The organism is Burkholderia sp. Tr-20390, from assembly GCF_017104595.1.
In the GTDB taxonomy this organism is placed as follows: Bacteria; Pseudomonadota; Gammaproteobacteria; order Burkholderiales; family Burkholderiaceae; genus Burkholderia.
Map to the genome: position 1 here is coordinate 1 of NZ_JAAGPC010000026.1, position 57,532 is coordinate 57,532.

A 57,532-nucleotide genomic window follows, 5' to 3' on the forward strand; every position below is an offset into this window, starting at 1 on the left:
GTTCGTGCGGCTCGCGCTGCGCCGCGCGGCGCCCGGCGCGGTGGCAAGCGCGTCGCCTTCACCCTGACCGCAGTGCGCCATGGCGTGGCCGCGACGCGCCACGCGAATGGCCGCCGCGGCCTTGGCCCATGCAAATTTGGCTTTCATCATTCGTTTCCGGCGGTGCGAGCCGCCGTCCCCATGTCGATGCGGAGTCCATACAAATGAATCGTCACGAATGCGTTCGCGCCGCGTGCTGCGCGATGATGATCCTGGCCAGTACCGGCGCGCACGCGCAAAGCAACTTGACGCTGTACGGCGTGATCGATGCGGGCATCCGCTACGAAACCCACGGCGTGTCCTACGGCGCCGACGGCGCGCCGGTGTCGACGGGCCGCAAGATCTCGATGGCCGACGGCGGCGGCCTGACGGAAAGCTACTGGGGCCTCAAGGGGCAGGAGGATCTCGGGGGCGGGCTGTCCGCGCAGTTCAACGTGGAAAGCCACTTCGGCCCGAACAGCGGTGCGATCGTGCCGGCCGGCGCGCCGAACTTCTTCGAGGTCGCGTATGTGGGGCTCACGTCGACGTCGCTCGGCCAGCTCGCGCTCGGGCGCCAGTACAACGTGCCGTTCGAGATGGTGTCGCTGACTTACGGCTCGAACCTGTGGGCCGGCCCGCAGGATCCGTACTTCAACCTGTTCAAGCCCGAGCAGACGATGCTCGCGGGCTCGCGCACCAGCAACATGATCCAGTACGGCGCGCAGCTCGGCAGCCTGTACCTGCTCGCGCAGTACGCGCCGGGCGGCCATGCGGGCGGCGGCGTGCTGGGCGGCCAGGCCGGTGCGGCGATCGCGTATGCGCCGGACAAGGGGCCGTTCACGGTTGGCGCGTCGTTCATGCGCAGCTGGGACGACGTCACGCACGCGAAATTCGACATCTACGGCGGCGGCGGCTCCGTCACGCTCGGCAACGCGACCGTCAACGCCGGCTATATCGAGAACGCGCGCGACAACGACTTCACGTCGTTCGCGAACGGCCCGTTCAGCTCGACCGATCTCGCCGCGCTCGGCATCATCTCGCCCGCGCAGGTGGTCGATCCGTCGACGCCCGGCGGGTTCCGGCGCCGCAAGATGGCGCTCGCGGGGCTGACCTACCGGTTCACGTCGGCGTTCACGGCCGCCGTCAACGCATGGTGGACCACGCAGTCGGGCTACACGCCGGACTTCGACGGCCGCGCGCGCCAGTTCCAGGTGATCGCCGGCTACAGCCTCTCGAAGCGCAGCATGCTCTATGCGGAAGTCGACTACGCGATCTATCGCGGCGGCCTGGTCGGCGCGCAGCTGGTCGGCATCAATGGGCAGTCGCCGAGCACGAGCACCACGCAGCTCGGCGCGACGGTCGGCCTGCGCCACTACTTCTGACGCGGAGCCGCGCGGGATGTGGGCAATCGCGGCCGGGGCGGCACCGGGTTTCCGGCCGGGCGGGACGAGTACAATCCATGGAAAAAAATACGGAGCATCCATGGACGAACCCGACCGTTATACGACGGCGAATCTGCCGGTCCATCTGTTGCGGTGCCTCGCGGAGACAAGCAAGGAACTGGGCATCGACCCCACGCGGCTGTGCCTCGGGCTCGGCTTCGACGTCGCGGACCTGTCGAATCCGTCGTGCCGGATTTCCTTGCGCCAGGCGAGCACGATGATCCGCCGCGCGCTCGAGATGGCGCCGGGGCGGGCGCTCGGCCTCGAACTCGGCACGAGCGAGACGATCGCGTCGATCGGCCTGGTCGGCTACGCGATGCTGACGAGCCCGACGCTGAAGGAGGCGATCGCGGTCGGGATGGAACTGCAGCGCCACACGGGGCCGCTGTTGCGCTTCGACGTGACGTCGGAGGCACGCACGCTGTCGATCCGCGCGACCAACGTCTTCCTCGAACCCGACATCGAGGCGTTCCTCGTCGAGGAAGCGTTCGGCAGCTTCATGAAGATCGGGCGCTCGCTCGTCGGCCCCGCGTTCCAGCCGAAGGGCGTCGATCTCAGCTACCCGCCGCCGGCCTATGCGGAACAATACGCGCGCGTGTTCCCGTGCCCGGTGCGATTCGAACAGGAGCAGAACCTGTTCTCGTGCGACGCGGCGCTCGGCAACCGCCCGATCGCGACCCACGATCCGCTCGCGCATCGCCAGACGCTCGAATTCCTGCAGGACGCGCTGCCGCCCGAACCCGAAGGCACCGAATTTCTCGAATCGATCGAACGGATCATGCGGCGCGACCTGCGGCACGCGCCGTCGCTCGCGGCGATCGCCGCGCAGCTGTGCATGAGCGAGCGCACACTCCGGCGGCGGCTCGCCGATCAGGGCGTGTCGTATCAGACGGTGATCGACACGATCCGCCGCAAGCGCGCATTCACGCTGCTGAGCAACCCGCGGCTGTCGATCGAGGACGTCGCGCACGAAGTCGGGTTCAGCGACGCGCACAACTTCCGGCGCGCGTTCAAGCGGTGGACGGGGCATGGGCCGAGAGAGGGGCAGCGCACGGCGCCGTGACGGGCGCGGTTTCGACCGAGACGGGCGGTGGCACCGCACCGCTGCCGCATCACCCCCATTGGCGAGCCCCGCACACGCATCACTGCGCGTCGCCGATCCCGCCCATCAGCATCATCAGTTGCTCGCGCAGCCACCGGCTGCCCTGGTCCTGATCGGCGCTGCGATGCCAGTAGCAGAAGTATTCGAGGCCCGGCATCTCGAACGGCAGTTCGAGAATCCGCGCCGGATAGCGCTGCAGCAGCCGCAGCGGCGCCGTCAGCGCGAGATCGCCGCGCATCGCGATCAACGGCGCGACCATGTAGTGCTGCACGCGCATCTGGATCGTGCGGCGCAGCCCGAGCCGCGTCAGCTCCGCGTCGACGTGCCCGCTGCCCTTGCGGCGGCTCGACACGTGGATGTGCCCCATCGCAAGGTAGTCGTCCATGGTGAGCGTGTCGCCCTTGAACGGATGATCGTCGCGGATCATGCACGCATAGCGGTCGCGCACGAGCAGCGCCTGGTGCAGGTGCGGATCGCCGATCAGCGGCGCGTCGATCGCGAGGTCGACGGAGCCGTTCGCGAGCGCGGTCGCGACTTCGCGGCGGTCCATCGTGTAGCTGCGCACGTGCATGCCGGGCGCATGCGTCTGCAGCAGTTCACCGAGCGCGGGCAGCAGCAGCGCCTCGGTCAGGTCGCTCATGCTCATCCGGAACACGCGCGTCGACGACGCCGGATCGAACACGTCGCCTTCGTGCGCGCTCGAATCGAGCAGCTGCATCGCCTCGCGCACGCGGCCGACGATGTTCTCGGCCAGCGGCGTGGGCATCATCCCGGCCGGCGTGCTGACGAACAGCGGATCGTTCAGGGTCTTGCGCAGCCGTGCCAGCGCGTTGCTGACGGCCGGCTGCGTGAGGTTCAGCACCTCGGCCGCGCGCGTCAGGTTGCGCTTGGTGTAGATCGCGTCGAATACGACGAACAGGTTCAGGTCAATCTTCGAAAGGCGCATCGCCGGATCTCCTTGCCGGCATCTTACGGCGTGCGCCTCTCGTTCGTCCACGGCCCTGCGCATCGTGGCGCGATGCTCAGCCGCGCAGCGGCGGCGTCAGGTACGCGGCCGTCGAACCCGGCTCGCCGTCCTTGATTTCCATTCGCGCGATCGCCTGCAGGTGCACCTCGTCCGGGCCGTCGGCGAAGCGCAGCGCGCGCCCCCAGGTCCAGTGGTCGGCGAGCGGCGTATCGGGGCTCAACCCCGCCGCGCCGAACACCTGCATCGCGCGGTCGCACACGTCCGTATAGACGGTCGGCACCAGCGCCTTGATCATCGAGATTTCCTTGCGGGCAGCCTTCGCACCGACCTTGTCGATCATCCACGCGGCCTTCAGCACCAGCAAACGCGCCTGCTCGATCTCGATGCGCGAGCGCGCGATCCATTCGCCCACCGTGCCGTGCTTGTTCAACGGCTTGCCGAACGCGACGCGCGACTGCGCGCGGTCGACCATCAATTCCAGCGCAAGCTCGGCCGCGCCGATCGAGCGCATGCAGTGGTGGATGCGGCCCGGCCCGAGGCGGGCCTGCGCGAGCGCGAAGCCGCTGCCTTCCTCGCCGAGCAGGTTGCGCGCCGGCACGCGCACGTTGTCGAACGTGATCTCGCAGTGCCCTTCCGGCGCGTAGTGATTGACCACCGTGATGTTGCGCACGATCGTCACGCCCGGCGTGTCGCGCGGCACGAGGATCATGCTCTGCTGCTGGTGCGACGCGGCCTCGGGATCGGTCTTGCCCATCACGATGAAGATCTTGCAGTTCGGATGCGCGGCGTTCGTGATGAACCATTTGCGGCCGTTGATCACGTACTCGTCGCCCACGCGCTCGATGCGCGTCGTGATGTTCGTCGCATCCGACGACGCCACGTCAGGCTCCGTCATCGCGAACGCCGAGCGGATCTCGCCGCGCAAGAGCGGCTTCAGCCACTGTTCGCGCTGCTCCGGCGTCGCGAACATGTGCAGCAGCTCCATGTTGCCGGTGTCCGGCGCGTTGCAGTTGAACACTTCCGACGCCCAGCCCACCCGCCCCATGATCTCGGCGAGCGGCGCGTATTCGAGGTTCGTCAGGCCCATGCCGGGCTCGTCGTCCTTCAGGTGCGGCAGGAACAGGTTCCACAGCCCTTCCGCCTTCGCGCGTTCCTTCAGCTCCTCCATGAACGACACGGGATACTGGCCCGCATGCACTTCCTCGTTCCACTGGCGAATGCGCGGCACGATGTGCGCGTCCATGAATGCGCGCACGCGGCTGCGCAGTTCTTCCACTTTCGGGGTGTAGCCAAAATCCATGATCGACTCCTCGATTCCGTTCGTCCGGTTCGGTCAGAAGGCCGAGACACCGCCGTCGACGGCGACGGCCTGCCCGGTCAGATAAGTGTTTTCCTTCGCGCACAGCGTCAGCATCGTCGCGACGATTTCCTCGGGCCGGCCGAGCCGCTTCATCGGCGAGCCCTGCGCGAGAAAGTCCTGGCGGTCGCCGAGATCGCTGTCGGTGACCATCGGCGTCGTGCTGTAGAACGGGCACACCGCATTCACGCGAATGCCGTGGCGCGCGTATTCGATGGCCGCCGTCTTCGTGAGCCCGACCACCGCATGCTTCGACGCCGCGTAGGCGGCCAGCTTCGGCGCGCCGCCGAGCCCGGCCATCGACGCGACGTTCAGGATCACGCCTTCGCGCTGCGCGAGCATCTGGCGGATCTGGTGCTTCATCCCGAAGAACACGCCCTTCGCGTTCACCGCGAAGCTCAGGTCGAGATCGGCTTCGTCGGTGTCGATCAGCGCCTTCATCGGCGGTGCGATGCCCGCGTTGTTGATGCCGACGTCGAGCCGGCCGAAACGCTCGGCGGCCGCGTGCACCAGCGATGCCACCTCGGCCTCGACGCGCACGTCGCAGCGTTGCGCGATCACGTCGGCGCCGGCCGCGCGCAGCGGCGCGGCCACGCGTTCGAGCGCGTCGCCGTTCAGGTCGCCGAGCGCGATGCGCGCGCCCATCGCGGCCAGCTCGCTCGCGAGCAACGCGCCGAAGCCGCTCGCGGCGCCGGTGATCATCACGGCTTGCCCGGCATAGCTGTCGATCTTCATCGCGCGCTCAGATCGTCAGGCCGCCGTCGACGACGATGCATTCGCCGTTGGTGTAGCTCGCCGCGTCCGACACGAGATACAGCACCGTGCCGGCCATTTCGCGCGGCTCCGCATGGCGGCGCAGCGGAATCTTCCCCATCCAGGCCTCGTAGATCTCCTTGTCGGCGAACAGCGCGCCCGCGAACTTCGTCTTCGTGAGACCCGGCAGCAACGCGTTCACGCGGATGCCGAGCGGCCCGCATTCCTTCGCGAACGCCTTCGTCATGTTGACGACCGCGGCCTTCGTGATCGAGTAGATGCCCTGCCGGTCGCCCGGCTGCAGCGCGTTCACCGACGCCGTGTTGACGATCGCGCCGCCGCCGTGCGTCTTCATCAGCTTGCCGGCCTCGACCGACATGAAGAAGTAGCCGCGGATGTTCACGTCGACCGTCTTCTCGTACGCGGCGAGGTCGGTATCGAGGATGTGCCCGAAATACGGGTTCGCGGCCGCGTTGTTCACGAGGATGTCGAGACGGCCGTGCTTGCCGCGGATGTGCTCGAACGTCGCGGCGATGTCCTCGAGCCGCCCGACGTGGCAGGCCAGCGCCTCGGCGCGGCCGCCTGCCGCGACGATCTCGTCGGCCACGGTCTGGCAGTCGGCGAGCTTGCGGCTCGACACGATCACGTGCGCGCCCTGCTCCGCGAGCAGTTTCGCGATTTCCTCGCCGATGCCGCGGCTCGCGCCCGTCACCAGGGCGATCTTGCCCGTCAGGTCGAACAGATTCGTTGCCATGTTGCTGTGCTCCTCCATTGATGTGGTGTCCTGCCGCTGCCCGGTGAAACCGGCCGCTTCAGCGATGCGCGTCGATCACGCCGACGGCCAGCTCGGCGAGCCGCCCGGCCATCGCGCCGACGCGCAGCGCCTGCTCGCTCGACGCATTGCCCTGCAGCGCGCGCGCCTTCACGCCCTGCGCGATCGACGCGAGCCGGAAGAAACTGAACGCGAGGTAGAAGTGCCAGTCGCGGATCGGCTCGATGCCGCGCAGTTCGCAATAGCGCGCGACGATCGCCGCTTCGTCCGGCACGCCGAGTTCGGCGCGATCCTGGCCCGCGAGCCCGCGCACCTGCCCGCCGGACGGCAGCCGCAGGCACATGCAGAGATACGCGAGATCGGCGAGCGGATTGCCGAGCGTCGACAGTTCCCAGTCGAGCACGGCCTGCACGCGATAGCTGTCGCGCGCGAACATCAGGTTGTCGATCCGGAAGTCGCCATGCACCAGCGTCGGCCGGCCCGTGTCCTCCGGGCACGCCTTCGGCAGCCAGTCGATCAGCGTTTCCATCGCGTCGAGGCGCTCGGTTTCCGCCGCGCGGTACTGCTTCGTCCACACGCCGATCTGGCGCTCGAAGTAATTGCCGGGGCGGCCGTAGTCGGCAAGGCCCACTGCCTCGACATCGACGTCGTGCAACGCGGCCATCGTCTGCAGCAACGCGTCGTAGCAGGCCGCGCGATCGGCCTTCGGCAGCTCCGGCAATGCGGGATCCCAGAAGATCCGGCCGTCCTCGTAGCTCATCACGTAGAACAGGCTGCCGATCACGTCGCGGTCTTCGCAGAGGTGATACGGATGCGCGACCGGCACCGCGGTGCCCGACAGCGCGCTCAATACGCGGAATTCGCGGTCGACTGCATGGGCGGACTTCAGCAGTTCGCCCGGCGGCTGGCGGCGCAGCACGTAGCGGCCGCTCTTCGCGTGCAGCAGGAAAGTCGGATTCGACTGGCCGCCGGCAAACTTCTCCGTGTCGACCGGGCCTTCGAAGCCCGGCACGTGCGCTTCCAGATAGCGCGTGAGGCGGGCTACGTCGAGTTGCTGGGTAGGGTTCGTCATCGTCGCGATCGTTCGTGGGTCAGCCGTAGGTTCGCAGCGCGTGTCGTTCGGGATCCTCCAGATGCGGGATGCCGTTGAACGACGCGAGGTGGAACGCATCGGCGTTGAAGAAAAACTGCGAAAGGCTGCTGTTGCGGATCTGCAGGTTCAGCGCGATCGCGCTCGACGGCGGCGCGGCCAGCACCTGCTGCACGGTGACCGCGATCGGGCCGCCGGAGCTCACCGCCAGCACGCGCTGGCCGCCGCCGTGGCGGATCGCCGCGCGGGCGTCGGCCACGCGCTGCTGGAAGTGCGCCCAGGTCTCGGGGGCCGACTCGCCGAGCTTGTCTTCCGACCAGAGCTGCAGCACCTGCCGGAGCGCGCGGAAATGCTCCTTCATCGAGCCGGCCGCGAGGCGGGCGATGTCGGGGTAGTCGTGCGCGGCGGCCGCGAACAGGCCATGGAAGTCGTATTCGTTCAGGCCCGGGTGGCGGTCGACCGGCGCGCCTTCGCGGCCCATCCCGCGCAGGATCGCGTCGACCGTCTGCGCGTGGCGGTTCAGCGTGCCGCAGATCACGCGGTCGAATGTGAGCGCTTGCCGCGCGAAGTATTCGCCGAGCCAGACGCCCTGCTGCTCGCCCGACGCGGACAAGCGGTCGTAGTCGTCCGTGCCGAAGGACGCCTGCCCGTGCCGTACCAGAAAAAGTTCAGCCATCGCGTGCCCGCCAGATCAGAAGGATTCAGCATAGGGGGCGGGGACGCATTTTTAAACTTTATTTTCTGAATCCGGGGGTATTCATTTTGTGAATCCGCCCTGCTTCGGACCTTGCCGCTGTTCGGCGCGCGCCGTCGCGGCACGCGCATTGCTCCCCTCACTCTCGGCGGGAGAACCGCGAAGTCCAATCCGTTCCAGGAGGGGTGCGATGCTCGGTACGATCCTTATCATCATTCTGATTCTCCTACTCATCGGTGCATTTCCTGCATGGCCCCACAGCCGCAGTTGGGGCTACTGGCCCTCGGGCACCGTCGGGCTGGTCGTCGTCATCGTCGTGATACTGGTGCTGATGGGCCAGATCTGACGCAGCCACGCGCCAGCCGGCCGGGCAGAGGCCCGTTTGAAACAATCGCTGCCGGCCCGGCCGGAACGTGCGCATACCCGCACCGGGAGGGCCGGCAGTCGATTCACGGGCATGACGCGCGAATACCCCGGACGTCGCCGCCCGGGGGGCACGTGCCCGTTACTGCGCGCCTTCCAGACGCAACTGCAACCGGCTTTTCACGGACGTGACACCCGGCACCTGGCGGGCCGCCTCCACCGCGACCTGATCCTGCGACGGGTCCGTGATCTGGCCGGCCAACGTCACGTCGCCCGTCTTCGCCTTCGCAAACACGGTGACATGCGCGTCGCCGATGCCGGGCGCCTTCGCGATCGCCTGGCGGACCTTCTTCGCGAACGCGCGATCGGCCGCGCGATCGGCCTTCTTCGCCGACCGTGCCGCCGCCGCGGGTGACGGCGACGCAACGGCGGACGCGGCCGCCGACGTGGCGACCCGTTGCGGGCCGGACACGTCCGCATTGGGTGCGCCCGACTGCGCATGGCCCAGGATCGGCGACAGCGCAACACAACCTGCAATGACGGCAAGACGAATCTTCATCGAAAAATCTCCTCAAGGAACGATGGATAACTGCGGGGGGAAACGGCGGGGGAAGGCGGTCAGGCCGCCGCACCGGACATCGCACGGCTTAGCGCACGGCCGCGCGGCGCGGCGATCGATTCGAGTGCGTGTTCGTCGGCCGCCAGCGCGGGCGACAGCGTCGCGCGCAGGTGGTCGAGAAAGGTGCGGATCTTCGCGTCCACGAAGCGGCGGGACGCGAACATCGCGTAGACGTCGAGCATCGTCAGCCGGTAATCGGGCAGCACGCGGACGAGCCGTCCGCTGCGCAGATCGTCGATGACCGAATAGATCGCGAGCGAGCCGATGCCCAGCCCCGCACGCAGCGCGATCGACAAAGCTTCCGGCGCATTCGCGTGGAACGGCGCGGCGAGCACGGCATGCGTCGCAACGCAGCCGTCGCCGCCGTGCAACTGCCATTCGCCATTCGCGTCGGCAGGCGTATCGAGGCGCAGGCACGTATGGTCCGCCAGTTCCGCCGGGTTGTGCGGCGTGCCATGCCGCGCGAGATAGGCGGGCGACGCGACCAGCACGCTGTAGCTCCGCCCGCACGAGTGCGCGATATAGCCGGAATCGGGCAGGCTCGACGCGGTGACGACCGACACGTCGTACCCCTCTTCGACGAGATTCGGCAGCCGCTGCGAGTACGTCATTTCGACGGACACCTCGGGAAAGATCGCCTGATACGCGACAGCCGACGCGGTCACGTGGCTCTGCCCGAGCCCCGGCATCGTATGCACGCGCAGCCGCCCGTACGGGCGGACCAGCGCATTGCGCGCTTCGGCGTTCGCCTGGTCGACATCGCCGAGGATCGCCAGCAGGCGCTCGAAATAGCGCCGCCCGCTGTCGGTCAGCGCGATCTTGCGGGTCGTCCGGTTCAGCAGCCGGATCTGCGCGTAGTCCTCCAGGCTGGCGACGGCCCGCGACACCTGCGCGGTGGCCATGTCGCCCTGCCTCGCGACGGCGGTGAAGCTGCCGGCCTGCACGACACGCACGAACGTCCGCATGTTTTCAAGCATGTCCATTTCGATTCATCGTCCATCGCGGCCGGCGCGCCATCCGCCACGCGCGCACGACCGGGCCGTCCCGCGCCCGGCCGCGCACCGCGGCCTCGGTTTCGAACCGCGGCCCGCGAAGCGTCGACGTGCCGCTGGGCCATCGATCGCGTCGCGCGCCGTCATGTTCAGTGGTACCGATTGTCGCCATTCGCCGCGCAGCCTTCAGCCCCCCGTCCGGGGGGCTGAAGCGCGGGCCGATCATGTGGAATGCTTGCCGTCTGCGACGGAAGCCGGCGTGCGCAGCACGATCTTGCCGATGTGGCGGCCGGAATCCATCAGCGCGTGCGCCGCGCTCGCGTCGCGAAGATCGAAGGTCTGGTAGACCTGCGGCTTCACCTTGCCCTGCCGGATCAGCGGCCACACGGCTTCCTCCAGCTCGCGGATGAGCTGCGCCTTCTCCGCGTAGGTGCGCGAGCGCAGCGTCGAGCCGATGTGCGTGAGGCGCTTGGTGAGCATCGGGAACAGGTCGAGCTCCTTCGCGGGCCCGTTGATCACGCCGATCTGGACGATGCGGCCGTTCATCGCGGCCGCCGCGAAATTGCGCGCGACGTAGTCGCCGGCGATGATGTCGACGATCACGTCGACGCCCTTGCCGTCGGTGAAGCGCTTGACCGCGTCGACGAAATCCTCGTTGCGGTATTCGATCGCGAGATCCGCGCCGAGCCGCAGGCTCGCGTCGCGCTGCGCGTCCGAGCCCACCGTCGTGATGAGGGTCGACGCGCCGAACGCCTTCGCCAGCATCGTCGCGGTCGTGCCGATGCCCGACGCGCCGCCGTGAATCAGCACGCTGTCGCCGGCCGCGAAGCCGCCGCGCTGGAACAGGTTCAGCCAGACCGTCATGAAGGTTTCGGGCATCGCCGCGGCTTCCGTCATGTCGAGGCCGTCGGGGATCGCGAGCGTATTGCTTTCGTTCGCCACCGCGTATTCCGCGTAGCCGCCGCCCGGAATCAGCGCGCAGACTTCGTCGCCGATCGCGAAGCGCGTGACGTCGCGGCCGACCGCGACGACTTCGCCGGCAACCTCGAGACCGGGAATGTCGGACGCGCCGGGCGGCGGATCGTACAGCCCCTTGCGCTGGAACACGTCGGGGCCGTTCACGCCGGCCGCATGAATGCGGATCAGCACTTCGTCGTGGCCCGGCGACGGCACGGGACGCGTGGTCGGCACGAGCACGTCGGGGCCGCCGGGACGCACGATTTCGATCGCCGTCATGTTGGCGGGCAGGGGTTTCACGTCATCAGTCACGATATGATCCTCAACGTTCGTCGATGCGCGGCCGATTCGCGGAACCTCCTCGAATCGCGGCATCGCAATGGGTGTGAAGACAGTCTAGGGACGGTGCCGCGCGCGGGCACGCAGTGAATTGCCGAACGAGGAATGCAAAAATGCATCAGTCAGCACAAGCGATGAACTGGGACGACGCACGCGTGTTCCTCGCGATTCATCGCGAACGCACGTTGCGCCGCGCGGCGCAAACGCTCGGGGTCGACCAGGCGACGGTCGGGCGCCGGCTCGCGCAGCTCGAGCACATGCTCGGCGCCACGCTGTTCCTGCGCTCGTCGAAGGGCTACCTGACCACGCCGGTCGGCGAGCTGGCGCTGCGCGCCGCCGAGGCGATGGAGCAGCATGCGCACGAACTCGTCCGCGTGACGCAGGGCGTCGACCGGCGGCTCGCCGGCGAGGTCAAGATCACGACGACCGATGCGCTCGCGCTCGAATTCGTGATGCCGTCGATCGCGCGGCTGCACGCGAAGCACCCCGACGTATGCGTGTCGCTGAACACGGCGACTCAAGTCCTGAACCTGGCGAAACGGGAGGCCGACATCGCGGTGCGCACCGTGCGGCCCGACAACCCCGATCTCGTCGCGCGCCGCCTCGCCTGCTGGGACATGGGCCTGTTCGCTTCGCACGACTATCTGCAACGGCATGGCGAACCCGTGCGCGGCAGCGCGTTCGCGGGGCACGACCTGGTCGTCTACCAGCCGTATGTCGACGCGAGCCGGAAGCCGGCGATCGCCGGCGAGCCGATCGACGCAGGACGCATCGTCGGGCGGATGAATTCGAGCCTGATGATGCGCGCCGCGCTGCGCGCGGGCCTCGGCATCGGCGAAGTGCCGGTGCATATGGGCGAACGCGACGGCCTCGCCCGCATCTGGCCCGCGCAGACGCGGGACGCGCCGTACGAGGTCTGGCTCGTCACGCATCGCGACCTGCGCCACACCGCGCGCATCCGCGCGACGATCGACGAGATCGTGTCCGCGTTCGACGCGCATCGCTGAGCCCGTCGCACCGTGGCAACGCCACCGCACCGCCCGCCACCGCCTATTCGTCGCCGACGCGCGTGCGGGACGACGCATCGAGCGCCAGCCCGCTGCGCACGGCCTGGATGCGCGACGTGACGTTGAGCTTCTCGAAGATGTTCTTCAGGTGCCACTTGATCGTCTCCGGCGCAACGCGCAGCGCGCGGGCGATCTCCTTGTTCGACAGGCCGCGCGCGACGTAATCGAGGATCTCGACCTCGCGCGCGCTCAGGTTGCCGGCCGTGCCGGGCCGCGCGGCCGGCGCGGCGTTCGACGCGCGGTCCGCCTCGAACGCCCGCGCGAGTTCGCGCAGATACCACGTGCCGACCGCCGGAAACCGGTCGGCCCGCTTCAGCACGCGCGCCGTCAGGCGTTCGGCCACGGCGCCTTCGTCGACGAACGTGCGCACGAGCCCGTTGCCTTGCCCGTATTCGAGCGCCGGGGCGAGCACGGCCAGGGCGTCGTCTTCCTGCCCGGCCTGTTCGAGCGCGACCGCACGCAGCACGGCGGCCTGCGCGGCGAACCAGTCGAAGCCGCGCGCGGCCAGCACGTCGTGCACCGTTGCCATGATCTGCGCAGCTTCTTCCGCGCGGGCATCGGCAAGCAGCAGCCGCGCCCGCGTGCACTGCGCCATCTGCCACGTCTCGACGTAGCTCGACGCGGCTTCCGGCGCGGCAGCCGGCACCAGCGCCGCCAGCGCCCGCCCGACACGATGGGCCTGGGTCAGCTTCCCCGCGCTCACGTGCAGCCGAACGCCGGTCGCCATGCAGGCGACGCGCAACCGCAGCCATTGCCGGCTGCAGGCGATGTGGTCGACCTCGTCGAGGATCTCGTGCGCACGGGCCTCGTTGCCGGACCGGAACTGCAGCACCGCGGCCGTCTGCATGAACCGCAGCAGCGGCCCGAGCGAGCACGCCTGCATCGCGATGTCGAACCGGTCGCGCTGCGCGTCGCGCACCTTCGGCCAGTCGTTCCATTCGTAGTAGATCGCGGACAGGTAGCCGGCCGACAGCGCCGTTGCCGCCGACAGCCGCCCCGCCGAGTGTTCCGCGCCGCGCAGCGCGGTCTCGAAGGTCTTCGACGCATCGTGCAGGCGGCCCGCGACGAATTCGGCGAGGCCGGACATGTTCTGCCGGTAGACATGCGCGAACAGCGGCTCCTGGCCCGACGCCGCGCGTTCCGCGCGCGCGCGCAGGTCGAGCACGTCGTCGAGACGGCCCGCGTAGCCGAGCCCGAAGATCAGCGTCGTCTGCCCGATCTGCTCGACCCACGAGCCGGCCGGCGGGCCGGCCGCCAGCACGCGCTCGCCGAGCGCGAGCGACTCGATGCTCCGGTCCGACAGCCCCGCGATGAGCGAGCGGACGCCGAGCAGTTCGGTCGCGGTGATCGCGTCCGTGCCGAGCCGCCGTGCGTCGATATCGGCTTCGATCGCCTCCAGCGCGCGGCGCGCGTCGACCATCTGCATCGACAACGCCAATGCCCACACGTGGGCGATCCGCAGCCGCAGGCGGCCCGCCAGCGCCTGCTCCGGCAGGCGGGACACCCAGTCGAGCACGGTGCGGACGTCGCTCGCGGCGATCAGCTTCATCGCGCACGCCTCGACCCAGCCGGCGGCCGCGTCGAAATCGCCGGCGGCGAGCGCATGCCTGACCGCATCAGGCCATTGCCGCTCGGCCGCGTACCACGCGCTCGCGCGGCGATGCAGCGCGCCGACCTCGTCCGGCCGGCGCAACGCCAGCTCCTCGCGCAGGTATTGCAGGAACAGCGCGTGATAGCGGTAGCTCCGGCGGCCGCCGTCGACCGACCGGATGAACAGGTTGTGCGTGCTCAGCCACTCCAGGCACGCGACGGCATCGTCGCGGCCCGTCAGCGCATCGCACAGCGCGGGCGTCATGCGGTCCAGCACGGCCGTGCAGAGCAGGAAGTGACGGATCGCATCCGGCACCTGCGTCATCACGTTCTCGTTCAGGTACGCGGCAATGCCGGCGCGCGCATGGCTGACCTGCTCGGCGACGCGCGCCGCATCGGTGTCGTCGCGCAACGCGAGCGCCGCGAGTTGCAGGCCAGACACCCAGCCTTCGGTGGCCGCGCGCAGCCGCCCGACGTTTTCCGCACTGAGCGGCTTGCCGGCGACGCGCTCGAAGAACGCGCGCGTCTCCGCTTCGTCGAAGCGCAGGTCGTCCTCGTCGACCCGGACGAGCTCGTCGCGCGATTCGAAATAGCTGAGCGGCAACGCGGGCGCCGAGCGGCACGACAGCACCACGTGCAGGTTCGATGGCGCATAGCGCAGCAGCTCGAACATCGCGTCGTGGATGACGGGCGACGCAAGGCGGTCGTAGTCGTCGAGCATCAGGACCAGCTCGACGCCCGCCCCCTCCAGCTCGTTGAGCAGTTCGTCGAACACGATCTTCAGCGGAATCAGCGCGCGGTCGCGCAGCAGCCGCTGCGCGCGGCCGCCGACCCCGCCCGTCGCGTCGACGATCGCCGCCACCACGTACGACGAGAAGATCGACGCGTTGTCGTCGTCCTGGTCGAGGCTCACCCAGGCGACCTTCACGTTCGTCGCGACGAGTGCATGGCGCCACTCCGCCAGCACGGTCGTCTTGCCGTACCCGGCCGGCGCGCACACGAGCGTCAGCCGCCGATCGAGGCCGCGCGCGAGCCGGCCGAACCGCGCGATGCGCGACACGATTCCACGGGCCGATGCCGGTGCGAGCTTGGTGCGCACCAGCACTTCGATCCCGTCGGCGTCCGCAGGCCCTGCTGCTTGTCTGCTGTCGCTGGACGTCATGCTGTTCCTGTTCTCCTTGCGCTGCGCGCGTGCGTCCGCCTGGAAGGCCGGACCGCCGTGCGGCCCGGTGCGCGGCGCGGCGCCGCCCCGCGCCGGAACAGCATAGCGACACGGCGACGGCCGTCAAAAGTAGGTGATATCCGTACCGCGGCGTGCGCCGGTCGAACGGAAGGACTCGCATTGTTCTCGATCGGGCCGGTGCTGTTCAGCCCCCCATTCGGGGGGCTACCGCGCCGGGAAAGTCACTCCATCCTGACCGGAAGGTGTCCTGCACAGCCGGCTCGCGCCGCGCGTCGGGACCGTCGCCCAGCCGTTCCACGAGGAGTCCGCATGAACCGTCGCGACGTCGTCGCCGCCTTTTTCGACCGGTATCGCCAGCATGACGTCGAAGGCATGCTCGCGCTCTTTTCCCCCGCCGCCGTGCTCGACTACGTGCCGGCCGGCGCGGCGGCTCCGGTCGCCACGCACGGCAGGATGACCTGGGGCACGCTGCTCGATGCGTTCCCGGACCTGTCGAACCGGATCGACGCCATTCATGCGGATGGTGCCGGCCGCCACGCCACCGCCGAGGTCACGATCCGCGGCACGCAGGCGCGGGACTTCCTCGGTATCCGGAATCGCGGCCGGTCGTTCACGCTGCGGCACGCGTTCGTGTTCGAGTTCGACGCCGACGGCCGCATCACGCGGCTGGCTGCCTACTGGGACAACGTCCGGCTCTTCGAGGATCTCGGCAAGACGACGCTCGGATGAGCCGGCGCTTGGCCGGCCGCGCCGTCACGCGGGCTGGTAGCGATCCCGCAGCGCCCGCTTGTTGATCTTCCCGACGCTCGTCTTCTCGATCGCGTCGACGATCAGCAGCCGCTCCGGCACCGCGTACCGCGAAATCAGCCCGCGATCGGCGACCTGCTTCACGTGCGCCTGCAACTCGGCCGGACTGACGCGCCCCACCTGGTCGTCGGCCAGCACGACGAGCGCGAGCGGCCGCTCGCCCCAGCGCGCGTCCCTCACGCCGATCACGGCCGATTCGCGCACGGCGGGATGGCGCGACAGGATGTCCTCGAGCTCCAGCGACGACACCCATTCGCCGCCCGTCTTGATCACGTCCTTGATCCGGTCGGTGATCTGCAGCCGGCCGTCCGGATCGATCACGCCGATGTCGTTCGTATGGAGATAGCCGCCGGCCCACAACGACGCCGTTGCCGGCGCGTCGCCGAGATAGCCGGCCGTCGCCCACGGCATGCGAACGACGACCTCGCCGGCCGCACGGCCGTCATGCGGCACGTCGCGAAACTGCGCATCGACGATGCGCAGGTCGACGAGCGGCAGCGGCAGCCCCGCCCTGGTCCGGCGCGCGAGCGCGTCGTCGGCCGTGCCGTTCGCCGTCGGCGACGCATCGACCTGGGCGATCGTCATCAGCGGGCAGGTTTCCGACATCCCGTAACCGGTGTACACGTCGATGCCGCGCGCGAGCGCTGCCCGCGCGAGCCCTTCCGGCAACGGCGAGCCGCCGACCACCACCTTCCACGACGAGAGATCGACCGATGCCGATGCGGGGCAGTCGAGGATCATGCCGAGCAGCGTCGGCACGCAGTGCGAGAACGTCACCGATTCGCGCGCGATCAGCGCCAGCAGCCCGTCGGGCGAGTAGCGCCCCGGATAGACCTGCTTGAGCCCGAGCGCGGTCGCGATGTAGGGCAGCCCCCACGCGTGCACGTGGAACATCGGCGTGATCGGCATGTAGACATCGTCGCGATGCAGGCGCCCGCGCTCGCGCGCGCTCGACAGCGCGGCCATCCCCGCCAGCGTGTGCAGCACGAGCTGGCGGTGGCTGAACGCGACGCCTTTCGGCAGCCCGGTCGTGCCGGTCGTATAGAACGTCGTCGCGCGGGTGTTCTCGTCGAAATCGCCGAACATGAAATCGGGCGAACTGGCCGCGACGAGCCGTTCGTATTCGTCGGCGAAACCGTCGGGCAGCCCGGTCTCGGCGCCGTCCGCGATCAGCACGAAGCGCTGCGCGGCCACGAGCCGGTCACGGATGCCGTCCAGCAACGGCAGGAAATCGCGATGCACCAGCACGACCCGCGCGCCGCAATGGTTCAGCGTGTGGAGGAGCTGATCGGGCGACAGCCTGACGTTCGCGGTCATCAGCACCGCGCCCATCATCGGGATCGCGTAATAACACTCCAGGTAGCGGTGGCTGTCCCAGTCCATCACGGCGACCGTATCGCCCGCGCCGACGCCGAGCGACGTCAGCCCGCTCGCGAGTTGCCCGATGCGATGCCGGAACGTCCAGTAGTCGTGCCGGACCTGGTCGCCGTACACGATCTCCTGCTCGGGCCGCGTCGCGAGCGGCGTGTGAAGCAGCTGCTTGATCAGCAGCGGATACGCATGCGCGGACGGGGCCGGCGCATCGTGCAAATGCGGCTGTGACGGATTCATGAAGGGCTCCATAAGCGACCGGTCAGGCACGATGCCGGCCGGGCAAAGCTGCGCGCCCGCGGGCGGCACGGCCCGTGCATCCGCCGGGGCCGGTCTTCGCGAGTGGGGCCACGATACCCGACGCGCCGGCTTGGGCGCCCCCCCCTGTCAGGGGGAGTCGGCGCTGGCGCGCCGGCCCGGCGGACATCCGCGCGTCACGTGCCGGGCGTATCCACGACGAGGGGCGCACGGTGCGCGGTGCGGTGCCACGACCCACCTGATCGGGGGGGCGTGGCGCACCGGGTGCCGAGGTACGATTCATGACGGCGCGCAACCCGTTGTTCGGGACGCGCATCCCCTCGCCCCGGGCATGAACGGAGGCCCACGCCGCCGATTCGCAACCGTGCATGTGCAATGCACGCGTTGTGTGCCGTTTTGCATGCCGAATCCTCAATCCATCCCCCGAGAAAGGAGCAGCCATGACTTCCGAACAGCCGCAGATGGACAGAACGCCCACGCCCGATCCGGCCGAAAACAACGCGTACTTTCCGTCCCCGTATTCGCTGTCGCAGTACACGTCGTCGAAGACCGACTTCACCGGCGCGGATTACCCGAATCCGTACACGGGGGGCAAGTGGAAGGTGCTGATGATCGCGACCGACGAGCGCTACATCCTGATGACGAACGGCAAGATGTTCTCGACCGGCAATCATCCGGTCGAAATGCTGCTGCCGATGCATCACATGGACCAGGCCGGCTTCGAGATCGACATCGCGACACTGTCGGGGAACCCCGCGAAACTCGAACTCTGGGCGATGCCGGGCGACGACGAGGCGGTGCAGGGCACGTACCGGAAGTACCTGCCGAAGCTCAAGGCGCCGCTGAAGCTGTCCGATGTACTCGACGCCAACCTCGGGCCCGAATCGCCGTACATCGCCGTGTTCATCCCGGGTGGCCATGGCGTGCTCGCCGCCATTCCGTACAGCAAGGAGGTGAAGCGCGCGCTGCACTGGGCGCTCGACAACGACCGCCACATCATCACGCTGTGCCACGGGCCCGCGAGCCTGTTGTCCGCTGCCGTGGACGAAGATCCGCGGGACTACCCGTTCAAGGGCTACGAGATGTGCGTGTTCCCGGATGCGCTCGACACCGGCCCGAATCTCGAGATCGGCTACATGCCGGGCCCGCTGCCGTGGCTCGTCGCGCAAAGCCTGGATAAGCTCGGCGCGAAGGTGCTCAACAAGGACATGACCGGCCGCTGCCATCAGGACCGCAAGCTGATCACCGGCGACAGCCCGCTCGCATCGAACGGGATCGGCAAGCTCGCGGCCGCCGCGCTGCTGAAGGAAGTCGGCCACTGACACGGCCCGCGCCGCGCGTCGCGCCCCTTCACGTTGCAGACGGGCGTCCCGCCCGCGGTGCCGGCCGACCGCGGGCGCGGTCCGGCCCCGTCGAACCGGGCCATCGTCGTCACATCGTTCGCCAACACGCCGTCCCGCGCCACCGCCCGACCTCTGCTCGACAGCATTTCCCATGCGGTAGTATGGCGACTCGATGGAACCCCCGATGGACTCACACGAATGGCCCTGCCTGATCTCCCGCCCCCTTCCAGCGCCGGCCAGGACGCCCAGGCGCTCGTCCTCATCGCCGAAGACGAACCCGAGATCGCCGAGATCCTGACTGCCTATCTCGCGCGCGGCGGCCTGCGCACCGTGCACGCGGCCGACGGCCGCCGCGCACTGGAACTGCACCTGCAGCTCAAGCCCGACCTCGTGCTGCTCGACGTGCAGATGCCGCACGTCGACGGCTGGAAGGTGCTCGCCGAAATCCGTCATCGCGGCGACACACCCGTGATCATGCTGACCGCGCTCGACCAGGACATCGACAAGCTCACCGGCCTGCGCATCGGCGCCGACGACTACGTGGTGAAGCCGTTCAATCCCGCCGAAGTCGTCGCGCGTGCGCAGGCGGTGCTGCGCCGTTCGATGGCCGGCTCCCGCCAGGAAGAGCAGCGCGTGCTGCGGGTCGCGCCGTTCGAGATCGATCTCGAACGCCATGAAGCCACGCTCGAAGTGGGCAGCGAACGGCACACGCTCGTGCTGACGCTCACCGAGTTCAAGCTGCTCGCGCAACTCGCGCGCGCGCCGCGGCGCGTGTTCAGCCGCGCCGAGCTGATGGCCACCTGCCTGCCGGAAGGCGACGCGCTGGAGCGCACGGTGGACAGCCACGTCAGCAAGCTGCGCAAGAAGCTGGACGACCTCGGCGTGCAGGGCGTGCCCGTCAGCGTGCGCGGCGTCGGCTACAAGCTCTGGAGTTGACGTGAAGCTCGATGGCCTGAGCCGGCAGATCGCGCTGACGATGGCCGGGATGGTGTTCGGCGTGACGCTGCTGATGGTGCTGACCGCCATCCTCTTCTATTACGTCGCGTTCAACTACTGGCCCGCGCATTTCAACACGAAGAACTGGCTGCCGACCGCACCGGAATGGCTGTGGCTGATCGCGACCACGTCGGTCGGCCTCGCGCTGTCGGTCGCGGTCGCCGTCAATCTTGCGCGCCGCATCCTCGTGCCGCTCAATTCGGTCACGGACAGCATTCGCCGCGTCGCGCGCGGCGATCTCGACGCGCGTGCCGTGGCAGGCGACCGTTCGCTGCATGAAGCCGCACTGCTCGCCGACCACTTCAACGCGCTCGCCGACGAACTGCAGCGCGTGACCAACGAGCAGGCGATCTGGAATGCCGCGATCGCGCACGAGCTGCGCACGCCCGTCACGGTGCTGCGCGGGCGCCTGCAGGGGCTCGCCGAGGGCGTGTTCAAGCCCGACGAAGCACAGTTCCGCAGCCTGCTCACGCAGGTCGAAGGGCTGACGCGGCTGATCGAGGATCTGCGCGTGGTCAGCCTCGCGGATGGCGGCCACTTGAGCATCGAGATCCGCGACGCCGACCTTGCCGCCGACGTGCGCGCCGTGGTCGACGTGTTCGCCCATGCGCTGCAGGCCGCCGGCCAGCATCCGGTGCTCGATCTCGACACGCGGCGCATGCGCTGCGACCCGGTGCGGATTCGTCAGGCGCTGCTCGCGCTGCTGGAAAACGCACGCCGCCACGCGGTGCCCGGCACGATCCGGATCCAGACGCGGATCGAAGCAGGGATGTGCCGGCTGCGCGTCGAGGACGACGGCCCCGGCATCCCGGCCGATTTCGCGCCGCACGTGTTCAAGGCGTTTCGGCGCGTCGACGAGTCGCAGCCCGGCGGCAGCGGCCTCGGGCTCGCCGTCGTCGCGGCGATCGCCCATGCGCACCACGGCGAAGCCGTCTGCGTGCCGACCGGTGCGGGCGGCACGCGGTTCGAAGTGCAGTGGCCCGACAACCTCGTGCCGGCGCCGGGAAACGCGCGCTTTCCGGCTTGAGACGCCGGCTTCACGTCGCTTTTACGCCGCCTTCAACCATCACGCGCCCGGTTCGCGCCCGACCTGTTCGAGCGGCGGGTTGAACCCGAGCACCGTGTACTCCCACACGGACACGGTTCCTTTCCCCGCCGCGCCCTGCACGACGACCGCGCGCACCGCACCGGCCCGGTCGAATTGCAGGCGGGTGCCGAGGGTCGCGTTGCGCAGCGCCTCCAGTTCCTCGATCCGCGCGATCGCCAGCTTGCGCACCGCGCCGGACACGTACACCGGCAGGAACACCAGCGCGATGAAGATCGACACCGCGTCCTTCGACGCGGTATCCAGCACCGGCTGACCCGACATCACGAGCGACAGCGAGGTTGCCGCGACGAAGATCGCGAGCACGGTCGCGCCCACGCCGAGCGACGAGAACCGTTCGGACGCCTTCTTCATGCGCGCCTTCACGAGTGCACGCGTGGTCGCGGCGGGCACCAGCCACTCGCGCTGCGCGCCGTGGTACCCGGCGAAGCCGAGGAACAGCGTCGCGACGGCGCTGATGCCGATGGCGGTGTACAGCGCGTCGAACAGCATGCAGATGAATTCGAGCACGAACACGATCACCGGCGGCCACAGCAGCAGACGGAACGAATAGCCGTCGCGGCCGTGCCCGCGGATCCACCATTTCACCGGCGGCAGCTCCCAGAAGCGGCTCTCGCGGCGGAGTGAAAGTTCTTCGTCGTCGGTCAATTCTTCACCTGTGGTGTTCCATTGCGTCGGGTACGACCGATGCTGATGATGCCGCTGAAACGGGAATGAATACCTGGGGTTATCGATTGATCCCAAAGATTCATTAGACAGTGTCTCCGCCGCCGCGCGATGCTGGCCCGGCCAGTGAACGCGGCGTCATTGTCACGCCGCGCACGAGAATGGAGTGAGACACATGCCTAACGACCACCGTCAACGGCGCCACACGCTGTGGCTGCTGTGCGCGCTTTCTTTCATCCTCTACGTCGACCGCGTCAACCTCGCGACCGCAGCCGGCGCGATCAAGGCCGAACTCGGCCTGTCGAATACCGAACTCGGCGTCGCATTCTCCGCGTTCGCGTATTCGTATGCAATCTGCCAGATCGGCGGCGGCTGGATCGCCGACCGGTTCGGCGCCCGCATCACGCTGATCGGCTGCGGGCTGATCTGGGTCGTCTCCACCTTCACCACCGGGCTCGTGCACAGCCTCGGGCTGCTGTTCGCCGCGCGGCTGCTGCTCGGCATCGGCGAAGGCGCGACGCTGCCCGCCCAGGCCCGCGCGATCACCCACTGGTTCCCGCGCGAACGGCGCGGCGTCGTGCAGGGCTTCACGCATTCGTTCTCGCGGCTCGGCAACGCGGTCACGCCGCCGATCGTCGCCGCGCTGATGACCTGGCTGTCGTGGCGCGCGGCGTTCTTCGTGATCGGCGCGGTCACGCTGGTGTGGCTCGCGTGGTGGATCGTCGGCTTCCGCGAATATCCGCTCGGGGACGAAGCCGGCCACGATCGCCCGCGCGCGGCCCGCCCCGCGCCGCCTGCCGGCCCGACGCCGTGGGGGCCGCTGTTCCGCCGGATGGCGCCGACCATCTTCGTCTACTTCTGCTACGGCTGGACCGCGTGGCTGTTCTTCACGTGGCTGCCGACGTTCTTCCTGAACGGTCAGGGCCTGAACCTGAAGTCGACCGCGCTGTTCGCATCCGGCGTGTTCTTCGCGGGCGTGGTGGGCGACACGCTCGGCGGCTGGCTGTGCGACCGCATCTACCGGAAGACCGGCAACCTCGCGCTGTCGCGCCAGAGCGTGATCGTCGCGAGCTTCGTCGGCGCGCTCGTGTGCCTGCTGCCGCTCGCGGTCGTGCATTCGACGGCCGGTGTCGCGCTGTGCCTGTCGGGGTCGTTCCTGTGCCTCGAACTGACGATCGGGCCGATCTGGGCCGTGCCGAGCGACATCGCGCCGACCCACGCCGGCATCGCGAGCGGGATGATGAACGCGGGCTCCGCGATCTCGGGGATCCTGTCGCCGATCCTGTTCGGCTACCTCGTCGATCGCACCGGGAGCTGGACGGTGCCGTTCATCGGCTCGGTCGCGATGCTGCTGATCGGCATCGTCGCCGCGCTGCGGATTCGCCCGGATCGCTCGTTGGCGGAATCGATGTCGGTGCTCGTTGACGCGCCTGCGGCGCCGTCGGTGCACTGAGGGGGGGCGTCGCGGTTTCGCCTGCGTCGGCTGTCTCGCCGCGATGGTGGTGCATGACCGACTCGGCTTGCGCGGTTGGCTTGGTTGGCTTGGTTGGCTCGGTTAGCTCCGCTGATCCGGCTGGTTCGGCGGGTTCGGCTGGCTCGGCTGACTCGGTTGGCTCGGTTGGCTCGGTTGGCTCGGTTGGCTCGGTTGGCTCGGTTGGCTCGGTTGGCTCGGTTGGCTCGGTTGGCTCGGTTGGCTCGGCTGGCTCGGCTGGCTCGGCTGGCTCGGCTGGTTCGGCTGGTTCGGCTGGCTCGGCTGGCTCGGCTGGCTCGGCTGGCCGGGGTAGCGCGGCTGGCCAGGTTGACTCGGCCGGCTCGGCTGGTTCGGCCGGCTGGGCTGATTCGGCCACCGCGGCTGATTCGGCCACCTCGGCCGGCGCGGCTGGCTCGGCCGCCTCGGCTGGCAAACCGCCCCATCAAGCGCCGCCATCATCTCCAGCCCCTTCGCGGTGAAACAGCGCAAGAAACTGCTGCGCCGGGATGCTCAGCGGCCGGTCGCGCCGCACGAGGCTGCCGTACGACGGCAGCTTCTGTTCGAGCGTGTAGTCGATGATCGCGACGAGCCCGTGCTCCGCGTTGCGCTGCGCCACCGTCAGCGGAATCACGCCGAGCATCGTCGAACGGTCGACGAGGTTCATCGTGGTCAGGATCGACCCCGTTTCGACCAACCCGCGCGGCATCGGCTGATGACGCGCATTGAACTCGCGCTCGACGACCTCGCGCGCCGGGCTGCCGGCCGGCTGCAGGATCCACGTGTAATCGAGCAGCGCGTCGAACGCCACGGGCCCCGCGCCCGCGAGCGGATGGTCGCGGCCCGCGATGATCGCGAGCGCCTCGTCGTCCACCACGCGGAAATCGCAATCGGTCCCGACGTGGCGCCCGATCACCACTTCGAGCACGCCTTCGCGCAGCTGCGGCATCAACCGGTCGCTCGTATCCACCGCGATGTCGATCGCCAGCAGCGGGTAACGCGACTTCAACTGCACCAGCGCCTCGGTGAGCCGCCCCGGCGACGCCGCCATGATGCTGCCGATCGCCAGCCGCCCCGCGCTGCCGAGCTGCAGTTCGCCGAGCTCGCGGTTCAACGCCTCCACACTGCCGCGGATCCCGCGGAAATAGCCGAGCACGCGCTCGCCGGCCGGGTTCAGCACGAGCCCGCGCCCGACGCGATCGAACAGCCGCTGGCCGAGCGCGCTCTCCAGCTCGGCCAGCATCTTCGTCGCGGCCGGCTGCGTGAGGCCCATCTGGTCGGCCGCCGCGCGCAGCGTCGAGCATTCGTCCACGGCCAGCAGCAGCGCGATCTGCCGCATGCGCAGCCGGTTCAGCAGCTGCGGCGTCGAGTCTCGTCGGTCGATCGAGCCCATCTTTGATTACTCCAGGTTATCGATTCATCAAGAGTTTTCAATTTACCGACTCATTCCGTCTACCTAGCATGAACCCGATAGACAAACGGCCAAGCGCCGCCACCGGAGACACCGCATGAACACCCCCTCGCCCGCCGCCCTGCCCGTCGTCGCGCTGACGCTCGGCGACCCCGCCGGCATCGGCGCCGAACTGATCGCGAAACTGCTCGCCCGTCCCGACGCCACCGCCCGCGCAAATCTCGTGCTGATCGGCGATCGCTGGCTGTGGGAAACCGGCCAGCGCGTCGCGGGTGTGACGGTCGACGTCGAACCCGTCGCCTCGCTCGCCGCCGCGCGCGGCCGGCCCTCGACCGAACGCGCCGCGTTCGTCGCCGTCGACACGATCGATCCGGCCGACGTCACCGTCGGCCAGCCCGGCGCGGCCGGCGGCCGCTCGACGCTGACCGTCCTCGACCTGTGCCTCGACGCCGCACTCGCCGGCGACATCGACGCGATCTGCTTCGCGCCGCTGAACAAGTACGCGATGAAGCTCGGCGGGCTGAAGCACGAGGACGAGCTGCACCACTTCGCCGAAGCGCTCGGCGTGACCGGCTACTTCTGTGAATTCAACACGCTCGGCGAGCTGTGGACCGCCCGCATCTCGTCGCACATTCCGCTGAAGGATGCGCCGGGCTACCTGAGCATCGAGCGGATTGAACAGGCATCCGAACTGATCTACCGGTCGCTGCTCGCGAACGGCGTCGCCGCGCCGAAGGTGGCGATCGCCGCGTTCAACCCGCACGGCGGCGACGGCGGCAGCTGCGGCCGCGAGGAAGTCGACATCATCGAGCCGGCCGTGCGCCAGCTGCAGTCGCGCGACTGGCCAACCGACGCGCCGTTCCACGGCCCGTTCCCCGCCGACACGATCTTCCTGAAGGCGCAGGCCGGCGACTACCAGGCGATCGTCACGATGTACCACGACCAGGGGCAGATCGCGATCAAGCTGCTCGGCTTCTCGCGCGGCGTGACCGTGCAGGGAGGGCTGCCCGTGCCGATCACGACGCCCGCGCACGGCACCGCGTACGACATCGCGGGCCGCGGCACGGCCGACGTCGGCGCGACCTGGCAGGCGCTGCAGATCGCGTGCCGGATGGGCGCGGCGCGCCGCGCACAGCCCGTTTCCGCCTGACCCGACGGCCCCGCCGGCCGCCCGCTTTTCAACACGACAACATCACACCGAACTCCGGAGACACCCGATGAAGATCCGTTCCGTACGCGCCCGCGTCTTCCAGTGGAAAGGCAAGACCGTACCGCCCCAGGGCAACTTCTGCTCGAACGCGATGGACCTGCTGTACGCGCCGCAGGAAACGATGAGCACGTTCCGCTTCCATGCGTGGACGGTCGTCGAAGTCGAGACCGACGACGGCATCGTCGGCCTCGGCAACGTCGCGCTCGCGCCGCACGTCGCGAAGGTGATCATCGACCAGTACCTCGCGCCGCTCGTGATCGGCCAGGACCCTTGGGACTACGAATACCTGAACCAGCGGATGTATCGCGCGACCCACGCATGGGGCCGCAAGGGCATCGGCATGGCGGCGATCTCGGCGGTCGACATCGCGATCTGGGACATCCTCGGCAAGAGCGTCGGCAAGCCCGTGTTCAAGCTGCTCGGCGGCCGCACCAAGGAAAAGATTCCCTGCTACTACTCGAAGCTCTACCGCACCGACCTGAAGGAGATGCAGGACGAGGCGCAGCGCTACCTGAAGGAAGGCTTCCGCGCGTTCAAGATGCGCTTCGGCTACGGGCCCGCGCACGGGCAGCAGGGCGTGACCGAGAACCTGAAGTCGGTCGCGGCGATCCGCGAGGTGATCGGCTACGACAACGACCTGATGCTCGAGTGCTACATGGGCTGGAACCTCGAATACGCGAAGCGCATCCTGCCGAAGCTCGAGAAATACCAGCCGCGCTGGCTGGAGGAACCGGTGATCGCCGACGACATCGACGGCTACGCGGAGCTGAACCAGCTCACGCGCATCCCGATCTCCGGCGGCGAGCACGAGTTCTCGCTGTACGGCTTCAAGCAGCTGCTCGATCGCAAGGCCGTGTCGGTCGTCCAGTACGACACGAACCGCGTCGGCGGCATCACGATGGCGCACAAGATCAACGCGCTGTGCGAGGCGTACAGCGTGCCGGTGATTCCGCATGCGGGCCAGATGCACAACTATCACCTGACGATGAGCACGCTCGCGTCGCCGATGAGCGAGTACTTCCCGATGTTCGACGTCGAGGTCGGCAACGAGCTGTTCTATTACATCTTCGCCGGCGAGCCGGTGGCCGAGAACGGCTTCGTGCAACTGCGCGACGACGTGCCGGGCCTCGGCCTCACGCTGAAGACCGAATTCCTCGACCAGTTCGACATCGTCGAGTGAGGACCCCCATGAACGCACGCTACCAGGGCGTCTTTCCGGTGGTGCCGACGATCTTCGACGCGCACGGCGCGCTCGATCTCGACGGCCAGCGCCGCTGCCTCGAGTTCATGATCGATGCCGGCTCGCACGGCCTCTGCATCCACGCGAACTACTCCGAGCAGTTCGCGCTCGGCGACGACGAACGCGACCTGATCACGCGCGCCACACTCGAGCACGTCGCGGGCCGTGTGCCGGTGATCGTCACGACGTCGCACTTCAGCGCGCGGATCTGCGCGGAACGTAACCGGCACGCCCAGGCACTCGGCGCGGCGATGGTGATGGTGATGCCGCCGTATCACGGCGCGACGTTCCGCGTGCCGGAGGCACAGGTGCGCGCGTTCTTCCGCGAAGCCGCCGACGGCCTCGACATTCCGCTGATGATCCAGGATGCGCCCGCGAGCGGCGTCGCGCTGTCCGCGCCGTTCCTCGCGTCGCTCGCCCGCGAGATCGACGCGGTGTCGTACTTCAAGATCGAGACGGCCGGCGCCGCGTCGAAGCTGCGCGAGCTGATCGCGCTCGGCGGCGATGCGATCGAGGGGCCGTGGGACGGCGAGGAAGGCATCACGCTGCTCGCCGATCTCGATGCCGGCGCGACCGGCGCGATGACGGGCGGCGGCTATCCGGACGGGATTCGCCACATCACCGACGCGTATTTCGCCGGCCGTCGCGACGAAGCCGTCGCGCAGTACGCGCGCTGGCTGCCGCTGATCAACTACGAGAACCGTCAGTCGGGATTCCTGACCGCGAAGGCGCTGATGAGCGAAGGCGGCGTGATCGCGTGCGACAAACCGCGCGCACCGTGGCCCGAGCTGCCTCCCCCGGTGCGCGCCGGCTTGCTCGACGCGGCGCGGCGGCTCGATCCGCTCGTGCTGCGCTGGGGGCGCTAGGCGCGAGGCCCCCGGCATCGGTTCACCCGTGCAACGCCGCAGGGCGTTGCGCACCAGCGCGTCACGGCGTGACAGCGGTCCATCAGAAGACCGCCGCCGCCATCACCCAGATTGGAGACACCATGACCCTGTTGAACCCGGCCACCCCTGCCTACGAAGCCGGCGAAGCCATTCCGCGCCGCCGCTGGCTGCGCGTGATTCCGCCGCTGCTGCTCGCCTGCATCATTTCGTACATGGACCGCGTGAACATCGCGTTCGCGATGCCCGGCGGGATGAACGCCGATCTCGGCATGGACGCGACGATGGCCGGCCTCGCCGGCGGCATCTTCTTCTTCGGCTACCTGTTCCTGCAGATTCCCGGCGGCCGGCGCGCGGCGCTCGGCAGCGGCAAGACCTTCATCGCATGGTCGCTCGTGAGCTGGGCCGTGCTGTCGGTACTGACCGGGCTCGTCACGCATACCTGGCAACTGCTGACGCTGCGCTTCCTGCTCGGCGTGGCCGAGGGCGGGATGCTGCCCGTCGTGCTGACGATGGTCAGCCACTGGTTTCCCGACCGCGAACGCGGCCGCGCGAATGCGATGGTCATCATGTTCGTGCCGCTCGCCGGCATGATCACCGCGCCGCTGTCCGGCTTCATCCTCGCCGCGTACGACTGGCATCACCTGTTCTTCAGTGCGGGCGCGTTGTCGCTGCTGTGTCTCGTCGTGTGGCTGATGTTCGCCGACGACGGCCCGGAGACCGCGCGCTGGGTGTCGCCGCGCGAGAAGGCCTACATCCTCGACGCGCTGCGCGAAGAGCAGGAACGCAAGCGCGCGGCCGGCACGCCGGCGGCCGCGTCGTTCGGCGAGCTGCTGCGCAACCCGACGATCTGGCTGCTGATCGCCATCAACTTCTGCTATCAGGTCGGCATCTACGGCTATACGATGTGGTTGCCCACCCTGCTGAAAAACCTCACGCACACCGGGATGGGCAAGATCGGCCTGCTCGCGATGCTGCCGTATGTCGCGATGGTGATCGGCATGTTCGTCACGTCGTATTTGTCTGACCGAACCGGCAAGCGCCGCCTGTTCGTGCTGCTGCCGCTCGTCGGCTTCGCCGCGTGCCTGGCGCTGTCGGTGCTCACGCATGCGTCGATGGCCGTGTCGTTCGCGTTCCTGATCGGTTGCGGCTTCTTCCTGCAGGCGGCCGCCGGCGTGTTCTGGGCGATTCCGCCGAAGCTCTGCAGCGTCGAGACGGCTGGCAGCGCGCGCGGCCTGATCAACGCGCTCGGCAATCTCGGCGGCTTCTGCGGCCCGTATGCGGTCGGCGTGCTGACCCAGCACGTGAGCGCGGCGGCCGGCGTGTACAGCCTCGCGATCACGCTCGCGGTGGCCGGCCTGCTCGCGCTGACGCTGCCGAAACGCTGCGAGGACTGAGACCGGATACACGAATACGCAGGCTTGCTGACGAATTGACGGAGACCCCACCATGAACGACATCCTGTTGCTGGTGCAGAAATGCGCCCACACCTTCAGCTTCTACGACCTCGACACCAAGGCCGCGCTCAAGCACGTCGTGCTGCCGAACTTCCCGCACGAGTTCACCGTCGACGTGAACGAGCGCTTTGCGTACGTCGGCATCTTCGGGATCGAGACCGCGTGGTCGCGCGGCCATGACGGCGATCACCGGATCGCCGAGATCGATCTCGTCGAACGCACGCATACGCGCATGCTCGACCTGTGGCCGTACTACCGGCCACACGGGATGGCGAGCGACCGCGACGGCCGGCTATACGCGATGAGCGAGGCGCACGACATGCTGCTCGTGTTCGACGAGCCGACCCGACAGCCCGTGCCGAACATGGCCGTGCCGTCCGGCGGCGTGAAGACGCACCTCGTCACGCTCACGCGCGATGCGAGCCGTGCGTACGGCGTGCATCTGCTGTCGAATACGGTCACGCAATTCCATCCGCGCGACGCGACCGTCGCGCCGCGCGCTGTGATGCCCGGCCCGCGCCCCGAAGGCAATGCGCTGTCGAGCGACGAGCGCACGCTGTTCGTCGCGAATCGCGGCGACGATACGCTGGTCGAGATCGACACCGACACGATGACCTGCGGCCGCCGCGTGAAGACGCGCAGCGATCCGAACCGTATCTACCGCACGAGCGCGCCCGACGGCCGCGACCTGCTGCTGCTGACCAATTCGGGCGAGCAGTCGATCTCCGTGTTCGATGCGCGGCAGCTCGAGGAGATCGAACGCATCGCGCTGCCGGCGAACCCGACCGCGCTGTCGTTTCATCCGTCGCGGCGCGTCGCGTACGTGTCGTTCCAGGACGACTACGTGCGCGAGCTCGATCTCGATACGTGGCGTTTCGTCGGCGCATTGGCAACGCTGCGCGAGCCCGATGCGTCGTACGTGCTCGCGGGAGCGCGCTGACATGCACGACGCGTCACCGCCCGACGGCATGCCGGATGCGCTCGTCGATGCGCATCACCACCTGTGGCGGCTTGATGCCGGTACACACTATCCGTGGCTGCAGGAGGACTACGATCCGGCGCGCTTCATGTTCGGCGACTACGCGGCGCTGTGCCGCGATTTCGGGGTGGACGCGCTCCGGCACGCGGCGCGGGGCGCACCGATCGTCGCCAGTGTGCACGTCGAGGCCGAACGTGCGCGTGATGAGGCGCTGGCGGAAACGCGCTGGCTGCATGAAGTCGCGGCGTCGCATGGGCTGCCGTCGGCGGTCGTCGCGTGGGTCGACCTGCTCGCGGGTGATGCGGATGAGCGGCTTGCCGAGCAGGCCGCGTGGCCGCGCGTGCGCGGCGTGCGCTTCAAGCCGCGCACCGCGGCTGCGCCGGATGCGTCGGTCGACGGGCCGGGCACGCTGCGCGATCCGCGCTGGCCGGCTTCGCTGGCGCGCCTCGCCGCGCATGGGCTGTGCTGGGATCTGCGCGTACCGTTCTGGCATCTCGAGGAGGCGGCTGCGCTGCTGGCCGATACACCGGATGTCGACGTCGTGCTCGAACATGCGGGGCTGCCGTGGGATCGCTCGGACGCGGGCCTCGCGCGATGGCGACGCGGCATGGAGGCGCTTGCCGCCCTGCCACGCGTCACCGTGAAGATCTCCGAGCTCGGCCTGCGCGACGCGGTGTGGAACGAAGCAGACAACGCACGGATCATCCGCGACACGATCGCGATCTTCGGTGCGCAGCGCTGCCTGTTCGCCAGCAACTTTCCGGTGGCCGGGCTGCGTGTGTCGTACCCGGCGCTGCTGCGCACGTTCGCTCGTGCGATGACGCATCTCGATGATGCCGAGCGACGCGCGGTCTGGCATGACAACGCGCTGCGGGTGTACCGGATCGCGCTTGACGTGCCACACGGGCCGGCGCGCGGATAGCGCTGCTTTCCGCACTCCATCCCTCGAGCGTCAAATGACACTCATGCGTCGTCAGCTACGAAGCGGCAGAGTTACTTGCGGCTCAAGTGCCTGCAAGACAGTGTGGGTATTCAAAATGTCCTGATAAAGGTTTGCGTGCTTCGGCGCCCTCACCGTCACAACGAGAGCGTATCTAATGCGCTCTGCGCCTGAAGCCACGCCACCGGCATCGCGTGCGTTGTAGTGCACGTCAAAAACCGACTCCTTCAGGCTAGCCCCTCGGAACGAATGTTCCGCATGCAAGACCGTTTCCCATTTATGAAGATCTGCGCGTAGCTCCGCTTCCGTGCGCCACTCGTTGGCTGGGAAGAAGCTTTGCGGAGTCGCGTGCTGCGCTCCCGGCTTACGCTTATCCACGTGTGGGCGAAAAGTGATGCCCAACCCAGCTTTTGTGTAAGCGCTCGAATCCTGAGGGTCAACAGGGCTGGCATAACAAAACGTGGCGCTAAGGGTAACTTTCCCTTCTAAAGGTGCCAATGGCAGAGGCACTGGTGCGCGTAGAAATTTGCCAGGACGCAATTCACCTTGATAGATAATGCGCGCGACACCATCACCACAAGTAATCAGCGTATTCAGATCGATGGGTACCATGCCCCACCCTACTGAGTCGACCGACTCCCCTTCTTGTGTTTCGCACCCGTGGATCATCAACGCCTTGATGGTCAGTGGGGCGATTGCGCTACCAAGAATCGCGCTAATACCGACGGCAGTGCGTAGTGCAAAGGGTGCGGCAAAACTCGTCCCCAGAGTTGCAACCAAATCCCGCCTGTTGCCCGGCGCAACAACGTGGAAGTATTCATGCGGTGAACCACCGAATGCGACCAAATCCGGCTTTCTTCGTCCAGGGCTTCGGCCCGGCCCTACAGCACTGTAGCTGGATTTACTCCAATTGCTACTGGTTCGATTAACTGCACCTACCGACAAGGCATTGACGCTATCTGCAGGTACTTGTATGCGATTCAGTCCGGCTTCGGCATCGTTCTCTCCGTTATTACCGATTGCGACGCTCATTAACGTTTCGCCGTCACTGAGAATGTCATCAATGACCGCAGTCCAAGCGTGAACGTCATTGTCCTCAACACAGAGGTCAGGGCCGAGGCTGAGGTTCACAAACTGGTATGACCGCGAGAGCAACACCGTCTCGACATGCCCGAGTGTTCGGTACAGCTCGTATGGATCTTCTTCATCCGATTTTGCGTCGAGAACCCGATGATGATCGACCGTCGCATAGGGGCGATGAGCTTGGCTACCAGGCTCAATGGGACCAAAGAGAAGCGCCGATGTAACGCCAAGTCCGTGCGCCAAGTAGGGATCGACATCATCTGCATCCTCATCCGAGAGGAAGTAGCGTCGCACGTAGTCGCCGAGAACGTGGGCATCGGGCAGACCACCATCCAGCACTGCCACTCGTGGTTCTCTGGACAAGGGCTCGCCGGCAGGAAGGTCAAACGACACGGCAACTGGAGTACTTCGCGTTAGCGGCCTCGCCGCACGCAGGCGAGGCATCTCGCGAATAACTCGCATTAGCGTAAAAAGTGCAAGTCGCTCCAAGTGTTCCTGAGGCCCTTCGACAGGCAAGAACAGTAGCTGCCCCGCTTGGAAATCGAACGCAGGATTAACGACAAAACCACATGTCTGTGCGTACTTTGCGAAAATGGCGCGCAGTTGGCCCGGATCTTCGCCGGCTGGAACATGCAGGCCCACTTCAAAAACGTGCACCCCACTAGTCGAACCGAGACGGATACGGTCCACCGGACTCATAGGAGCGATGCTCTCGATCTGAGAAAATTCCATCCCTTCGCGCGTTCCCGGTTCAAGCGTTCGTGCGTAAGCGTCAAGATTTCGTAGAATTGAGCGCCTCCCAGCAACAAAGAGCTGAGTGGTATCGGATTCTGATGGAGCTTTCGTAGAAGCCTTCTTTCTCGGTCGAACACGTTGAGTACGACTACCCAAATGCTGTAGACCAGCCGCTTGAAGCAGATGCCTCGGAAAGTACGACTTCGCAAGGTACGCGGGATGGAGGGTGACCATAGCTACTGCGAGATCATCGGGACAGGCCGCGTCCGGGAGTCTCGCAAAAGACTGGTTTGCAGAGTCAATCTGCGGCAAAAGCGCCCGCCTCGCCTCCGCCAAAGTATACGGATGCGCCTTCTCGCCAGGTTTTTTCTTTGGGGCGTCAATTGAGTAGGTTAATAGTTCGCCTTTGCCGATCAGATATCTTGCAACCATTACTTAAGCCCTCGTCCTTGCCGTCTAGATGGCCCGGCATGTTTGCGAATCGTGTCTCGAGCCACCCCGGTCAATTTACTGATCTCTTGGTATGAGTGTTGGCCGTCCTTGGCCATCTGGATAGCCAATTCCAGTCGCTGCGCTTTAGGTTGGACCTCAATGTTGGTACCAACGATTTGCGCCACGAGGACTTCCGTCGGCGTGTGGTGTAACGCATGCCCACGCCGAAGCGATATGACAGCGCGCTCGACGTCCGATAGTGATTTGCCCTGCAGACCAGACGCCAACGTATTCACCCACGGCGCAAGCACCTCACTATCTTGGCCAAGGAAGCGGCGTACTGCTGCGGCCGTCGCATTCGCATCAGGAGCCGAGAACTCTAACACCGCGTCAAACCGCCGCCATAAGGCTGGGTCGACTAGCTCAGGATGGTTCGTCGCTGCCAGCAGCAGGCCTGTATCCGGCCATTGATCTACCTCCTGAAGGATCACGGTAACAAGACGCTTCAATTCCCCTATATCGGATTCATCGCTACGCCGCTTTGCGATCGCGTCAATTTCATCCAACAGCAGAATCGCGGAATTCGCCTTCGCATAGTCGAGCGCCGCCCTAAGGTTGTTGCCGGTTTTTCCCAATAGGCTGCTCATCACTGCCGTCAAATCCAGCACCCATAGGGGCTTCCCTAGCTGACTAGCGATCCATCGCGCCGAAAGCGTTTTACCTAAACCCGGCTTGCCAACCAATATGGCCGAACGCGTCGGCGCAATTCCTCGGGCGAGCAGCTTCTCGCGCTCTTGTCGCTCCAGAACAATGGCTTCGATCTGACGTTTGAGCGGCTCTGAAAGCAGCGGGACGTCAAGCCCCTCGCGATCATCAAACTCCTTTATCAGCGCAAGACGGGAGTCCCGATCGATAGGCAGTGGAGCATCAAGTTGCGACGTGTCGCGGCGCAACACCGAGCTGCCCGAGCTACGCGTTTGCGTCGCCTTGAGGCTCTGGTCAAGCATTGCAGCCAAATCAGGGTTGCGCTGCCGATATTTCCGCACCAGCCGAGCCAATAGTAGCCGCACATCCTCGTAGGATTGCGCAGCCGCGAGCCTCGCCAAAGTAGCGAAATCCCTTTCAATATCGTCAATTTCGTCTTTCATGCCACATTCACCTGATTCATCCCGCCAACGGATGGGGTATCCCCACATTTTTCAACTGACGAAGTTTATGACGAAAGTGAAGAATTCGGAAGACAGAGCCTGCTTTTGTTGCCTGAGGAGTCCAGCATGATGCACGCAAACTGTATATATATACAGCACTTTGTGTGGATCGAGAAGTCGACCGAAGTACCTAGGCCGACGTGCGATATATGAAGCTATACGGCCCCGCCGGCCCACGGCCCGCCGCCCCCCACCACCACATTTTGTGCATCGCACGACCAACCCTGAGCAAAAAGTATCGGTTGGCGTTTTCTTTTGATGTGGTGCCCGCATCGCCCCCGTCACACCATTGTTCCTGCCGTCATCGACGGCATTCGAACAAGCAGAATCAAGGAGACACGGGTGAACAAGATGCGAATCGTCGCAGCCGGCCTGCTGCTCGGCGCCTGTCTGCCGGGCGTCGCGGCCGCGCAGGTCTGCAAGGTGCCGACCCTTCGGGTGCTCGCGCAGAAGAGCCTCGGCCTGTCGGTGATGGAGAAATCGCTGGCCGACTACGAGAAGAAGAGCGGCACCAAGGTCGAGATCAGCTATTTCGGCGAAAACGACCGCCGCGCGAAATCGCGGCTCGACGCGTCGACCGGCGCGGGTTCCTACCAGATCTACTACGTCGACGAGGCGAACGTCGCCGAATTCGCGTCGGCCAACTGGATCGTGCCGCTCCTCAAGTACTACCCGAAGGAATACGACTACGACGACTTCCTGCCCGGCCGCCGCGCGGTCGCGAGCTACAACGGCGTCGCGTACTTCGCGCCGCTGATCGGCGGCGGCGACTTCCTGTTCTACCGCCGCGACCTGCTCGACGCCGCGCACATCCCGGTGCCGAAGACGCTCGACCAGCTCGTCGCCGCGATCAAGAAGCTCAACGCGCCGCCGAAGCTGTACGGCTGGGTCGCGCGCGGCCAGCGCGGCTCGGGGATGAACGTGTGGCGCTGGTCGCCGTTCATGCTCGGCATGGGCGGCGCGTGGACCGACAAGGGCGGCCAGCCCGCGTTCAACTCGCCGTCCGCCGTGAAGGCCACGCAGCTCTACGGCGACCTGTTCAAGTACGCGCCGCCGGGTGCGGCGACCTACGACTGGAGCAACGCGCTCGAAGCGTTCCGCTCGGGCAAGGTCGCGTTCATGATCGAGTCGACGCCGTTCGCGGACTGGATGGAGGATGCGAGCAAGTCGAGCGTGGCCGGCAAGGTCGGCTACACGCGTCCGCCCGCGCCGCTGCCGTCGGCCGCCTACGGCCACGGCTTCGCGATCTCGGCGGTCGGCGCGAAGGACGACTGCACGCGGATGGCCGCTGGCCGCTTCATCGCGTGGGCGACCAGCAAGGACCAGGAGCAGGCGCGGCTGCGCAACGGCGTGTTCAGCGACTACAACCGGTCGAGCACGATCGCGAGCCCGTACTTCAAGCAACACGTCGCGCCGCAGATCCAGGCCGGGCTGAACGACACCAACCCGGTCACGCAGGTGACGATCTGGCGCACGCCGCAGTGGCCGGATATCGGCGACAACCTCGGCATCGCGCTCGAGCAGGTGTTCACCGGCACGCAGACGGACGTGCGCGGCACGCTCGACGACGCAGACCAGTACGCGAAGGACGCGCTCGAACATGGCGCTCGCAAATGACGGCGCCGACGGACGCGCGCTCGGCGTCCGTCCGGCCCCTGCCCCGCCTTCCGCACCGTCCGCCCGGCACGGCCGCGCACGCCGCGACCGCACGAGCCTGCCGTGGGTGTTCCTCGCGCCGACGCTCGCGCTGCTCGCGGTCCTGAGCCTCGTCCCGACGGTCGCCGCGATCAATCTCGCGCTGCGCAACCGCGTGCTGCGCTATCCGGACAGCGAATACGTCGGCCTGCGCAACTTCATCCGGCTCGCCTCCGACCGGCGCTTCCTGAACGCGATCGAAGTGTCGGTGCTGTGGGAAGTCGTCACGGTGGCCGGCGCGGTGCTGGTCGGGATCGCGCTGGCCGTGTTCCTGTTCGAGCGCGTGCACGGCCGCTGGCGCCGCCTCGCGTCGCTGGTGCTGATCATGCCGGTGCTGCTGCCGCGCGTGTCGGCCGCGTTCATCTGGAAGTTCATGTACGCGCCGCTCACCGGCATCCTGAGCTGGCTGCTCGGCACGATCGGGATCGAGAACACCGCGTTCCTCGCCGATCCGCATCTCGCGCTGTACGCGGTCGCGCTGGTCGACGTGTGGCAATGGGGGCTGTTCTTCGCGGTCGTGATCCTGAAGCTGCTGGAGACGCTGCCGCCCGAACCGCTCGAAGCCGCGCGGCTCGACTACGCGACGACATGGCAAGTGCATGCATACATCACGTTGCCGATGCTGAAGGCGCCGCTCGTGAGCCTCGTGTTCATCAAGATGGTCGAATCGCTGCGCTCGTTCGACCTGATCTACGTGATGACCAAGGGCGGCCCCGGCATCGCGACCGAAACGCTCGACCTGTACGCGTACCAGCAGGGCATCGGCCTCGCCGGCAAGGTGTCCTATGCGTCGGGCATGGCCGTGCTGATGATGGTCGCGACCACGCTCGTCTTCACGCTCATCTGGAAGAGGGTCAACAAATGGGACGACTGATGGCCCGCCGCGGCACCGCCGCGACCGTTTCGACCGCAACGACTGTCGCGATCGCCGGCGCGATCCTGCTCGTCGCCGCGTTCCCGCTGTTCTGGGCCGTGCTCAATTCGCTCAAGCACCTGCTCGACATCGTCACGCCCGTGCCGCGCTTCATCTTCACGCCGACGCTCGCGAACTACGAGCAGGTGCTGTCGAGCCCCGAGGTGCTGATCGGCCTCGGCAACAGCATCGCGATCGTCGGCGCGGCCGTGCTGATCGGCGCGGTGCTCGGCGTGCCGGCCGCGTATGCAATCGCGCGTTACCCGATACGCGGCAAGCGCGACATCCAGTTCTTCCTGCTGTCGCTGCGCTTCCTGCCGCCCGTCGCGGTCGCGCTGCCGCTGATCGCGATCTGGGTCGATCTCGGGCTGTACGACACGAAGCTGTCGATGATCGTCACGTACCTGCTCGTCACGCTGTCGACCATCACGTGGCTGTCGATCCCCGTGTTCCGCCGGCTGCCGCGCGAGATCGAGGAAGCCGCCGCGCTCGACGGCTACGGCCCGTACGCGGTGTTCTGGCACATCGCGCTGCCGGTGTGCGCGAGCACGCTGCTCGGCGGCATCGTGTTCAGCTTCGTGCTGGTGTGGAACGAACTGATGATCGCGCTCGCGCTGACGTCGTCGCGCAGCGCGACGCTGCCGGTGGTCGCGTCCGCGTTCACGTCGCTCGGCCAGGAGGTGCCGTGGGGCGTGATCAACGCGTCGACGGTGCTGCTCGCGCTGCCGCCGCTCGTGTTCGTCGGCATGCTGAGCCGCCTGCTCAATTCGATCGTCAAGGGAAAATAAGGAGGATGTGTTGAAAGCACTCGTACTCGAACGCACGCGCGAGCTCGCGCTGCGCGACATCGACCTGCCGCAGGCGGTCGGCCCTGGCGACGTCCGGATCAAGGTGCATACGGTCGGCGTGTGCGGCAGCGACGTGCATTACTACGTGCACGGCGGCATCGGCCCGTTTCGCGTCGACGCGCCGATGGTGCTCGGCCACGAGGCGTCCGGCACCGTCGTCGAGACCGGCGCCGGCGTCACGCACCTGCGCGTCGGCGACCGCGTGTGCATGGAGCCCGGCGTGCCGCGCCTCGATTCGCCCGCGACGCTGCGCGGGCTCTACAACCTCGATCCCGACGTGCGCTTCTGGGCGACGCCGCCCATCCACGGCTGCCTGACGCCGTACGTCGTGCATCCGGCCGCGTTCACGTACCGGCTGCCCGACAACGTCTCGTTCGCCGAAGGCGCGATCGTCGAGCCGCTGTCGATCGGCCTGCAGGCCGCGAAGAAGGCGGCGATGAAGCCGGGCGACCTCGCGGTCGTGATCGGCGCCGGCACGATCGGCGCGATGACGGCGCTTGCCGCGCTCGCCGGCGGCGCCGCGCGCGTGATCCTCGCCGACGTCGTGCCCGACAAGCTCGCGCTGTTCGCCGGCAACCGCGCCGTCACGACCGTCGACGTGCGCACGCAGTCGCTCGCCGACGTGGTATCCGAAGCAACGGACGGCTGGGGCGCGGACGTCGTGTTCGAGGCCAGCGGCAGCGCGAACGCGTATGCGGGCCTCGTCGACCTGATGTGCCCGGGCGGCTGCGCGGTGCTGATCGGGATGCCGGTCGCCCCGGTGCCGCTCGACGTGGTCGCGCTGCAGGCGAAGGAAGGCCGCATCGAATCGGTGTTCCGCTACGCGAACATCTTTCCGCGCGCGCTCGCGCTGATCGCGTCCGGCGCGATCGACGTGAAGCCGTTCATCTCGCGCACGTTCCCGTTTTCCGAAGGCGTGCGCGCGTTCGAGGAAGCGGCGAGCGGCCACCCGCGCGACGTCAAGATTCAGATCGAAATGGATTGAGCCATGGCCCAGATCACCTGCAAAGGTTTGTCGAAGCATTACGACGGCGGCCCCGCCGTGCTGCACCCGCTCGACCTCGAGATCGCCGACGGCGAATTCATCGTGCTGCTCGGCCCGTCCGGCTGCGGCAAGTCGACGATGCTGCGGATGATCGCGGGCCTCGAGGCGATCACCGGCGGCGAGCTCGTGATCGGCGACGCGGTCGTCAACGACCTGCCGTCGCGCGAACGCAATGTCGCGATGGTGTTCCAGAACTACGCGCTGTACCCGCACATGACGGTGTACGACAACATCGCGTTCGGCCTGCGGCGCCTGAAAGTGCCGGCCGACGAGATCGACCGCCGCGTGCGCGACGTCGCGCGCATCCTGAGCCTCGACACGCTGCTCGACCGCCGCCCGCGCGCGATGTCGGGCGGCCAGCAGCAGCGTGCGGCGATCGCGCGCGCGATGATCAAGACGCCGGCCGTGTTCCTGTTCGACGAGCCGTTGTCGAACCTCGACGCGAAGCTGCGCACGCAGTTGCGCGGCGACATCAAGCGGCTGCATCGGCGGCTGAAGACGACCACGCTGTACGTCACGCACGACCAGCTCGAGGCGATGACACTGGCCGATCGCGTCGTGCTGATGCGCGGCGGCCACATCGAGCAGATCGGCACGCCGGCCGAGCTGTACGGGCAGCCGCACACGGTGTTCGCCGCCGGCTTCGTCGGCACCCCGGCGATGAACTTCGCGGCGGGCACGATCGAGCGCCTCGGCGCGAACGTGCTGCTCGACTGCAACGGCGCGCGCTGGCCGCTCGCGTCGCCGCGCTTCGCCCGGCTGCACGACGGCCAGCAGGTGAAGGCCGCGATCCGCCCGAACCACCTGCGGCTCGTCACCGAACCGGATCCGACCCCGGGCACGCTCGCGCTGACCGGCACGGTCGAGCTCGTCGAGCTGCTCGGCGCCGAGGCGCTCGTCACGCTGGACTGGCACGGCCAGCCGTGCGCGGCCCTCGTGCCGGCCCCGATGGCCCCGGCGCCGGGGGCCGTGGTAGCGTTCCGCTTCGACGAAGAAGCCCTGCATCTGTTCGACGCCGGCACCGAGCGCAACGTCACGCTGCCGGACGCGAACCCGATCGCGCACGCAGCGCCGCCGGCGGCCGCGACGCGCACCACGCCGCCCGCCGCGACGGGCTGGTCGATGTCCCGTTCGTAGCACGCCGGCACGCCCCCGACGGAGCACACGATGAACCCGGATCTCGAGATCGTTCCCACCCACCGCGACGAATCGTTCCGCGCGTGGGTCCACGACTATCCGCACTCGGTCGCGAAGTGGCACTTTCATCCCGAGTACGAGATTCATCTGATCCAGTCGTCGCACGGCAAGATGTTCGTCGGCGATCACATCGGCGATTTCGGCCCGGGCAACCTGATCGTCACCGGGCCGAACCTGCCGCACAACTGGGTCAGCGAACTCCCCGACGGCGAACGCGTGCCGTCGCGCGACGTCGTGCTGCAGTTCTCGCGCGACGCGATCGAGAAGATGGTCGGCGCGTTCAGCGAGCTGCAGCCGGTGATCGACCTGATCGACGACGCGGCGCGCGGCGTGCAGTTTCCCGACCGCGTCGGCCGCGACGTCGCGCCGCTGATGCTCGAACTCGCGAATGCGCACGGCTGCCGGCGCGTCGAGATCCTGATGTCGCTGTTCGACCGGCTGTCGTCGTGCCGCGAACGGCGCGTGCTCGCCGGCCCCGGCTACCGCAGCGACGCGCAGCACTACATGTCGTCGACCATCAACCAGGTGCTGTCGTACCTGCAACAGAACCTGCCCGGCATGCTGCGCGAGACCGACGTCGCCGCGTTCGCCGGGATGAGCGTCAGCACCTTCACGCGGTTTTTCCGCCGCCATACCGGCTCGTCGTTCGTGCGCTACCTGAACCGGCTGCGCATCAACGAGGCCTGCGAGCTGCTGATGTTTTCCGACCTGACGGTGACCGACATCTGCTACCGGGTTGGCTTCAACAACCTGTCGAATTTCAACCGTCAGTTTCTCGCGATGAAGCAGGTGCCGCCGTCGAGGTTCCGCGCGCTGCACCGGCTCAACGAACCGCACGGCCGCGACGACGCGCCGCCCCCGCGACGCACGCCGCCGCGCGCCCCAGACAGGATGCTTCACACGTGACATTTCTCGGCATCGATCTCGGCACGTCCGAGGTCAAGGTACTCCTCACCGATTCCCGTTCGGCCCCGCTCGCGACCGGCTCGGCCGCGCTGTCGATCAGCCGCCCGCATCCGCACTGGTCGGAACAGAGCCCGCAGGCGTGGTGGCACGCGATGCTCGATGCGATCGCGGCGGTGCGCGCCGCACACCCGGCCGGCTTCGCCGCGCTGCGCGGCATCGCGCTCTCGGGGCAGATGCACGGCGCGACGCTGATCGATCGCGCGGACCAGGTGCTGCGCCCCGCGATCCTGTGGAACGACACGCGCGCCGGCACCGAGTGCGTCGAACTCGAGGCGCTGGTGCCGGAATCGCGCGCGATCACCGGCAACATGGCGATGCCCGGCTTGACCGCGCCGAAGCTGCTGTGGCTCGCGAAATACGAGCCCACCGTGTTCCGCGCGGTGCACAAGGTGCTGCTGCCGAAGGACTACCTGATCTGGCGCCTGTCCGGCGAATTCGTGTCCGACATGTCGGATGCATCAGGCACGCTGTGGCTCGACTGCGCGCGCCGCGACTGGTCCGACCGGATGCTCGCCGCGACCGAGCTGACGCGCGCGCAGATGCCGCGCCTCGTCGAAGGCAACGCGCCCGCCGCGCAGCTGCGCGACACGCTGCGGCGCGAATGGGGCATCGCGGGGCCCGTGACGATCGCCGGCGGTGCCGGCGACAACGCGGCCTCCGCGATCGGCATGGGCGTGACGGGCGCCGGCAGCGGCTTCCTGTCGCTCGGCACGTCGGGCGTGCTGTTCGCCGGCAACGACCGCTTCGCGCCGAACCCGGATGCGGCCGTGCACGCGTTCTGCCACTGCGTCGAAGGGCGCTGGCACCAGATGAGCGTGATCCTGTCGGCCGCCGCGAGCCTCGACTGGCTCGCGCGCGCGCACGGCACCACCGCCGGCGTGCTCGCCGCGCGCGCCGAACGTGCAGAGCCGGCGCGTGCGCCGCTGTTCCTGCCGTATCTCGGTGGCGAACGTACGCCGCACAACGACGCACATGCACGCGGCGTGTTCTTCGGGCTGTCCAACGAACACGATGCGTACGATCTCGCGTATGCGGTGATGGAAGGCGTCGCGTTCGCGATGGCCGACGGCTACGACGCGCTGCGTGCGGCCGGCACGACGCTCGACGCGGTGTCGTTCATCGGCGGCGGCTCGAAGAGCGCGTTCTGGGCGCGGCTGTGCGCGAATGCGACCGGGCTCACGATGCAACGCCACGCGGACGGCGCGGTCGGTGCGGCACTCGGCGCGGCGCGGCTGGCGCGCCTGGCCGCGACCGATGACACGCTCGCGGAAGTCTGCGTCGCACCGCCCGTCACGGAGACGGTCGCGCCCGATGCCGCCATGGTCGATCTGCTGGCGGGGCGGCTGGCGCGGTATCGGCGGCTGTATCACGCGCTGCGCGAGGAGTTCGCGGCGGCCGACTGACTGACGCGCGGCGCGGCCGGCGTCTTCGTCGAGTCACACGCGAACGCGCTTGACCCGGCCCTTGGGATCGCCTTTATGCTGGGCGCAACGAATCGACGACCCGAAGGTGACCCATGAGCGATGTCACGCGCGGCCTGAGCGCATCGGAAGCCGCGGTGCGGCTCGGCGTATCGGCCAAGGCGCTGCGGCTGTACGAGCGGCAAGGACTGGTCACGCCCGGGCGAACGGCAGCCGGATACCGCGCCTATGGCGCGGACGATCTGGCGCGTGCGGCCGAAGTCGCGGCGCTTCGCGCGCTCGGCTTGAGCCTGGCGCAGGTCGCGAACGTGCTGGGCGGCGACGCCCGCAGCCTGAGCGAGGCCCTGGCGACGCATGAGGCGGCGCTCGGGCGCGACATTCAGGATCTGGTCGGCAAGGTCGACAGGGTTCGCGCGATCCGCGCCGATCTTGCCCGCGGCCGCATGCCAGACGACGGCGAACTGACGCGCCTGCTCGCTCCGGCGGCCGCGGGCGTTGCGTTCAACCTCCCTTGGCCGTGGGACGGTGAATGGTTCGAATTTCGCGATATCCGTCCGTTGAACTACATCATCGGTTCGCTGGGCAGCGGCAAGACCCGTCTCGCGCATCGGCTCGCCGACGCGTTGCCCGGCGCGGCGTTCATCGGGCTGGACCGGCTGGAAGACGGCGGCGCGGCTGCCTTCGCCGCGTTGCGGGCCGATCCGGCGCTGAAGGCGCGGGTCGAACGCACGGCGGCATGGCTCGCGGATGAAGGCGCCACGGCGTCTGCGGCGCTGACCGTGCTGCTCGCCGGACTCGAGGCGGACGGCGCGGGTGCTTTGGTCGTGGACATGATCGAACAGGATCTCGACCAGCCGACGCAGGCGGCGCTGATTGCGTGCCTTCGGCAGCGTGCCAGAGCCGGGGGCTTGCGGCCGCTGTTCATGCTGACCCGCTCGTCGGCGATCCTGGACCTGTCGGCCGTCGGCCCCGACGAAGCGATCATTCTGTGTCCCGCGAACCATAGCCCGCCGGCCCGCGTCGCACCGTACCCCGGCGCACCGGGCTATGAAGCGGTGGCCACGTGTCTTGCGTCGCCGGCCACCCGTGCGCGGATCGCACGGCGGCCGGAGGTCGGGTAGCGGCATCGCTGCGGATTGACATCACGGTCGACGGTGGCCGGGCCTATCCGGGCTGCCGGTGCCGTAGGGCGCCAAATTAATGGCATTTCGTCGCACCCGATTGACCGTAGCCTACCCGGAGCGGACGATCAGTGGTCGGTTATGCCACTGTCTCTAACACGAGCTGAAATGACGCTCAAGGTAACCGTAGCGGCACTGATCGAACGAATCAAGACCCTGTCTGCACCGGACCTATACAGTTAGCACGTCGATGATTGCGATGGGAATCGCATTCATCGGAGCGACGATATCCACGGACACTGCTTCATGCGCGGCAATAGGCCGGTCTGATGCCGCGCAGCCCGTTGGCATCTGGAGGATGATGGAAAAACTTCCACAGGCATCGATTGGCCATCCCAGTCGACTGCCTCACCGTCAAGCTAACGGGTCGGCAACGCCGATCACGCGGGTTCCTAAACCTCTACGGCAGAACGAAATAAGGAAACGGCCGCAGGTCGCGTGCAACTCTTTTTGACTACAAAACCGGCACCGTAACCGGCATGAAATCAGGTCCATTAGGGTCGATTCTGTCGCATAAGCTTCTTGATTTATAAAGAAAAATTAAGGTCTCTGATCCGGCATATGATCCGGTACAATACGCTGATGGATACGACAAGCATGGGGCCGATGGTTCCGGAGGAAAGTTCATCCCGAATTCTCGAGGATGACATGTTGGCGCTCGTTGCAGAAGCGAACCAATTGGCCGGCCGAATTCATCCTATCTTGCTGGATTCGATTGGTGACCTTGTTCGCTCGATGAACTGCTACTACTCCAATTTGATCGAAGGTCACGACACTCATCCACGCGACATCGACCGAGCACTTGCCAACGACTTTTCGACTGAACCCAAAAAGCGTGACCTGCAGAAAGAAGCTGTGGCGCATATCCACGTTCAGCGGTTGATCGATACAGGGCGGGATCCCGATGCTTGGCCAGCGTCCGCGGCATACGCGTCGTGGCTGCATGAAGAGTTTTGCTCGCGGCTACCACCGGAGATGTTGTTTGTCGCCGACGAGAAGACTGGCGCGAGGCTTGAGATTGTTCCCGGCGAATGGCGCAAGCGAGACGTGCAGGTCGGCCGGCACATTCCGCCACCGCATGAAGACCTGCCAAGCTTCATGTCGCGTTTCGACACGGCCTATGGGTCGCCGCCGCTCACCAAGCTCCGGCAACTTCAAACCGTCGGTGCCGTCCATCATCGGCTGCTTTGGATCCACCCCTTCCTCGATGGGAACGGCCGTGTCGCGCGGCTGATGTCGCATGCCTTATTCAAACGCCTCGGGGTCGGAACCAGTCTCTGGTCGGTCGCACGAGGCTTGGCACGTGATGAGGCCCGCTATAAAGCGTTGCTCGCGCGGGCTGACATGCCGCGCGAAGGCGACCTCGATGGGCGTGGCAACCTGACTCAGCGCGGGCTGACCGAGTTCTGCAAATTTTTCCTCGAGCGCTCAGTCGATCAGGTCCGTTTCATGAGTGGGCTGCTCGAACCAGCGAAGCTTCTAACGCGCATGGAAATTCACATCGAGGAGGAGGTGCGAGCGAAGCGGCTCCAACGTGGCAGCTTTGCGGTATTGCGCGAAGCCGTGATGAGTGGCGAGGTCGAACGCTCGAAGATCCCTGCGCTCACCGGCTACGAAGAGCGGGGAGCGCGCAACGTCACAGCGGGGCTGGTCGACAGGGGGATGCTGACCGCAACGACCCACCGCGCGCCCCTGCGTCTGGCTTTTCCTGTCGACGTGGCCGAGCGCTGGTTCCCCAATCTCTACCCTGCCAATGCGGGATCTCGAACATGACTGAGAAGATCGTCGAGCTGATTCGGCGGTTTTCGCCGATGTCGCCTCACTCGAAGGAATGGGATGTCCTCATGCCCGGCCCGGGCCGACCCCAGCGGTGGCATGAAATCGAGGACGAGTTCCGCGTCCTGATAATTGCCGCCCCAGGAGCCGGCAAGACATTCGAAGCCCTGACACGCGCGCGTCGAATCAAGGAGCGAGGCCGTCACGCTTTCTTCATCCGGATCGAGAAGATTGACTCGACTTTCGTAGAGTCATTCGAGGTTGGCACGGCGACCGAGTTCGCCACTTGGTTCGCCTCAACGGACGAAGCTTGGTTTTTCCTCGACTCGGTCGACGAAGCACAATTGGAAACGCCTCGCGCGCTGGAGGATGCGATTCGCATCTTCGGCGCCAAGATCTACCCAGCGCTGGATCGCGCGCGTATCTTCATCACCAGCCGCGAGGATGCTTGGCGAGCGCTGCCCGACCAGACGCTGATCGAGCAGCACCTGCCCTATGGCGAGCCAGCATACGACGGGGAAGCTGACAAGACGAGCCGCGAAAGCGACCTCACGCTCAAGCTATACCGGCTCACAGGCCTCTCGGAGGACGAGATCGCGTTGTTCGCCGGCCATTACGGCGTGGCCGACGTCACCGACTTCGTCGACGCGGTGAAGCGGACGAACCTCCTAACCCTTGCCGAGCGCCCCTTCGACCTAAAGGCGTTGATTAGGGTCTGGATCGCCGATCATCACCTCGCGAGCCGCTTCGAAGTGCTGCAGAGGATGATCTCCCTGCAAATTAAACCTCCGTCGGTCGCGACTGGCCTGGGCCGCCACAACGCCGCCAAGATGCGGGATGGCGCCCGAATCTTGGCAGGCGCGGTGACGATGACCGGCAAGACCCTAATTGGCCTTCCCACTGGAGTTCACAGCGCCGATCGCATCGACCCGCGCACCGTGCTGACAGGCTGGGCCGACGCCGAGATCAACACGCTCCTCCGCACCGGGTTGTTCGATGACATCGTTTATAACAGCGTCCGGTTTCGCCATCGCGAGATCCGCGAGCTGCTATGTGCGGAATGGGCAAACGATCTGCTGAATCGGCCTGGCACCCGAGCGCGAGTCGAGGATCTGTTCTTTCGTGAGAGTTATGGCGAGCAGGTCATCGTGCCGCGGACGCGCCCGATTTTGCCTTGGCTGATTCTGTTCGATGAGGCGGTGCGCGATAAGGCGCTCGCCCTGTCTCCAGAGATCGCGAGCGAAGGTGGCGATCCGTCGCGACTGCCGCTAACCGTCCGTCAAGCGATGCTTCACGACATCGTCAACCGGATTGCCATCGGAAGGGAAGGATGAGCCTCATGAACAACAGCGCGATCGAACGCATCGCTGCTCCGGATCTGGCAACCGACACGTTCGCGTTGCTCAACGAGTATCGAGACAATGATGACGTCATCTTCTTTCTGGGCCGGCTCGTCTGGCAGGGTGAAATGACGACCTGTGCGCCGGCACTCTTCGACATCGCGGTCGACTCTTCGCGCGGTAAATATGCGCGCATCGCCGCGATCCGAGGCGTCATGGCGGCGGGCGACGAGGCGCTGACGGGTAAGCTCTGGAATACGATCGCTGCCGATCCCGGCCCCCTGGATCGCGCCGTGTTTTCGGAGTTGGTCGATTGGGCCACGCCGACGATGGCCAGCGTGGCGCTGGTGCTACGAACGCTCGCCCATGTGGCACCGCACGAGCGCTTCAGCGGGACAGGTCTGAGCTATTCGCTCCACAAGTTCGTCGACAAGTTTCCGTTGATGGCAGACGCCGCCGAAAATCATCCCCTCGGACTACTGGTTGAGGGGCTAGCTGGTTTCCTTGATCGCGAGCCTTTTGTGGAGCGTGGCGAATGTCACGTCTCCGAAGAATATATGTGGTTGATGCCGGTCTCCCTCCATGCCGTCGATCGCCTGGTCGCTGCTCGGTCGTTGCAGGCCCTGACGCCCTCAGCGATTGCGGTGTTGTGCAAATTGCCGACCCTGCAATTCTGGCGAAGTGGTGATGTCGACGACTATAAGCATGCGCTGGGCAAGAACGTCCCGCGTTGGCCAGAGCTCAACGACCTCCTCTATTGGAAGTCGATCGAGGCATGCCGCGCGCATAGGGCTGCCAAGGGCGAGACGCTGACCGATGATTGGCCGATAGCGTTTCTAGGCCATTTCTGGCGGTTTGGCGCGGAAGATTTCGAGCGCTGCCTCGGATGGGTCTCCGCAAAGGAGCTTGACGACCGAGCCGTGGCGCTGTCGCGCTGCCTTCAAATCTATGTGGATGCCGATCGACCGTCGGCGTGGCTTGCGCCATTGCGCGCAGCGGTCGCTGACGACGCAGCGCTTGCAGCGACATTGGAAGCGCGCCTCGATCCGAAGCCATCACCGGAGATGGTAAGGATGGACGCGGAAACTCGACGGTGGAAGCGCGAAAGCGAAACACGCGAACGTAAGGAAAAAGAAGATCGCGGCGATTGGGTCCGCGCGCTCATAGCTAATCCCGATCGGGTGTTGCATCCTGCAGGCCTTCAACCAAGTGAGTTCAGTAGCGATCAGTATCATCTGCTTGTCAGCGTCATGAGCGGCGGTGTGACCACCAGTCGGGAGGATGGAGCGAATTGGCGGAAATTAATCCCGGAGTTTGGGGACGCAGTCGCGCACGCTTTTCGCGACGCCGCGATCGCACATTGGCGTGCCTATCGGCCGACCTTGCGATCGGAGGGCGCCGAGACCGGATCGACGCCCTATTCCCTGATCTTCGCGATGACCGGGCTTGCGATCGAGGCGGCGGAGGACAGCGCCTTTGCGCAGCGGCTTACCGAGGAGGAAGCACGAAACGCTTTCCGTTATATCACTTGGGAGTTGAACGGCTTTCCAGACTGGTTCGAGACGCTATATCGCGCCTTCCCGAAATCCGGGTTCGACGCCGTGGCAAAGGAGCTTGTTTGGGAGCTCGAAAATAGCGTCGGCGAACACCCGCTCCACCATATCCTGCACGACATCCTCTACTATGCACCATGGCTGCACGGCGACGTCTCTCAGTTGATTCTGGATTGGCTGGGCACGAATGATGCACTCAATGCCGATGCACTGCACTATTGCCTGAACATCCTCGCGGGGAGCAGTGCTGCCACCGACGTTCTCGGAGCGCTTGCGGAAAAGAAAGCCACTGATGCTGCATTGGAGGATCAGCGGCCGCGCTGGTTCGCAGTGTGGGCCGATATCAATCCTGCGGCGGCGGTCCCGGCTTTGGAGCGTCATCTCGAAGCGCTAGCTCCGGCCGACGCTTCAACGTTTGCTCAGCTGTTTATCGTTGCCCTACTCGGCGACCGCCGTGGCACGGGCACGCGCGTTGGAGCATATCGCAACGCCGGAGATCTGAAACGGCTCTACGTTCTGATGCACCGCTACATCCGTACTGACGCGGACATCGATCGAATTGGGAAGGGCGTCTATTCGCCGACGCTTCGCGACAATGCGCAAGGCGGTCGTGACACCTTGTTCAGCATGCTGATCGAGGTGCCCGGCTCTGAGGCATATGCGGCGATAAAGGCGCTCGAACAAGAGCATCCCGAGTCCGCTTATCGGAAATGGATGGCGGTGCGGGCACGTGAACGCGCAATGCGGGATGCTGACGAGCCGCTTTGGACCGTCGAGCAGTTCCGCGATTTTTCGAGAAAGGGCGATAGCTGATGTATCGCTAGCAGAACTTCATGCCGCGCAAGGTCCGTCGGCCTGGTTTGCTGCGATGGTTGCGCCGTGACATTGCAGTTACTGTGAGAAGATTTTAAGAAACGGCTGCAATGGAGCCACTGTCGCATTTGGTACATAAAGCGGCCCTTCGTACGTCCGAAGTTGCGTGCCACTAAGCGTCTCCTCATGGCCGAGAGCCGCCGTCGGAGATGCGAACCAGGCCGGTTAAGCCAGCTCGGTCGAAAGGCGGAAAGCAGGGTGCCGGCCACCCATGAGGCATGAGTCCTGACGACGACATCACGGGGTGTTATCGACAATGCGTAGGGCAGTCGCAGTAACTCCGTCCCACAATCGCAAGACCGTGGTGCCAGTCGCACGTACTCCGGCACCCTACGGGTGCGTAATCCACCACACACGATTCACGCGCCAACGAGTCGATACAGGCGCCGCACAAGCGTCACCGCCTGCTGCGCCGACGTCAGGTTCGTGAAGCCGAGCAGCATGCCCGGAGGCACTCGGCCACCCGGGCTCCAGTCGTTCAGCGGCTGAACGGAAAAGCCCTGCAGGTCGGCCATGCGTGCGACGGCGCGATCGTCGACCGCCGCGCGCCAATAGGCCACCACATGCAGGCCGCCCGCGCGGGGCGGAACGTGCAGCGCATCACCGAACACCTTGCCCAACGCATCGATCAACCACGCGCGGCGAGTGGCATATAGCGTCCGCATCTTCTTCAGATGACGCGCGAAATGCCCTTGCTCCATGAAATCGGCGACGACGGCTTGCATCAGCATCTGGCCGCTACCGCCGAGCCAGCCGGCGGTGTCGCGAAAGGCTGCGACCTGCTCCTCCGGAACGACGAGATACCCCAGCCGCAACCCCGGATACAGCACCTTGCTGAACGACCCGGTGTAAAGCACGCGCTGGTGGCGATCCAGGCTCTTGAGCGCGGGCAGCGGGCGGCCGTGGTAGCGGAACTCGCTGTCGTAATCGTCCTCGACGATCCAGGCCCGCTGCTGGCGGGCCCAGTCGAGCAAGGCCAGACGCCTCGGCAGCGACAGCGCGACACCGAGCGGGCTTTGATGGGTCGGCGTCACCACGGCAAAACGCGCATCGGCCGCGCGGCGCAGCCCCGCTTCCACGCACAGGCCGTCGTCGTCGACCGGCACGGACACGAGCCGCATCCCCGCATGCTCGAGCACGCGACGTGCGTGGATATACCCGGGATCCTCGAACCAGCCGGCGTCGCCGGGACGCAGCAAGGTCCGGCAGATCAGGTCCAGCGCGCCGCGATACCCTGCGGTGATGAAGATCTGCCCGGCCGAGCAGTCGATGCCGCGCGACACGCCGAGGTACGCGGACAGCGCACGCCTGAGCCCGTCGTGACCTTGTGGCGGCGCGTAGTCCAGCGACGGGGTCGCCATCGCCCGCACATGACGGCCGGTGAGCCGTATCCACGGCATGCGCGGAAACGCATCGAGGGCGGGAATGCCCATCTGGAACGGCTTCGGCCCGCTCGCCGTCGAATCGCCGCGCGGCGGTTCGTCCGGCCGGGGCGCCGCGGCACGCGGCTGCCGCCCATCCGGCAGCTGGGGCGACACGACGGTGCCGGCCGGCCCGTGTGCGACCAGGTACCCTTCGCCGATGAGGATCTGATAGGCCGCTTCGACGGTGCCGCGTGCCAGATTGAGTTCGCTGGCCAGGCTCCGTACCGACGGCACGCGCTGGCCCGGCGCCAGCTTGCCAGTCTCGATCGCCTCGCGGAAGCGCCGGACCAGTTGCCGATAGACCGGCATGTCGAGATGACGGTCCGGCATCAGATCGTCGAATTTCATGTCCCAGTCAAATAGTCACTTTTTGGACCTTCAGGATACGCCATCCGATTCGTACAGTAGCAACGTTACCGTGGAGCAATCGTGATGCCAGAGATCCATTTGAAACGCGCCGTGACGGACGCGGATTACCGGTCGACGTTCGACGTGATGCGTGAACTACGCCCGCACCTGACCGATGTCGATGCGTTCGTGCGGCAGATGCACCGACAGGCCGAACAAGGCTATGTGCTGCTGACCGCACGGCACGGCAGCCCGGACGGCGCGGTCGTCGCGCTGGCGGGATACCGTCACCTCGAAAACACGCTGTACGGGCGCTTCGTCTATGTCGACGACCTGGTCGCGACCGAACACGCGCGCAGTCAACGGCTGGGCGAGCGGCTGCTCGACGCGGTGCGCGACGACGCGCGGCAACACGGCTGCCGGCACCTGGTACTCGATACCGGGCTCTCCAACGCGCTCGCGCAGCGTTTCTATTTCCGCCAGGGGCTGCTGTCCCGCGGCGTGCATTTCAGTCAGTCACTACGGGCGCTCTGATGAACAACCTTCTTTTTGTCGATGCCAGTCCGCATGGCAGTCATTCGCTGGGCGCACGCCTTGCGCACGAAGCCATCGCGCAATGGCGGGAGGCCCGCCCCGATGCGCGGGTCGTGTCGCGCAGCCTCGGTCAACCCGGCTTGCCTTCGCTATCGGCCGACTATGCGCATGCGGTGGTCGCAAGGCAGCCGGATTCCGATCCCGCACTGGCGTACTCCGAACAACTGATCGCGGAAGTGGAACACAGCGACGGCATGTTGATCAGCACACCGATGCATAACTTCACGGTACCTGCCGCACTGAAGCTGTGGATCGATTTCGTGCTGCGTATCGGCCGCACGTTCACGGCCACGCCGGAAGGCAAGTTCGGCCTGCTCGCCGATCGCCCCGTGCTCGTGCTGGTACGCTCGGGCGGCATCTGCACCGGCGCAGCGGCACGGCAGCCCGATTTCCTGACCCCGTACCTGAAGCAGGTGCTGGCCATCATCGGCCTGTCGACGGTCGACTTCATCTACCTCGAAGGCATTGCGCCGAGCGACGCCGCCATCGATGCGGTACGCGCCCAGTTGGCCGCATCGACCCTGCTGGCGCGACGCGCGACGGAAACGGAAACGGCATGAATTCGCCACGCCCCGGTACGCATGCGTGACCCGATGCGTACCGGGGCAGCGAATATCGGGCATCCCGCGCCGCGCACGTCGCCGTCAGGACGCCAGCCGCCCCATCCGGCGCGCCATCGCCGGGCTCACCGCATGCACCGGATCGAACCCGAAGAAGTCGAGTACGTGGCGCGCGACGTCGTCGCGATCGTTGTCCGCGCAGATCATGTGATAGCTGTTCTCGAGCACGATCCCGCGCGCATCGGGCATCTTTTCCAGCAGGAAATCGGCCGAGCGCAGGCTCGTCAGTTCGTCCTCGCGCGCATGCAGCACGAGCGTCGGGCACGGCGTGCCGGCCGCGGCCTCGAGCGCCCAGTCGCGCATCCGGTCGACCTGCCGCACGCATGCGAGCGGCACCCATGCGTAGTGGAAACTGTCCTCGCGCTCGAACTTCTTCTTCACGATCGCGCGGATCGTCGCGTTCTTGATGCCGAACGGCTCGCCTTCTTCCACACGCATCCGCTCCGCCACACCCGGCACGCGGTACAGCACGTGCCGCAGCGCGCGGTACCACGGCGTCGACCATCCGTCGATGAACACCGGCGTGGCCAGCAACGCGAGCCGGCCGCGCGCATGCTGCACGCGATGGCACAGCAGCAGCGCGACCAGCGCGCCCATGCACATGCCCGCGACATGCAGCGTGTCGTACTCGTTTTCCAGCGCACGATACTGTTCGGTCACCGCGTCGAGCCACGTCTCCGCGCGCACGCCGACCAGATCCTCGGGGCGCGTGCCGTGCCCCGGCAGCGTGATCATGTGCGTGTCGGCGCCCGCGCGCCGCATCGCCTTGTGCAACGAACCGAGATCGTATTGCGTGCCGCCGAGCCCGTGGATCAGCAGGACGCCCGTGCGGCCCGTCATGACGTGCGTTCGCTCATTCGTCCGCCGCCGGCCACACGCGCTCGAGTTGCCAGACCCCCGCCACCACCGTCACGTCGACATTCGAATCGAGCAGCGGCGCGCCGTGATCGGTGATCGTCTGCGTGCCGCCGTCACGCTGCACGATGCGCAGCGACAGCGACGCGCGATCCTCGCCCGCGATCTCCGCATCCCAGTAGTCGCGCAGCGCATCGCGGTCGCCCGGCTGCACGCGTTCGAGCACGAGCGGCACGCTCGCGATCTGCGATGCATCCACGCCGACGCCGAACACGCGTTCGACGTCGCCGCTCCACTCGATCCGCCCCGATTCCGGGTCGAGCACGTACGCGATCTGGCCGGCGCTCGCGAGCGCGAGCTCCATGTTGTTCTGCAGGACGGCCGCATGTTCGTGCACGCGTTCGCGCGTCGTCTTCAGCGTGCTCGCCGTCAGCACCAGCAGCGACGCGACCGCCAGATAAAGCTGCGCCTCGAGCAGCGCACTGCCGTAATGCTCGTGAAACGACGCGAACGGGCCGTCGCCCTGCGCGGTCTGCTCGATCACGATCAGCGCGAGCACCAGCACCGACGACGAGCCCGCGCGGCCGCCGAGCAGCAGCGTCACCGCGACGGTGAGGAACAACGGGATATACGTCAGCGCGAAGCCCGCGCCGGTGCCGAATTTCCGCGACGTGTCGCCGTCGAAGATCACGAGCGCGACGCCCACGACCAGCACGAACGAGACCATGCCGAGCACGAGGTCGAAGCGCTCGTGATCGCCCGAGCGGTGCGCGCGAAAGCGCGACCATGACGCGAGCACCGGCGTGACCAGCAGCACGCCGACGAAATCGGACGCGGCCCACACCGACCACACGTCGAAGAACGGCGCGCCCTTGACCACCGTGTACCAGGCCGCGCCGCCGATCGCGCCGACCACGCCCGCGATCAGGCCGGCGAGGATCACCGAGCGCAGGAAATACAGCCCTTCGAGCGAGAAGCGCACGCGCTGGACGAGCCACACCGCGAGCGCGGCCGCGCCGACCTCGTCGACCGTGAACAGCACCGCGTTGACCAGGCTGGCCTGTTCGATGGCGCTCAGCGCGAGCTGCCCGACCAGGAACGCGCCGGCCAGCATCAGCCATTCGCGCATCGGCCGCAGCATGAACGCGCCGACGGTCACGCCGGCCGGCAGCCAGATATAGCCCGTCAGCCGGACGGGGCCGTTGAACTGGTGTGAGATGTAGCCGGTCGCGAGATACAGCGCCGCCCAGAGCAGCGCGGCGACGAGGCCCGGCCGCGATCGTTTGGTGTCCATCGAGAATCCCTGTGTGCTGCGCCCGCGGTCGGCAGGCGCGCGATGTGCGAATGATATGCGGACGGGGCGGGACGGGGAATACCGGGGCCGGAACCCCGTGCGGGGTGCCGGCGCGCCCGCGCGCTGGCGATTGTGACCGGGAAGTTATCGAAAAAGTTCGGCGTGTGCCGGGTACGGCTGGGACACGTCAGAGCGTCGTCTTGGCCGGACGGCCAAAATCGTCAATGTCCGCATGCAGCAGTGGCAAACCTCGGACGGCGCAAAAACCGAATACGAAGTGACGGATGTCCTCGAACATCGCCCGGCCGGCCTGCAGATTCAGCTGCCGGGGCTTTGACGCCCTTCCACCTCAATCCACTCGCCGCCACACCGAGATCGGTATGTCGCCGTTGGCACGCGGCGGCACGCGGTAGCTCAGCTCGCCGTCCTTCAATTGATAGCTTCGCGTCTGCGTTTGCCCGATCCAGTTCGGGTACGACGAATTGACGATGTGAAACGCGAGCTTGTGTTTCGCGGGATCGACGGTCAGCGTGCCGTAGTGGGTGCTCGAGCCGAGCACGGCGTCACGGAATTCGTCCGGCGTGCCGGTCGCCTTGTCGTTCGACGCGAAGCGCGGGCGCTCCGACTTGAAGATCTGCAGCGAGTAGTTTCCGTGCACGTCGATCAGCAGCAGCCCCTTCGGATCGGCGCCATAGTCGCGGCCAACCGTGCCGTCGGGATGTTGTACGTCCGCCGCGACCAGCGTCCATGTCCCCGCGAGCGACGGCGCGGCCGATGCGTCGCCGGGAATCATCGATGCGGCCAGCAGCATGCCGGGAAAGCCTTGGCGGAATATCGAGCGGATGTTCATTCACTGTCCTCGTGAGAAAGAAGGGAAGCAACCTCACGGGCACACGCAGCGGCGTATCGCGCGCATCCCCGTGAACCGGAACGACCGGTTCACTTGATGGTAACGACGGGAATGTGCAATAAATACGGTAATTCGACATCGACTTATAAGAAAAACCGAATCATGACGCTCCCGAATCTCGACATGGATGCGCTGCGCACGCTGATCGCCGCGGATCGGCTCGGCAGCCTCAACCGCGCCGCCGACCGGATCGGCCGCTCGCAGTCGGCGGTCAGCCAGCAGATGCGCAAGCTCGAAACGCAGATCGGCCAGCCGCTGTTTCGCCGCCAGGGGCGCGGCCTCGTGCCGACCGAGGCCGGCGAACTGATGCTGTCCTATGCGCGCCGCATTCTCGAACTGAACGACGAGGCGGTCGGCGCGATCCGCGGCGCGGCGATCGAGGGGGCCGTGCGCTTCGGGCTGCCCGGCGACTTCGCCGAATCGTGGCTGCCCGTCGCGCTCGGCCAGTTCAAGCGCACGCATCCGGGCGTGCGCGTCGACATCGTCGTCGACGGCAACGGTGCGTTGCTCGACCGGCTCGATGGCGGCGAACTCGACATCGTGCTCGCGATGGGCCGCGGGCATCGGGCCGACGCCGAACATCTGGTCACGCTGCCGATGGCGTGGATCGGGCCGCAAGGCATCGATGTGCGTCCGCGCGCCGGCATGCCGCTGGATCTCGCGCTGTACAAGCCACCATGCCTGTTCCGCAAGGCTGGTACCGATGCGCTCGACAAGGCCGGGATCCCGTGGCGACTCGCTTACACGACCGGCAGCCTGCAAAGCCTGTGGGCCGGCGTCGCGGGCGGATTGGGCATTACGGCGAGAACGATGGTGGGTGTGCCGCAGACGTTGCGGCAGCTTGGCGAGCGCGACGGCCTGCCGCCGCTGCCGTCAGTCGACGTGTGCCTCCATGCGGGTGGAGACGATGCGCCTTCCGCGCTCGCGAGCCTGAAACGCGTCGTGGTCGACACGCTGATCGCCAATCTCGCGGATGCGCAGAAGGTGTCCGGCCGGCGTGCCGCATGATCGGCCACGGAGGCGTGCGGGATTCGGCACGGCGCCCTTTGACCGGCTGCCCGTCATCGGGAATGATGCGTCGCGGGGGGGGCGACCTTCCCGTCGACGATCCCGCCTTCCCGAACGAACGAGCCCGCACGATGACACACGCAATCCGCCTGCGCCCGGCGTCTGCCGCCGACCTGCCGTTCCTGCTGACGCTTCGCAAGCTCACGATGACGGAGCACCTGCAACGCGCCGGCATGCCGACCGACGACGACGCGCACGACCGGCGCATCCGCGCGCACTTCGACGATGCGACGATCGTCTGCGAAGAAGACGAAGCCATCGGCTTGCTGAAGGTGACACGCGCCGCCGACGAGTGGCACGTGCACCAGATCCAGATCCTCCCCGCGCACCAGGGCCGGGGCATCGGCGAAGCGGTGCTGAGCGCACTCCTGAACGACGCCGCACGCGCGCACGTGCCGGTGTCGCTCAGCGTGCTGCACGGCAACCCGGCGCGGCGGCTCTACGAACGGCTCGGCTTCCGCAGCGAATCGGACACCGACACGAGCGCGAGCATGATCTGGCGCACGTGACGTCCGGCGTTTCACCACCGCCGCGTGACTGCATTACTGCGTGATCTTCGCGTCCTTCAGCAGGTTGCCGATCATCTGCGCACTCGCCTTCTCCACGGCAGCCGCCTGCAGTTGCTGCTGAAGCCCCGGCTTCGCGGTCGCGAAGCCCGGCACCTGCGTCGGCCGCTTCGCATCCAGCTTCACGATCGCCCGCACGCCATCGAC

50 protein-coding genes (1 of these 50 cut by a window edge) are annotated in these 57,532 nt (G+C 66.9%); 30 read left to right on the forward strand and 20 right to left on the reverse strand.

Translation table 11 applies throughout. From position 1 onward, the window contains the following. Positions 1-203 precede the first annotated feature (203 nt). Entirely contained in the window at positions 204-1,400 is a 1,197-nt protein-coding gene (locus tag G3N98_RS10195; RefSeq protein ID WP_206148094.1) for a porin, read from the forward strand. 100 nt (positions 1,401-1,500) lie between these two features. Beyond that, complete coding sequence (locus G3N98_RS10200) at positions 1,501-2,523, forward strand: AraC family transcriptional regulator (RefSeq protein ID WP_206148095.1); 1,023 nt, start codon at positions 1,501-1,503, stop codon at positions 2,521-2,523. A 79-nt stretch (positions 2,524-2,602) separates the two neighbouring features. Here the strand turns inward: G3N98_RS10200 and G3N98_RS10205 are convergent, their stop codons facing one another. From G3N98_RS10205 to G3N98_RS10230, 6 genes are all read right to left on the reverse strand, one after another. Further along, complete coding sequence (locus G3N98_RS10205) at positions 2,603-3,508, reverse strand: LysR family transcriptional regulator (RefSeq protein WP_089431963.1); 906 nt, start codon at positions 3,506-3,508, stop codon at positions 2,603-2,605. 76 nt (positions 3,509-3,584) lie between these two features. Next, on the reverse strand, positions 3,585-4,829 hold the full coding sequence (locus G3N98_RS10210) for an acyl-CoA dehydrogenase family protein (RefSeq protein ID WP_206148096.1): 1,245 nt from the start codon (positions 4,827-4,829) through the stop codon (positions 3,585-3,587). Positions 4,830-4,862: 33 nt separating this feature from the next. Further along, positions 4,863-5,621 carry a glucose 1-dehydrogenase gene (locus G3N98_RS10215; RefSeq protein WP_206148097.1) on the reverse strand — a complete coding sequence of 253 codons (759 nt, stop codon included), beginning with the start codon at positions 5,619-5,621 and terminating at the stop codon, positions 4,863-4,865. A 7-nt stretch (positions 5,622-5,628) separates the two neighbouring features. Then, positions 5,629-6,393, reverse strand: a complete 765-nt coding sequence (locus G3N98_RS10220) for an SDR family oxidoreductase (RefSeq protein WP_206148098.1) — start codon at positions 6,391-6,393, stop codon at positions 5,629-5,631. A 58-nt stretch (positions 6,394-6,451) separates the two neighbouring features. Further along, positions 6,452-7,483 carry a phosphotransferase gene (locus G3N98_RS10225; RefSeq protein ID WP_089473880.1) on the reverse strand — a complete coding sequence of 344 codons (1,032 nt, stop codon included), beginning with the start codon at positions 7,481-7,483 and terminating at the stop codon, positions 6,452-6,454. 19 nt (positions 7,484-7,502) lie between these two features. Next, positions 7,503-8,177: a histidine phosphatase family protein gene (locus G3N98_RS10230; protein WP_206148099.1), complete on the reverse strand. Its 675-nt coding sequence runs from the start codon at positions 8,175-8,177 to the stop codon at positions 7,503-7,505. Between the two features lie 208 nt (positions 8,178-8,385). Between G3N98_RS10230 and G3N98_RS10235 the strand changes: the two genes are divergently transcribed. Next, positions 8,386-8,541 carry a DUF3309 family protein gene (locus tag G3N98_RS10235; protein ID WP_089473878.1) on the forward strand — a complete coding sequence of 52 codons (156 nt, stop codon included), beginning with the start codon at positions 8,386-8,388 and terminating at the stop codon, positions 8,539-8,541. A gap of 159 nt (positions 8,542-8,700) precedes the next feature. Here G3N98_RS10235 and G3N98_RS10240 read toward each other — a convergent pair whose 3' ends face one another. The 3 genes from G3N98_RS10240 to G3N98_RS10250 form a co-directional block, all read right to left on the reverse strand. After that, positions 8,701-9,117: a BON domain-containing protein gene (locus G3N98_RS10240; RefSeq protein WP_089473877.1), complete on the reverse strand. Its 417-nt coding sequence runs from the start codon at positions 9,115-9,117 to the stop codon at positions 8,701-8,703. 59 nt (positions 9,118-9,176) lie between these two features. Next, on the reverse strand, positions 9,177-10,160 hold the full coding sequence (locus G3N98_RS10245) for a LysR family transcriptional regulator (RefSeq protein WP_089473876.1): 984 nt from the start codon (positions 10,158-10,160) through the stop codon (positions 9,177-9,179). Positions 10,161-10,391: 231 nt separating this feature from the next. Continuing rightward, a complete protein-coding gene (locus tag G3N98_RS10250) occupies positions 10,392-11,405 on the reverse strand; it encodes an NAD(P)H-quinone oxidoreductase (protein ID WP_206148130.1) in 1,014 nt (337 codons plus the stop codon). Between the two features lie 173 nt (positions 11,406-11,578). Here G3N98_RS10250 and G3N98_RS10255 point away from each other — a divergent pair, with 173 nt between their 5' ends. Next, complete coding sequence (locus G3N98_RS10255; protein WP_241025842.1) at positions 11,579-12,472, forward strand: LysR family transcriptional regulator; 894 nt, start codon at positions 11,579-11,581, stop codon at positions 12,470-12,472. A 43-nt stretch (positions 12,473-12,515) separates the two neighbouring features. On the opposite strand, the gene G3N98_RS10260 is transcribed toward G3N98_RS10255, so the two are convergent. Continuing rightward, positions 12,516-15,284, reverse strand: a complete 2,769-nt coding sequence (locus G3N98_RS10260; protein WP_206148100.1) for a LuxR C-terminal-related transcriptional regulator — start codon at positions 15,282-15,284, stop codon at positions 12,516-12,518. Positions 15,285-15,614: 330 nt separating this feature from the next. On the opposite strand from G3N98_RS10260, the gene G3N98_RS10265 reads away from it, so the two are divergent. Beyond that, positions 15,615-16,034 carry a nuclear transport factor 2 family protein gene (locus G3N98_RS10265; RefSeq protein WP_089473873.1) on the forward strand — a complete coding sequence of 140 codons (420 nt, stop codon included), beginning with the start codon at positions 15,615-15,617 and terminating at the stop codon, positions 16,032-16,034. A gap of 24 nt (positions 16,035-16,058) precedes the next feature. Here G3N98_RS10265 and G3N98_RS10270 read toward each other — a convergent pair whose 3' ends face one another. Continuing rightward, positions 16,059-17,723 (reverse strand): fatty acid--CoA ligase, encoded by a 1,665-nt coding sequence (locus G3N98_RS10270; protein WP_179257690.1) that lies wholly within the window; start codon positions 17,721-17,723, stop codon positions 16,059-16,061. 458 nt (positions 17,724-18,181) lie between these two features. Between G3N98_RS10270 and hchA the strand changes: the two genes are divergently transcribed. The 3 genes from hchA (at position 18,182) to G3N98_RS10285 (ending at position 21,107) form a co-directional block, all read left to right on the forward strand. Beyond that, positions 18,182-19,063, forward strand: a complete 882-nt coding sequence (gene hchA / locus G3N98_RS10275) for a glyoxalase III HchA (protein WP_206148101.1) — start codon at positions 18,182-18,184, stop codon at positions 19,061-19,063. A 219-nt stretch (positions 19,064-19,282) separates the two neighbouring features. Next, positions 19,283-20,020 (forward strand): response regulator, encoded by a 738-nt coding sequence (locus G3N98_RS10280; RefSeq protein ID WP_089446841.1) that lies wholly within the window; start codon positions 19,283-19,285, stop codon positions 20,018-20,020. A 1-nt stretch (position 20,021) separates the two neighbouring features. Beyond that, entirely contained in the window at positions 20,022-21,107 is a 1,086-nt protein-coding gene (locus tag G3N98_RS10285) for an ATP-binding protein (RefSeq protein ID WP_206148102.1), read from the forward strand. Positions 21,108-21,146: 39 nt separating this feature from the next. Here the strand turns inward: G3N98_RS10285 and G3N98_RS10290 are convergent, their stop codons facing one another. Further along, the gene (locus G3N98_RS10290; RefSeq protein WP_206148103.1) at positions 21,147-21,833 is read right to left on the reverse strand and encodes a hypothetical protein; all 687 of its coding nucleotides are present in this window, start codon (positions 21,831-21,833) and stop codon (positions 21,147-21,149) included. 193 nt (positions 21,834-22,026) lie between these two features. On the opposite strand from G3N98_RS10290, the gene G3N98_RS10295 reads away from it, so the two are divergent. Beyond that, positions 22,027-23,304: an MFS transporter gene (locus G3N98_RS10295; protein WP_206148104.1), complete on the forward strand. Its 1,278-nt coding sequence runs from the start codon at positions 22,027-22,029 to the stop codon at positions 23,302-23,304. A gap of 460 nt (positions 23,305-23,764) precedes the next feature. Here G3N98_RS10295 and G3N98_RS10300 read toward each other — a convergent pair whose 3' ends face one another. Then, positions 23,765-24,712: a LysR family transcriptional regulator gene (locus G3N98_RS10300; protein WP_206148105.1), complete on the reverse strand. Its 948-nt coding sequence runs from the start codon at positions 24,710-24,712 to the stop codon at positions 23,765-23,767. Positions 24,713-24,827: 115 nt separating this feature from the next. On the opposite strand from G3N98_RS10300, the gene G3N98_RS10305 reads away from it, so the two are divergent. The 6 genes from G3N98_RS10305 to G3N98_RS10330 all read left to right on the forward strand — a co-directional run bounded on the left by G3N98_RS10305 (position 24,828) and on the right by G3N98_RS10330 (position 31,422). Next, positions 24,828-25,880, forward strand: coding sequence for a 4-hydroxythreonine-4-phosphate dehydrogenase PdxA (locus tag G3N98_RS10305; protein WP_206148106.1), 1,053 nt, complete (start codon positions 24,828-24,830; stop codon positions 25,878-25,880). Between the two features lie 67 nt (positions 25,881-25,947). After that, positions 25,948-27,120 (forward strand): L-rhamnonate dehydratase, encoded by a 1,173-nt coding sequence (locus tag G3N98_RS10310; RefSeq protein WP_124580385.1) that lies wholly within the window; start codon positions 25,948-25,950, stop codon positions 27,118-27,120. Between the two features lie 8 nt (positions 27,121-27,128). Then, positions 27,129-28,046: a dihydrodipicolinate synthase family protein gene (locus tag G3N98_RS10315; RefSeq protein WP_206148107.1), complete on the forward strand. Its 918-nt coding sequence runs from the start codon at positions 27,129-27,131 to the stop codon at positions 28,044-28,046. A 122-nt stretch (positions 28,047-28,168) separates the two neighbouring features. Then, a complete protein-coding gene (locus G3N98_RS10320) occupies positions 28,169-29,461 on the forward strand; it encodes an MFS transporter (protein WP_039344369.1) in 1,293 nt (430 codons plus the stop codon). A 52-nt stretch (positions 29,462-29,513) separates the two neighbouring features. Continuing rightward, on the forward strand, positions 29,514-30,461 hold the full coding sequence (locus G3N98_RS10325; RefSeq protein ID WP_206148108.1) for a YncE family protein: 948 nt from the start codon (positions 29,514-29,516) through the stop codon (positions 30,459-30,461). 1 nt (position 30,462) lies between these two features. Next, positions 30,463-31,422, forward strand: coding sequence for an amidohydrolase family protein (locus G3N98_RS10330; RefSeq protein ID WP_206148109.1), 960 nt, complete (start codon positions 30,463-30,465; stop codon positions 31,420-31,422). A 51-nt stretch (positions 31,423-31,473) separates the two neighbouring features. Here the strand turns inward: G3N98_RS10330 and G3N98_RS10335 are convergent, their stop codons facing one another. Then, entirely contained in the window at positions 31,474-33,255 is a 1,782-nt protein-coding gene (locus G3N98_RS10335; protein ID WP_241025843.1) for a S8 family peptidase, read from the reverse strand. A 434-nt stretch (positions 33,256-33,689) separates the two neighbouring features. Continuing rightward, the gene (locus G3N98_RS10340) at positions 33,690-34,838 is read right to left on the reverse strand and encodes an ATP-binding protein (RefSeq protein ID WP_089431951.1); all 1,149 of its coding nucleotides are present in this window, start codon (positions 34,836-34,838) and stop codon (positions 33,690-33,692) included. A 402-nt stretch (positions 34,839-35,240) separates the two neighbouring features. On the opposite strand from G3N98_RS10340, the gene G3N98_RS10345 reads away from it, so the two are divergent. The 11 genes from G3N98_RS10345 (at position 35,241) to G3N98_RS10395 (ending at position 49,646) form a co-directional block, all read left to right on the forward strand. After that, positions 35,241-36,515, forward strand: a complete 1,275-nt coding sequence (locus G3N98_RS10345; protein ID WP_206148111.1) for a sugar ABC transporter substrate-binding protein — start codon at positions 35,241-35,243, stop codon at positions 36,513-36,515. Further along, positions 36,499-37,467, forward strand: coding sequence for a sugar ABC transporter permease (locus G3N98_RS10350; RefSeq protein WP_241025844.1), 969 nt, complete (start codon positions 36,499-36,501; stop codon positions 37,465-37,467). Before G3N98_RS10345 ends, G3N98_RS10350 begins: the two co-directional genes overlap by 17 nt. Next, complete coding sequence (locus G3N98_RS10355) at positions 37,455-38,294, forward strand: carbohydrate ABC transporter permease (protein WP_089473861.1); 840 nt, start codon at positions 37,455-37,457, stop codon at positions 38,292-38,294. Before G3N98_RS10350 ends, G3N98_RS10355 begins: the two co-directional genes overlap by 13 nt. A 10-nt stretch (positions 38,295-38,304) precedes the next feature. Beyond that, positions 38,305-39,339: an NAD(P)-dependent alcohol dehydrogenase gene (locus G3N98_RS10360; RefSeq protein ID WP_206148112.1), complete on the forward strand. Its 1,035-nt coding sequence runs from the start codon at positions 38,305-38,307 to the stop codon at positions 39,337-39,339. Between the two features lie 3 nt (positions 39,340-39,342). Then, positions 39,343-40,536, forward strand: coding sequence for a sn-glycerol-3-phosphate ABC transporter ATP-binding protein UgpC (gene ugpC / locus G3N98_RS10365; RefSeq protein ID WP_206148113.1), 1,194 nt, complete (start codon positions 39,343-39,345; stop codon positions 40,534-40,536). Between the two features lie 30 nt (positions 40,537-40,566). After that, positions 40,567-41,502: an AraC family transcriptional regulator gene (locus G3N98_RS10370; protein ID WP_206148114.1), complete on the forward strand. Its 936-nt coding sequence runs from the start codon at positions 40,567-40,569 to the stop codon at positions 41,500-41,502. Then, positions 41,499-42,965 (forward strand): xylulokinase, encoded by a 1,467-nt coding sequence (xylB, locus tag G3N98_RS10375; protein ID WP_206148115.1) that lies wholly within the window; start codon positions 41,499-41,501, stop codon positions 42,963-42,965. The genes G3N98_RS10370 and xylB overlap by 4 nt, the downstream gene beginning before the upstream one ends. A gap of 113 nt (positions 42,966-43,078) precedes the next feature. Further along, positions 43,079-44,104: a MerR family transcriptional regulator gene (locus tag G3N98_RS10380; RefSeq protein ID WP_206148116.1), complete on the forward strand. Its 1,026-nt coding sequence runs from the start codon at positions 43,079-43,081 to the stop codon at positions 44,102-44,104. A gap of 582 nt (positions 44,105-44,686) precedes the next feature. Continuing rightward, on the forward strand, positions 44,687-45,937 hold the full coding sequence (locus tag G3N98_RS10385) for a Fic family protein (RefSeq protein ID WP_241025845.1): 1,251 nt from the start codon (positions 44,687-44,689) through the stop codon (positions 45,935-45,937). Beyond that, positions 45,934-47,274 (forward strand): hypothetical protein, encoded by a 1,341-nt coding sequence (locus tag G3N98_RS10390; protein ID WP_206148117.1) that lies wholly within the window; start codon positions 45,934-45,936, stop codon positions 47,272-47,274. Before G3N98_RS10385 ends, G3N98_RS10390 begins: the two co-directional genes overlap by 4 nt. Before the next feature lie 5 nt (positions 47,275-47,279). Beyond that, positions 47,280-49,646, forward strand: coding sequence for a hypothetical protein (locus G3N98_RS10395; protein ID WP_206148118.1), 2,367 nt, complete (start codon positions 47,280-47,282; stop codon positions 49,644-49,646). Positions 49,647-50,065: 419 nt separating this feature from the next. Here G3N98_RS10395 and G3N98_RS10400 read toward each other — a convergent pair whose 3' ends face one another. Beyond that, positions 50,066-51,478 (reverse strand): PLP-dependent aminotransferase family protein, encoded by a 1,413-nt coding sequence (locus tag G3N98_RS10400; protein ID WP_206148119.1) that lies wholly within the window; start codon positions 51,476-51,478, stop codon positions 50,066-50,068. An 84-nt stretch (positions 51,479-51,562) separates the two neighbouring features. Between G3N98_RS10400 and G3N98_RS10405 the strand changes: the two genes are divergently transcribed. Next, a complete protein-coding gene (locus G3N98_RS10405) occupies positions 51,563-52,012 on the forward strand; it encodes a GNAT family N-acetyltransferase (RefSeq protein ID WP_089473848.1) in 450 nt (149 codons plus the stop codon). Then, entirely contained in the window at positions 52,012-52,632 is a 621-nt protein-coding gene (locus G3N98_RS10410) for an NAD(P)H-dependent oxidoreductase (protein WP_206148120.1), read from the forward strand. Before G3N98_RS10405 ends, G3N98_RS10410 begins: the two co-directional genes overlap by 1 nt. Positions 52,633-52,716: 84 nt before the next feature. On the opposite strand, the gene G3N98_RS10415 is transcribed toward G3N98_RS10410, so the two are convergent. From G3N98_RS10415 to G3N98_RS10425, 3 genes are all read right to left on the reverse strand, one after another. Then, positions 52,717-53,532, reverse strand: coding sequence for an alpha/beta fold hydrolase (locus G3N98_RS10415; protein WP_206148121.1), 816 nt, complete (start codon positions 53,530-53,532; stop codon positions 52,717-52,719). A 13-nt stretch (positions 53,533-53,545) separates the two neighbouring features. Next, positions 53,546-54,841: an MASE1 domain-containing protein gene (locus tag G3N98_RS10420; protein ID WP_206148122.1), complete on the reverse strand. Its 1,296-nt coding sequence runs from the start codon at positions 54,839-54,841 to the stop codon at positions 53,546-53,548. A 349-nt stretch (positions 54,842-55,190) separates the two neighbouring features. Beyond that, a complete protein-coding gene (locus tag G3N98_RS10425) occupies positions 55,191-55,691 on the reverse strand; it encodes a lipocalin-like domain-containing protein (protein ID WP_089473844.1) in 501 nt (166 codons plus the stop codon). Between the two features lie 162 nt (positions 55,692-55,853). Here G3N98_RS10425 and G3N98_RS10430 point away from each other — a divergent pair, with 162 nt between their 5' ends. After that, the gene (locus tag G3N98_RS10430; RefSeq protein ID WP_206148123.1) at positions 55,854-56,759 is read left to right on the forward strand and encodes a LysR substrate-binding domain-containing protein; all 906 of its coding nucleotides are present in this window, start codon (positions 55,854-55,856) and stop codon (positions 56,757-56,759) included. A 131-nt stretch (positions 56,760-56,890) separates the two neighbouring features. After that, the gene (locus tag G3N98_RS10435; protein WP_206148124.1) at positions 56,891-57,328 is read left to right on the forward strand and encodes a GNAT family N-acetyltransferase; all 438 of its coding nucleotides are present in this window, start codon (positions 56,891-56,893) and stop codon (positions 57,326-57,328) included. Positions 57,329-57,361: 33 nt separating this feature from the next. Here G3N98_RS10435 and G3N98_RS10440 read toward each other — a convergent pair whose 3' ends face one another. After that, positions 57,362-57,532 carry the end of a peptidylprolyl isomerase gene (locus tag G3N98_RS10440; protein WP_206148125.1) on the reverse strand. Its footprint extends 678 nt past the window's final position, so only the last 171 of its 849 coding nucleotides appear in the window; its start codon lies beyond the right edge, outside the window — the gene reads right to left on this strand; the stop codon is at positions 57,362-57,364.

Bases quoted from the DNA above. Each gene is read 5' to 3' on its own strand.
- G3N98_RS10195 (WP_206148094.1), top strand. From the start codon at position 204: ATGAATCGTCACGAATGCGTTCGCGCCGCGTGCTGCGCGATGATGATC.
- G3N98_RS10200 (WP_206148095.1), top strand. From the start codon at position 1,501: ATGGACGAACCCGACCGTTATACGACGGCGAATCTGCCGGTCCATCTG.
- G3N98_RS10205 (WP_089431963.1), bottom strand. From the start codon at position 3,508: ATGCGCCTTTCGAAGATTGACCTGAACCTGTTCGTCGTATTCGACGCG.
- G3N98_RS10210 (WP_206148096.1), bottom strand. From the start codon at position 4,829: ATGGATTTTGGCTACACCCCGAAAGTGGAAGAACTGCGCAGCCGCGTG.
- G3N98_RS10215 (WP_206148097.1), bottom strand. From the start codon at position 5,621: ATGAAGATCGACAGCTATGCCGGGCAAGCCGTGATGATCACCGGCGCC.
- G3N98_RS10220 (WP_206148098.1), bottom strand. From the start codon at position 6,393: ATGGCAACGAATCTGTTCGACCTGACGGGCAAGATCGCCCTGGTGACG.
- G3N98_RS10225 (WP_089473880.1), bottom strand. From the start codon at position 7,483: ATGACGAACCCTACCCAGCAACTCGACGTAGCCCGCCTCACGCGCTAT.
- G3N98_RS10230 (WP_206148099.1), bottom strand. From the start codon at position 8,177: ATGGCTGAACTTTTTCTGGTACGGCACGGGCAGGCGTCCTTCGGCACG.
- G3N98_RS10235 (WP_089473878.1), top strand. From the start codon at position 8,386: ATGCTCGGTACGATCCTTATCATCATTCTGATTCTCCTACTCATCGGT.
- G3N98_RS10240 (WP_089473877.1), bottom strand. From the start codon at position 9,117: ATGAAGATTCGTCTTGCCGTCATTGCAGGTTGTGTTGCGCTGTCGCCG.
- G3N98_RS10245 (WP_089473876.1), bottom strand. From the start codon at position 10,160: ATGGACATGCTTGAAAACATGCGGACGTTCGTGCGTGTCGTGCAGGCC.
- G3N98_RS10250 (WP_206148130.1), bottom strand. From the start codon at position 11,405: ATGACGGCGATCGAAATCGTGCGTCCCGGCGGCCCCGACGTGCTCGTG.
- G3N98_RS10255 (WP_241025842.1), top strand. From the start codon at position 11,579: ATGCATCAGTCAGCACAAGCGATGAACTGGGACGACGCACGCGTGTTC.
- G3N98_RS10260 (WP_206148100.1), bottom strand. From the start codon at position 15,284: ATGACGTCCAGCGACAGCAGACAAGCAGCAGGGCCTGCGGACGCCGAC.
- G3N98_RS10265 (WP_089473873.1), top strand. From the start codon at position 15,615: ATGAACCGTCGCGACGTCGTCGCCGCCTTTTTCGACCGGTATCGCCAG.
- G3N98_RS10270 (WP_179257690.1), bottom strand. From the start codon at position 17,723: ATGAATCCGTCACAGCCGCATTTGCACGATGCGCCGGCCCCGTCCGCG.
- hchA (WP_206148101.1), top strand. From the start codon at position 18,182: ATGACTTCCGAACAGCCGCAGATGGACAGAACGCCCACGCCCGATCCG.
- G3N98_RS10280 (WP_089446841.1), top strand. From the start codon at position 19,283: ATGGCCCTGCCTGATCTCCCGCCCCCTTCCAGCGCCGGCCAGGACGCC.
- G3N98_RS10295 (WP_206148104.1), top strand. From the start codon at position 22,027: ATGCCTAACGACCACCGTCAACGGCGCCACACGCTGTGGCTGCTGTGC.
- G3N98_RS10300 (WP_206148105.1), bottom strand. From the start codon at position 24,712: ATGGGCTCGATCGACCGACGAGACTCGACGCCGCAGCTGCTGAACCGG.
- G3N98_RS10305 (WP_206148106.1), top strand. From the start codon at position 24,828: ATGAACACCCCCTCGCCCGCCGCCCTGCCCGTCGTCGCGCTGACGCTC.
- G3N98_RS10310 (WP_124580385.1), top strand. From the start codon at position 25,948: ATGAAGATCCGTTCCGTACGCGCCCGCGTCTTCCAGTGGAAAGGCAAG.
- G3N98_RS10315 (WP_206148107.1), top strand. From the start codon at position 27,129: ATGAACGCACGCTACCAGGGCGTCTTTCCGGTGGTGCCGACGATCTTC.
- G3N98_RS10320 (WP_039344369.1), top strand. From the start codon at position 28,169: ATGACCCTGTTGAACCCGGCCACCCCTGCCTACGAAGCCGGCGAAGCC.
- G3N98_RS10325 (WP_206148108.1), top strand. From the start codon at position 29,514: ATGAACGACATCCTGTTGCTGGTGCAGAAATGCGCCCACACCTTCAGC.
- G3N98_RS10330 (WP_206148109.1), top strand. From the start codon at position 30,463: ATGCACGACGCGTCACCGCCCGACGGCATGCCGGATGCGCTCGTCGAT.
- G3N98_RS10335 (WP_241025843.1), bottom strand. From the start codon at position 33,255: ATGGAATTTTCTCAGATCGAGAGCATCGCTCCTATGAGTCCGGTGGAC.
- G3N98_RS10340 (WP_089431951.1), bottom strand. From the start codon at position 34,838: ATGAAAGACGAAATTGACGATATTGAAAGGGATTTCGCTACTTTGGCG.
- G3N98_RS10350 (WP_241025844.1), top strand. From the start codon at position 36,499: ATGGCGCTCGCAAATGACGGCGCCGACGGACGCGCGCTCGGCGTCCGT.
- G3N98_RS10355 (WP_089473861.1), top strand. From the start codon at position 37,455: ATGGGACGACTGATGGCCCGCCGCGGCACCGCCGCGACCGTTTCGACC.
- ugpC (WP_206148113.1), top strand. From the start codon at position 39,343: ATGGCCCAGATCACCTGCAAAGGTTTGTCGAAGCATTACGACGGCGGC.
- G3N98_RS10370 (WP_206148114.1), top strand. From the start codon at position 40,567: ATGAACCCGGATCTCGAGATCGTTCCCACCCACCGCGACGAATCGTTC.
- G3N98_RS10380 (WP_206148116.1), top strand. From the start codon at position 43,079: ATGAGCGATGTCACGCGCGGCCTGAGCGCATCGGAAGCCGCGGTGCGG.
- G3N98_RS10390 (WP_206148117.1), top strand. From the start codon at position 45,934: ATGACTGAGAAGATCGTCGAGCTGATTCGGCGGTTTTCGCCGATGTCG.
- G3N98_RS10395 (WP_206148118.1), top strand. From the start codon at position 47,280: ATGAACAACAGCGCGATCGAACGCATCGCTGCTCCGGATCTGGCAACC.
- G3N98_RS10400 (WP_206148119.1), bottom strand. From the start codon at position 51,478: ATGAAATTCGACGATCTGATGCCGGACCGTCATCTCGACATGCCGGTC.
- G3N98_RS10405 (WP_089473848.1), top strand. From the start codon at position 51,563: ATGCCAGAGATCCATTTGAAACGCGCCGTGACGGACGCGGATTACCGG.
- G3N98_RS10410 (WP_206148120.1), top strand. From the start codon at position 52,012: ATGAACAACCTTCTTTTTGTCGATGCCAGTCCGCATGGCAGTCATTCG.
- G3N98_RS10415 (WP_206148121.1), bottom strand. From the start codon at position 53,532: ATGACGGGCCGCACGGGCGTCCTGCTGATCCACGGGCTCGGCGGCACG.
- G3N98_RS10420 (WP_206148122.1), bottom strand. From the start codon at position 54,841: ATGGACACCAAACGATCGCGGCCGGGCCTCGTCGCCGCGCTGCTCTGG.
- G3N98_RS10425 (WP_089473844.1), bottom strand. From the start codon at position 55,691: ATGAACATCCGCTCGATATTCCGCCAAGGCTTTCCCGGCATGCTGCTG.
- G3N98_RS10430 (WP_206148123.1), top strand. From the start codon at position 55,854: ATGACGCTCCCGAATCTCGACATGGATGCGCTGCGCACGCTGATCGCC.
- G3N98_RS10435 (WP_206148124.1), top strand. From the start codon at position 56,891: ATGACACACGCAATCCGCCTGCGCCCGGCGTCTGCCGCCGACCTGCCG.